This window comes from Kitasatospora phosalacinea, assembly GCF_030268885.1.
Classification (GTDB): Bacteria; Actinomycetota; Actinomycetes; order Streptomycetales; family Streptomycetaceae; genus Kitasatospora; species Kitasatospora phosalacinea_C.
Window position 1 is genome coordinate 55,830 of sequence record NZ_BSSA01000010.1, and the last position, 57,671, is coordinate 113,500.

General features: G+C 75.6%; 47 protein-coding genes (2 of these 47 cut by a window edge). 22 read left to right on the forward strand and 25 right to left on the reverse strand.

Translation table 11 applies throughout. The features are described from left to right. Positions 1-852, forward strand: the 3' portion of a protein-coding gene (locus QSK52_RS16570; protein ID WP_285736837.1) for a phosphatidylinositol-specific phospholipase C domain-containing protein. It extends 204 nt beyond the left edge of the window; the window shows 852 of its 1,056 coding nt (coding positions 205-1,056); its start codon lies off the left edge, out of view; it ends in the stop codon at positions 850-852. Between the two features lie 56 nt (positions 853-908). Here the strand turns inward: QSK52_RS16570 and QSK52_RS16575 are convergent, their stop codons facing one another. From QSK52_RS16575 to QSK52_RS16585, 3 genes are all read right to left on the reverse strand, one after another. After that, positions 909-1,937, reverse strand: a complete 1,029-nt coding sequence (locus QSK52_RS16575) for a TIGR03617 family F420-dependent LLM class oxidoreductase (RefSeq protein WP_285736838.1) — start codon at positions 1,935-1,937, stop codon at positions 909-911. A gap of 345 nt (positions 1,938-2,282) precedes the next feature. Beyond that, the gene (locus tag QSK52_RS16580; RefSeq protein ID WP_285736839.1) at positions 2,283-2,735 is read right to left on the reverse strand and encodes a heme-degrading domain-containing protein; all 453 of its coding nucleotides are present in this window, start codon (positions 2,733-2,735) and stop codon (positions 2,283-2,285) included. Beyond that, positions 2,732-3,793 carry a Gfo/Idh/MocA family oxidoreductase gene (locus QSK52_RS16585; protein ID WP_285736840.1) on the reverse strand — a complete coding sequence of 354 codons (1,062 nt, stop codon included), beginning with the start codon at positions 3,791-3,793 and terminating at the stop codon, positions 2,732-2,734. Before QSK52_RS16585 ends, QSK52_RS16580 begins: the two co-directional genes overlap by 4 nt. Positions 3,794-3,846: 53 nt before the next feature. On the opposite strand from QSK52_RS16585, the gene QSK52_RS16590 reads away from it, so the two are divergent. The 4 genes from QSK52_RS16590 to QSK52_RS16605 all read left to right on the forward strand — a co-directional run bounded on the left by QSK52_RS16590 (position 3,847) and on the right by QSK52_RS16605 (position 8,109). Continuing rightward, a complete protein-coding gene (locus QSK52_RS16590) occupies positions 3,847-4,983 on the forward strand; it encodes an ROK family protein (protein ID WP_285736841.1) in 1,137 nt (378 codons plus the stop codon). A 462-nt stretch (positions 4,984-5,445) separates the two neighbouring features. Then, complete coding sequence (locus QSK52_RS16595; protein ID WP_285736842.1) at positions 5,446-7,005, forward strand: RICIN domain-containing protein; 1,560 nt, start codon at positions 5,446-5,448, stop codon at positions 7,003-7,005. Positions 7,006-7,081: 76 nt separating this feature from the next. After that, positions 7,082-7,645 (forward strand): dihydrofolate reductase family protein, encoded by a 564-nt coding sequence (locus tag QSK52_RS16600; RefSeq protein ID WP_285736843.1) that lies wholly within the window; start codon positions 7,082-7,084, stop codon positions 7,643-7,645. A 224-nt stretch (positions 7,646-7,869) separates the two neighbouring features. Then, positions 7,870-8,109, forward strand: a complete 240-nt coding sequence (locus tag QSK52_RS16605; RefSeq protein ID WP_285736844.1) for a hypothetical protein — start codon at positions 7,870-7,872, stop codon at positions 8,107-8,109. Between the two features lie 65 nt (positions 8,110-8,174). On the opposite strand, the gene QSK52_RS16610 is transcribed toward QSK52_RS16605, so the two are convergent. The 9 genes from QSK52_RS16610 to QSK52_RS16650 form a co-directional block, all read right to left on the reverse strand. Beyond that, positions 8,175-9,404: a serine/threonine-protein kinase gene (locus QSK52_RS16610; RefSeq protein WP_285736845.1), complete on the reverse strand. Its 1,230-nt coding sequence runs from the start codon at positions 9,402-9,404 to the stop codon at positions 8,175-8,177. 415 nt (positions 9,405-9,819) lie between these two features. Next, positions 9,820-11,754 (reverse strand): N,N-dimethylformamidase beta subunit family domain-containing protein, encoded by a 1,935-nt coding sequence (locus QSK52_RS16615; RefSeq protein ID WP_285736846.1) that lies wholly within the window; start codon positions 11,752-11,754, stop codon positions 9,820-9,822. Beyond that, entirely contained in the window at positions 11,751-13,184 is a 1,434-nt protein-coding gene (locus tag QSK52_RS16620; RefSeq protein WP_435053277.1) for a condensation domain-containing protein, read from the reverse strand. Before QSK52_RS16620 ends, QSK52_RS16615 begins: the two co-directional genes overlap by 4 nt. After that, the gene (locus QSK52_RS16625; RefSeq protein ID WP_285736848.1) at positions 13,181-13,480 is read right to left on the reverse strand and encodes an acyl carrier protein; all 300 of its coding nucleotides are present in this window, start codon (positions 13,478-13,480) and stop codon (positions 13,181-13,183) included. The genes QSK52_RS16620 and QSK52_RS16625 overlap by 4 nt, the downstream gene beginning before the upstream one ends. Then, on the reverse strand, positions 13,477-13,686 hold the full coding sequence (locus QSK52_RS16630) for an MbtH family protein (RefSeq protein ID WP_285736849.1): 210 nt from the start codon (positions 13,684-13,686) through the stop codon (positions 13,477-13,479). The genes QSK52_RS16625 and QSK52_RS16630 overlap by 4 nt, the downstream gene beginning before the upstream one ends. 3 nt (positions 13,687-13,689) lie before the next feature. Beyond that, entirely contained in the window at positions 13,690-16,746 is a 3,057-nt protein-coding gene (locus QSK52_RS16635) for a non-ribosomal peptide synthetase (RefSeq protein WP_285736850.1), read from the reverse strand. Beyond that, positions 16,743-18,284: a class I adenylate-forming enzyme family protein gene (locus tag QSK52_RS16640; protein WP_285736851.1), complete on the reverse strand. Its 1,542-nt coding sequence runs from the start codon at positions 18,282-18,284 to the stop codon at positions 16,743-16,745. Before QSK52_RS16640 ends, QSK52_RS16635 begins: the two co-directional genes overlap by 4 nt. Next, complete coding sequence (locus tag QSK52_RS16645) at positions 18,281-23,887, reverse strand: non-ribosomal peptide synthetase/MFS transporter (protein WP_285736852.1); 5,607 nt, start codon at positions 23,885-23,887, stop codon at positions 18,281-18,283. Before QSK52_RS16645 ends, QSK52_RS16640 begins: the two co-directional genes overlap by 4 nt. After that, positions 23,884-27,114, reverse strand: a complete 3,231-nt coding sequence (locus QSK52_RS16650; RefSeq protein WP_285736853.1) for an amino acid adenylation domain-containing protein — start codon at positions 27,112-27,114, stop codon at positions 23,884-23,886. Before QSK52_RS16650 ends, QSK52_RS16645 begins: the two co-directional genes overlap by 4 nt. A gap of 402 nt (positions 27,115-27,516) precedes the next feature. Between QSK52_RS16650 and QSK52_RS16655 the strand changes: the two genes are divergently transcribed. The 5 genes from QSK52_RS16655 to QSK52_RS16675 all read left to right on the forward strand — a co-directional run bounded on the left by QSK52_RS16655 (position 27,517) and on the right by QSK52_RS16675 (position 32,529). Further along, on the forward strand, positions 27,517-27,828 hold the full coding sequence (locus QSK52_RS16655; RefSeq protein WP_285736854.1) for a hypothetical protein: 312 nt from the start codon (positions 27,517-27,519) through the stop codon (positions 27,826-27,828). 90 nt (positions 27,829-27,918) lie between these two features. Next, positions 27,919-29,262: a radical SAM/SPASM domain-containing protein gene (locus tag QSK52_RS16660; RefSeq protein WP_285736855.1), complete on the forward strand. Its 1,344-nt coding sequence runs from the start codon at positions 27,919-27,921 to the stop codon at positions 29,260-29,262. Further along, positions 29,247-29,849, forward strand: a complete 603-nt coding sequence (locus tag QSK52_RS16665) for a flavoprotein (RefSeq protein ID WP_285736856.1) — start codon at positions 29,247-29,249, stop codon at positions 29,847-29,849. Before QSK52_RS16660 ends, QSK52_RS16665 begins: the two co-directional genes overlap by 16 nt. Further along, positions 29,849-31,027, forward strand: a complete 1,179-nt coding sequence (locus tag QSK52_RS16670; protein WP_285736857.1) for a hemopexin repeat-containing protein — start codon at positions 29,849-29,851, stop codon at positions 31,025-31,027. Before QSK52_RS16665 ends, QSK52_RS16670 begins: the two co-directional genes overlap by 1 nt. Positions 31,028-31,074: 47 nt before the next feature. Beyond that, positions 31,075-32,529: a caspase family protein gene (locus QSK52_RS16675; protein WP_285736858.1), complete on the forward strand. Its 1,455-nt coding sequence runs from the start codon at positions 31,075-31,077 to the stop codon at positions 32,527-32,529. Between the two features lie 47 nt (positions 32,530-32,576). Here QSK52_RS16675 and QSK52_RS16680 read toward each other — a convergent pair whose 3' ends face one another. Further along, entirely contained in the window at positions 32,577-34,379 is a 1,803-nt protein-coding gene (locus QSK52_RS16680; protein ID WP_285736859.1) for an acyl-CoA dehydrogenase, read from the reverse strand. Between the two features lie 222 nt (positions 34,380-34,601). Here QSK52_RS16680 and QSK52_RS16685 point away from each other — a divergent pair, with 222 nt between their 5' ends. Genes QSK52_RS16685 through QSK52_RS16695 form a run of 3 tightly spaced genes read left to right on the forward strand, consistent with a single transcriptional unit; the run spans position 34,602 to position 38,292 of the window. Beyond that, positions 34,602-35,189, forward strand: a complete 588-nt coding sequence (locus QSK52_RS16685) for a (2Fe-2S)-binding protein (RefSeq protein WP_285736860.1) — start codon at positions 34,602-34,604, stop codon at positions 35,187-35,189. Next, positions 35,186-36,190: an FAD binding domain-containing protein gene (locus tag QSK52_RS16690; protein ID WP_285736861.1), complete on the forward strand. Its 1,005-nt coding sequence runs from the start codon at positions 35,186-35,188 to the stop codon at positions 36,188-36,190. The genes QSK52_RS16685 and QSK52_RS16690 overlap by 4 nt, the downstream gene beginning before the upstream one ends. After that, on the forward strand, positions 36,187-38,292 hold the full coding sequence (locus tag QSK52_RS16695) for a xanthine dehydrogenase family protein molybdopterin-binding subunit (protein ID WP_285736862.1): 2,106 nt from the start codon (positions 36,187-36,189) through the stop codon (positions 38,290-38,292). Before QSK52_RS16690 ends, QSK52_RS16695 begins: the two co-directional genes overlap by 4 nt. Positions 38,293-38,352: 60 nt before the next feature. Here the strand turns inward: QSK52_RS16695 and QSK52_RS16700 are convergent, their stop codons facing one another. The 3 genes from QSK52_RS16700 to QSK52_RS16710 form a co-directional block, all read right to left on the reverse strand. Continuing rightward, positions 38,353-38,850 carry an Asp23/Gls24 family envelope stress response protein gene (locus QSK52_RS16700; RefSeq protein WP_285736863.1) on the reverse strand — a complete coding sequence of 166 codons (498 nt, stop codon included), beginning with the start codon at positions 38,848-38,850 and terminating at the stop codon, positions 38,353-38,355. A 187-nt stretch (positions 38,851-39,037) separates the two neighbouring features. After that, the gene (locus tag QSK52_RS16705) at positions 39,038-39,787 is read right to left on the reverse strand and encodes an SCO2400 family protein (RefSeq protein ID WP_285736864.1); all 750 of its coding nucleotides are present in this window, start codon (positions 39,785-39,787) and stop codon (positions 39,038-39,040) included. 159 nt (positions 39,788-39,946) lie between these two features. Further along, complete coding sequence (locus tag QSK52_RS16710) at positions 39,947-40,735, reverse strand: amidohydrolase family protein (RefSeq protein WP_285736865.1); 789 nt, start codon at positions 40,733-40,735, stop codon at positions 39,947-39,949. A 101-nt stretch (positions 40,736-40,836) separates the two neighbouring features. Between QSK52_RS16710 and QSK52_RS16715 the strand changes: the two genes are divergently transcribed. The 3 genes from QSK52_RS16715 to QSK52_RS16725 all read left to right on the forward strand — a co-directional run bounded on the left by QSK52_RS16715 (position 40,837) and on the right by QSK52_RS16725 (position 43,459). After that, complete coding sequence (locus tag QSK52_RS16715; protein ID WP_285736866.1) at positions 40,837-41,223, forward strand: MerR family transcriptional regulator; 387 nt, start codon at positions 40,837-40,839, stop codon at positions 41,221-41,223. A 27-nt stretch (positions 41,224-41,250) separates the two neighbouring features. Further along, the gene (locus tag QSK52_RS16720) at positions 41,251-41,721 is read left to right on the forward strand and encodes a MarR family winged helix-turn-helix transcriptional regulator (RefSeq protein ID WP_285736867.1); all 471 of its coding nucleotides are present in this window, start codon (positions 41,251-41,253) and stop codon (positions 41,719-41,721) included. A gap of 136 nt (positions 41,722-41,857) precedes the next feature. Next, on the forward strand, positions 41,858-43,459 hold the full coding sequence (locus tag QSK52_RS16725) for an MFS transporter (protein WP_285736868.1): 1,602 nt from the start codon (positions 41,858-41,860) through the stop codon (positions 43,457-43,459). 92 nt (positions 43,460-43,551) lie between these two features. Here QSK52_RS16725 and QSK52_RS16730 read toward each other — a convergent pair whose 3' ends face one another. The 4 genes from QSK52_RS16730 to QSK52_RS16745 form a co-directional block, all read right to left on the reverse strand. Next, on the reverse strand, positions 43,552-44,199 hold the full coding sequence (locus QSK52_RS16730) for a GntR family transcriptional regulator (protein ID WP_285736869.1): 648 nt from the start codon (positions 44,197-44,199) through the stop codon (positions 43,552-43,554). A gap of 58 nt (positions 44,200-44,257) precedes the next feature. Continuing rightward, positions 44,258-45,088, reverse strand: a complete 831-nt coding sequence (locus QSK52_RS16735) for a cytochrome c biogenesis CcdA family protein (RefSeq protein ID WP_285736870.1) — start codon at positions 45,086-45,088, stop codon at positions 44,258-44,260. Then, the gene (locus tag QSK52_RS16740) at positions 45,085-45,864 is read right to left on the reverse strand and encodes a DsbA family protein (protein WP_285736871.1); all 780 of its coding nucleotides are present in this window, start codon (positions 45,862-45,864) and stop codon (positions 45,085-45,087) included. Before QSK52_RS16740 ends, QSK52_RS16735 begins: the two co-directional genes overlap by 4 nt. A gap of 192 nt (positions 45,865-46,056) precedes the next feature. After that, positions 46,057-47,292: an MFS transporter gene (locus QSK52_RS16745; RefSeq protein WP_435053276.1), complete on the reverse strand. Its 1,236-nt coding sequence runs from the start codon at positions 47,290-47,292 to the stop codon at positions 46,057-46,059. A 461-nt stretch (positions 47,293-47,753) separates the two neighbouring features. Here QSK52_RS16745 and QSK52_RS16750 point away from each other — a divergent pair, with 461 nt between their 5' ends. After that, complete coding sequence (locus QSK52_RS16750; protein WP_285736872.1) at positions 47,754-48,350, forward strand: Imm21 family immunity protein; 597 nt, start codon at positions 47,754-47,756, stop codon at positions 48,348-48,350. A gap of 448 nt (positions 48,351-48,798) precedes the next feature. Here QSK52_RS16750 and QSK52_RS16755 read toward each other — a convergent pair whose 3' ends face one another. Further along, entirely contained in the window at positions 48,799-49,725 is a 927-nt protein-coding gene (locus tag QSK52_RS16755) for a pirin family protein (protein ID WP_285736873.1), read from the reverse strand. 128 nt (positions 49,726-49,853) lie between these two features. Here QSK52_RS16755 and QSK52_RS16760 point away from each other — a divergent pair, with 128 nt between their 5' ends. The 3 genes from QSK52_RS16760 to QSK52_RS16770 all read left to right on the forward strand — a co-directional run bounded on the left by QSK52_RS16760 (position 49,854) and on the right by QSK52_RS16770 (position 52,863). Then, positions 49,854-50,339 carry a carboxymuconolactone decarboxylase family protein gene (locus QSK52_RS16760; protein ID WP_285736874.1) on the forward strand — a complete coding sequence of 162 codons (486 nt, stop codon included), beginning with the start codon at positions 49,854-49,856 and terminating at the stop codon, positions 50,337-50,339. A 191-nt stretch (positions 50,340-50,530) separates the two neighbouring features. Further along, positions 50,531-51,751: a serine hydrolase domain-containing protein gene (locus QSK52_RS16765; RefSeq protein ID WP_285736875.1), complete on the forward strand. Its 1,221-nt coding sequence runs from the start codon at positions 50,531-50,533 to the stop codon at positions 51,749-51,751. A 77-nt stretch (positions 51,752-51,828) separates the two neighbouring features. After that, entirely contained in the window at positions 51,829-52,863 is a 1,035-nt protein-coding gene (locus tag QSK52_RS16770) for a protein kinase domain-containing protein (RefSeq protein WP_285736876.1), read from the forward strand. Positions 52,864-53,016: 153 nt separating this feature from the next. Here the strand turns inward: QSK52_RS16770 and QSK52_RS16775 are convergent, their stop codons facing one another. Together QSK52_RS16775 and QSK52_RS16780 are read right to left on the reverse strand one after the other, a co-directional pair. Beyond that, on the reverse strand, positions 53,017-53,559 hold the full coding sequence (locus QSK52_RS16775; protein WP_285736877.1) for a GNAT family N-acetyltransferase: 543 nt from the start codon (positions 53,557-53,559) through the stop codon (positions 53,017-53,019). Between the two features lie 214 nt (positions 53,560-53,773). Then, on the reverse strand, positions 53,774-54,532 hold the full coding sequence (locus QSK52_RS16780; RefSeq protein ID WP_285736878.1) for an alpha/beta fold hydrolase: 759 nt from the start codon (positions 54,530-54,532) through the stop codon (positions 53,774-53,776). Positions 54,533-54,936: 404 nt separating this feature from the next. Here QSK52_RS16780 and QSK52_RS16785 point away from each other — a divergent pair, with 404 nt between their 5' ends. Next, positions 54,937-55,797, forward strand: coding sequence for an S-methyl-5'-thioadenosine phosphorylase (locus QSK52_RS16785; RefSeq protein ID WP_285736879.1), 861 nt, complete (start codon positions 54,937-54,939; stop codon positions 55,795-55,797). A 120-nt stretch (positions 55,798-55,917) separates the two neighbouring features. Here the strand turns inward: QSK52_RS16785 and QSK52_RS16790 are convergent, their stop codons facing one another. Further along, positions 55,918-56,244, reverse strand: a complete 327-nt coding sequence (locus QSK52_RS16790) for a hypothetical protein (RefSeq protein ID WP_285736880.1) — start codon at positions 56,242-56,244, stop codon at positions 55,918-55,920. A gap of 343 nt (positions 56,245-56,587) precedes the next feature. Between QSK52_RS16790 and QSK52_RS16795 the strand changes: the two genes are divergently transcribed. Next, positions 56,588-56,932, forward strand: a complete 345-nt coding sequence (locus QSK52_RS16795; RefSeq protein WP_285736881.1) for a hypothetical protein — start codon at positions 56,588-56,590, stop codon at positions 56,930-56,932. A 215-nt stretch (positions 56,933-57,147) separates the two neighbouring features. Here the strand turns inward: QSK52_RS16795 and QSK52_RS16800 are convergent, their stop codons facing one another. Further along, a protein-coding gene (locus QSK52_RS16800) for a GNAT family N-acetyltransferase (RefSeq protein WP_285736882.1) crosses the window boundary here: on the reverse strand, positions 57,148-57,671 show its 3' portion. Its footprint extends 355 nt past the window's final position; 524 of the gene's 879 nt are visible here — the last part of the coding sequence; its start codon lies off the right edge, out of view; it ends in the stop codon at positions 57,148-57,150.

Here is a 57,671-nt window from a genome sequence, read left to right on the forward strand (position 1 = left end):
GAGCTGGACGTGTGGACCGACACCGTCACCACGGAGTGGAAGGTCAGCCACTCCAACCCGCTCGGGAACGCCAACAACTGCGTCAGCGCCGACACCCCCGCCCAGCTGTACGCGGGCGGCACCAACAAGAACCTGGAGAACTGCCTCGACGACGTCCGGGTCTGGCTGGCGGCGCACCCCGGGGCCGGGCCGCTGACCGTCAAGCTGGAGCTGAAGGGCGGGTTCGCCGCGAACCGGGGGATGGGGCCGACCGAGCTCGACGCGCTGATCGCCGCCCACCTCGGCAGCGCCGCCCTCCGCCCGGCCGAGCTGCTGGCGAAGCCGGGCGGCGGCAGCTACGCCACCCTCGACGACGCGGCCCGGGCCGGGAACTGGCCGAGCCGGGCGGCCCTGGCCGGGCGCGTGCTGGTGTACGCGATCCCCGGCACGGTCGAGGAGGGCAACCCCTTCGACACCCTGCACACCGACGTCGAGGAGGCCCGCCACCTGCGCGACCTGGCCGCCGCCGGGCGGATCGGCGAGGCCCGGGTCTTCCCCGCCGTGCACGGCGCCGCCGCGGGCGACCCGCGCACCGGCTACGCCGAGACCACCGTCCGCCCCTGGTTCGTGGTCTTCGACGGCGACGCCGCCGCGTACCTGAACGGCATCGACACCTCCTGGTACGACCAGCGGCACTACCTGCTCTCGATGACCGACGCGCAGAACGTCGCCCCGGTGATCAGCGCCACCGACCCCACGGCCGACCAGGCCCGGGCCCGGACGGTCCAGCTCGCCGCCGCCCACGCCACCCTGGTCTCCTCCGACTGGCGCCACCTGCCCGAGGTGCAGTCCCTGGTCCTGCCGCGCGGCTGACCCCGCCACGGGCGCCCGCGGGTCAGCCGGGCCCGTGGGTCAGCCGGGCGCCCGGGTCAGCCGAGCGCCCGGGTCTCCGCCAGGACGCGCAGCAGGGCGGCGGGGTCGGCGCCGTCCGGGCCGGACAGGCAGAGGCGGTCGGCCAACGCGCCGTAGCGGCGGTGCAGTTCGCGGGCGGCCTCGGCGGGCGGGCCGGTGACGGCGAAGGCGGACAGGACCGTGTCGTCCAGGGCCTCGCCCATCTCCTGCCAGCGGCCGCGGGTGGAGAGCCGGTACAACTCCTCCTGCAGGTCGCCCCAGCCGTGGGTCTCCAGGACCGGACGGTAGGCGGGCGTGGAGGCGTAGAAGGCGGTCCGCTCCCGGACCAGGCGCAGGTTGGCCCGGTACTCCTCCTCGTCCCGCCCGGTGGCCACCAGCACGTGGGCGACCACCTCGAACGGGCGGGCCGTCCACGGCTCCCGGGCGGCCTCCGCCCGGGCCCGGGCCGCCCGGACTCCGGGCAGCACCTGCTCGGCGAGGTGCCGCGGCGTGCAGAACGGGTGGGCCAGGAACCCGTCGGCAACCGCCCCCGCCGCGGCCGTCATCAGCGGCCCGACCCCGGCCAGCAGCAGCGGCGGCGGGCCGTACGGCAGCGGGTCGGGCGCGAACACCGGCGTCATCAGGGTGTGCCGGTAGAACTCGCCGCGGAACGCCAGCCGTTCGCCGCTCTGCCAGCTGTGCCAGATCGCCCGCACCGCCGCCACGTACTCCCGCATCCGCGCGGCCGGCCGGTCCCACGGCATGCCGAAGCGGCGCACCACGTGCGGCTCGACCTGGGTGCCGAGCCCGATCGCGGCCCGCCCGCCGGAACTCTCGTGCAACCCCCAGCCCTGGTACGCCAGCACCATCGGCGTCCGGGCGAACGCCACCGCCACGCCCGTGGCGAGCTCGATCCGGGAGGTCCGGTCGGCGGCCCGCGCCAGTTGCAGGAACGGGTCGTGCGAGGTCTCCGCCAGGCTGATCCGGTCGGCCCCGGACTCCTCGGCCAGCCGGGCCAGTTCGGGCGAGGCGGCGGGCAGGGCGGAGGCGGAGAGGTCGAGGCGCATCGCGGGTCCTCCTCGGGCGGCAGCGGTGACCGCCCGATGCTATGCGCCCGCGGGGCCCGGAGCCGTCCGCGGGGTCCGGGGCCGTCCGCGGGGTCCGGGGCCGCCGCGGACGGCTCGGGCGGTGCGCCGCCGCCCGCCCGTCCGCAGCCGCGTCACGGTCACCCGGTCGGCGGGGCGCCCGGTCGGGCAGTCCGGGAGGGGCCGTCCCGGGCAAGGCCGCCGACGCAGCCGCCCGACCGGGCCTCGCGGTGCCGTTCCGAGCCGGCCCGGCCGCTCCGGCCCGGCCGCTCCGGTCGGCCCGCCCCGGAGCGGCCGGGCACCCGACTGCCGTGCCGCGGACCGGTCCTACTGCTGCGCCAGGTACCGGGCCAGGCACTCGGTGACCAGCAGGTGGTCCTCCAGTTGCGGCAGGCCGGAGACGGTGACCGTCCCCACCATGCCGGTGCCCCGCACCAGCAGCGGGAAGGAGCCGCCGTGCGCGGCGTACCGCGCGGGGTCGAGGTCGAAGGTGCGGCCCTTGGCCCGGTGGCGTTCGCCCACCAGGTAGGAGGCCTCGCCGAAGCGGCGGACCACGGCCGCCTTGCGGGCGATCCAGTCGTCGTTGTCGGCGCTGGTGCCCGGCAGGGCGGCGTGGAAGGCGAGCTGCTCGCCGTGGCGGATGTCGACCGCGACCGGGAGGCTCCGCTCCAGGGCGGTGGCGACGATCAGCGAGCCGAGCCGCCAGGTCTCCGCCAGACCGGCCGCGGGGAGCTGCAACTCCCGGTGCTGGCGCTCCAGTTCGGGGATGTCCAGGCTCACGGCGCCACCACCTCGCCGGTGCGGGAGGAGCGCTGCGCCGCCTCCAGCACGCGCAGCACCGCCACGGCGTCGCCCGCGTCGACCGGGACGGGCCCGTGGCCGCGCAGCGCCTCGGCCACGCTCGCGTAGTAGTCCTGGTAGCCGCCGGGCAGGGTGGCCACCGTCTCGACGGCGTCCCCGGCCCGCAGCGAGCCCCAGCGTTCGCGCGGGGAGACGCCCCAGTCCCGGTCCGCGGGGGTGCGGCCGGCGCGCAGCGCGTCCTCCTGGCCGTCCAGGCCGTGGACGACGTACGCGCCCTGCGAACCCAGGACGCGGAAGCGCGGGCCGAGGTCGCCCGCGGTCGCGCTCATCCACAGGTGCGAGCGGGTGCCGTCGGCGTGGGTGAGGGCGACGAAGCTGTCGTCGTCGGTGGCGGCGCCGGTGCGGCGCGCGTCCAGCTCGGCGTAGACCCGCTCGGCCGGGCCGAACAGGAGCAGTGCCTGGTCGACCAGGTGTGCGCCGAGGTCGTAGAGCAGGCCGCCGGCCGCGGCGGGGTCGCCCGACTCCCGCCAGGCACCGGTGAGTTCGGGCCGCCAGCGCTCGAAGCGGGACTCGAACCGGTTGACCCGGCCGAGCCGGCCCGCGTCGAGCAACTGCCGGACGGTGCGGAAGTCGCCGTCCCAGCGCCGGTTCTGGAAGACGCTGAGCAGCAGCCCCCGCTCCCGGGCCAGCGCGACCAGTCGCTCGCCCTCGGCGGCGGTGGCGGCGAGCGGCTTGTCGACCACGACCGGCAGCCCGGCCTCCAGTGCGGCGGTGGCCAGCGGGACGTGGGTGCGGTTGGGGGAGGCGACCACCAGCAGGTCCAGGCCCAGTTCGGGCGCGGCGGCCAGCAGCGCCTCGGCGTCCGCGAACAGGGCGGCCCGCGGGTGCTCGCGCTGCGCCCGGGCGCGGCGCTCCGGGTCGGCGGTCACCACCGCGGCGAGGTGCAGGCCCGGGGTGGTGCTGATCAGGGGCGCGTGGAAGACGGCACCGGCGAGGCCGTAGCCGACGAGTCCCACGTTGAGCGGCGAGGAGTCCATGCACCAAGTTAAACAACAGTGTGGACTAACCGGCAAGCTCCCATAATCGACGGGTGACCACCGACCCCGACCGGGCCCCCTCACCCGGCGCCCCCGCCCCGGCCGTCCCGCCCGGCGGCCCCGACCGGGCCCCCTCGCCCGGGGCCCTCAACCTCGCGCTGCTCCGCGACCGCAACGACGCCGCCGTGCTGCGCGCCGTCCGCGCCGCCCGGGACGGCACCAGCCGGGTCGAACTGGCCGTCCGCACCGGCCTCACCGCCCAGGCCATCAGCAAGATCACCGCCCGCCTGCTCGCCGACGGCCTGCTTACCGAGGCGGGCCGCACCCACGTCGCGGGCCGCAGCGGCAAGCCCCGCACCCTGCTCCGGCTCGTCCCGGACGCCCGCTCCGCCCTCGGCGCCGAGATCGGCCGCCGCGAACTCCACCTGCTCCGCACCGACCTCACCGGCGCCGTCGTCGCCCGGGCCGACACGCCGATCGACCCGGACGGCGCGCCCGGCCTGGTCCTGGACCGGCTGGCCGCCATGGTCCGCGAACTCACCGCGGACGCCGGGGGGAGCCGCGTCCTCGGCCTCGGCCTGGCCTGCCCCGGCCCGCTCGACACCCGCGACGGCGTCCTGCACCAGGTCACCGGCATGCCCCGCTGGCACGGCCTCCACCTGCGCGAAGCCGTCCAGGACCGCACCGGGCTCCCGGTCCTGGTCGAGAAGAACACCACCGCGGGCGTCCTCAGCCGCCCCGGCCCCGACCACCGCGCCTTCGTCTACCTCGGCGACGGCGTCGGCGCCGGACTCGTCCTCGGCGGACAGGTCCAGCGCGGCGCCCGCACCAACGCGGGCGAGTTCGGCCACCAGTGCCTCGACCCGGACGGCCCGCCCTGCGCCTGCGGCGCCCGCGGCTGCCTCGAAGCCCTCTGCCTCGCCGCCCTGCGCGCCGGTCGCACCGACCGGGCCGCCGCCGTCCTCGCCCTCGGCGTCGCCAACCTGGTCCGCCTCCTCGACGTCGAGGAGGTCACCCTCGGCGGCGCCACCCTGCTCGGCGACCCCGAACCCTACGAGGCCGCCATCCGCACCGCCCTCGCCGCCCGCCTCCCCGACCCGCACTGGCAGCACGTCACCCTCACCCGCGCCACCGCCCTCGCCGTGCCCCAGGGCGCGGCCGCCCTCGCCCTGGCCCGCCTCTTCGGCTGACCCGTCCCTTCGGTGGGCCGCCCGGCCGTCCCGCCGGCCCCGGCACCGCGCCGCGCCGCCCCCTGTGGTCGGCTGCCCGCACCGGAGGCGGGGCGCACGGCAGGGCTGCCCGTGCGACCGTCGAACGCCCTTGCCGCACAGGTGAGTTCGGCTCTCCGCCTCGGTCGCCCGCGTTGCCGCAGGCCGGCCCGGTGCCCGGTCGGCGCGGCCCGGCCCCACGGCTACGTCGGGATGCGGAGCGCGCGCCCGGACCCGGCACGCGCGGGCGTACACGCAAACTTCACAAACGGTGGCGGTGATTCCGTGCGCCCCTGGTGGGCGGCGCGGCACCGAATCGACGATGGCTCGCAGTCCTGACGGGCCGTCACCGAACGGTGCGCCACGGACCGGACCGGGGACCACCCGGCCTCCCCGTGCCCGACCCGCCGACCGGTGGGCCGGGCACCCTGCGGAAGGACGTCCATGCCACACCGCACCACCACCCTGCTCCGCCTGCTGGTGCCGGCTGCACTCGCCGCGGGCGTCGTCGTGCCGCTCTCGGCGGGCGTCGCCTCCGCCGCACAGCCGATCTGTCTGAGCGGCAACCTCCAGTTCGACTACCAGTCCGCCGAGGAGGGCACCGCCAAGCCGACCCGGACCCGGGCCGCCCGCAACGCCTCGGTCGAGCTCTGGGGCCGGGAGAAGTCCACCGACACCGACCACAAGCTGAACCCGGACACCCAGCTGACCGGGGCGGCCGACGGCTCGTTCAACCTCTGCTACACCCCGGTCGCCACCGCCGCGATGGACCACCTGTACGTCCGCTTCGCCACCCGCAACAACCAGGTGTGGAAGGTCGCCGACGCCACCGGCGCGGTCTACACCCACAGCACGCCGACCCAGACGAACATATCGACGAGCCTCGCCCTCGGCACCGTCAAACCCACCACCGCGGCCCGCGCCTGGCACGCCTTCGACACCGTCAACCTGCTCTGGTCGCGCCGGGCCAACTCCACCACCCCGTGCTGGACGGCCGCCGAGGCGAACGCCGCCACCTGCACCACCCTGACCGTCCGCTGGCAGTCCGGCTCCACCGACGGGCCCTGGTACGACCTGTCGAACACCGTGCACCTGGCCGACGCCGACCCGGACTCCGAGCACACCGTGCTGCACGAGTCGGGCCACTTCTTCCAGAACCGGCTCTACAACAGCACCTTCCCGACCGTCACCAACTGCAGCCCGCACTACATCCAGTCGGTCTCCTCCGCGACCTGCGCCTGGACGGAGGGCTTCGCCGACTCGGCGGCGGCCTACCTGCTCGGCGACCAGCGCTACGTCTGGCCGGACGGCTCCTCCTACCCGTTCACCCCCGCGGCGGGCTGGCAGACCGGCGACCAGGTCCAGGGCAATGTGGACGGCGCGCTGCTCCAGCTGTGGAACCAGGTCGACGGCAGCTGGGACCGCACCATCGCCACCCTGGCCTCGCACACGCCCGCCACCTTCGCCGACTGGTTCAAGAACGTCCGCCCGACGGCGGCGCCCCCGCTGTCCACCACCGGCACCGCACTGACCGCGCTCGACACCTTCGCCATCAACTACGGCCCCACGGTCGTCGGCGACAACGCCTACCACGCGCTCAGCAACGGCGGCGGCGTCGCCCTCCAGCGCGGCGGCACCTGCAGCGGCAGCATCCCCTCGGTGGCCGAGTTCGCCGCCCTGGACACCACCCGGGCCTCGCAGCGCTGGAAGTTCGCCACCAACACCGACGGCACCGTCCGCATCTACGACAGCTGCCCCATCCCCCTCTACCTCACCGCCCCCACCACCGCGGGCGGCCAGATCTCCCTCACCGCCGTCAACCTCGGCGCCGCCAACCAGAAGTGGCAGGTCGTCCAGAACGCCGTCGGCACCTACACCCTGACCAACCCGGCCACCGGCTTCGTCCTCGACGGCAACGCCACCGCCGGGCAGGCCGTGACCGCCAACACCGCCTCCGCCGGCTCGGCCGGCCAGAAGTGGGCGTCCGTCTTCTCCATCTCCTGACCCCGCCCGGCCGCCGCCTCCCGGTCCGCGTCCCTCCTCGGCAGTACCGTCGGAGCCTACACCGAGGAGGGCTCCGATGCGCAGCGTGACCTATTCGATGAGCGTCTCGTCCGACGGCTACGTCACCGGGCCGGACGGCGAACTGGACTGGGGCTTCCCCGACGAGGAGACCTTCCGCCTCGCCACCGACGAGGTGCGGGGGGCGGGCGTCCACCTGATGGGGCGGCGGCTGTACGAGGCGATGCTCGTCTGGGAGACCATCGACCAGGAGCCCTCGCTCGCCTTCCCGACCCACGAGTTCGCCGCGCTCTGGAGGGCGCTCCCCAAGGTGGTCTTCTCCACCACCCTGACGACGGTGCGGGGCAACGCCCGGCCGGCCTCCGGCAGCCTCGTCCAGGAGATCGCCCGGCTGCGCGCCGAACCGGACGGCGGCGACATCGCGATCGGCGGCGCCACCCTCGCCGCCGAAGCCGCCGCCGCCGACCTGATCGACGAGTACCGGCTCCGGATCCACCCCGTCCTCCTGGGCGGCGGCACCCCGTTCTTCCCCCGGCACGGACGCCGCGTCGAACTCGACCTGGTCGAGAACCGCCCCGTCGGCGCCCGCGTCCTTTACCAGCGCTACCGCGTCGTGCGCTGACCGTCACGCCGTCCGGAACGGTTCTGCTCTCCGTGCCGTGGAACGGTGCGGGCGGTGCCGCACCCACGAGTGACGGGCGGTCAGGGCGTTGACCGCTCCTCGCGGCAGCCCGCGGCTCCGCCGGGAACCCGTGGGGCCGGTCCCGCCGGTGCTCGGTCCGTCCCGACGGGTGAACGCACCCCCGGCGCGCGTGACCGCCACGCACGCCGGTCGTTGCCCAGCGCATGCGAAAGATCATCACGGCGGCGGCCCTGCCGCTCCTCGCCCTCACCGCGGCCGCGCCCGCGCAGGCCGACAACGACAGCACCTTCGGCGGCCTGGTGGACGCCGTCAACAACTGGAACTTCACCGCGGCGGCCGTCTGCCTCCAGGAGGTGGCGGTGGTGCCGGTCCTCGGCGACTGGGTCGGCGACCACGTCAACAACTGTTCCAACGGCAACGTCATCGACCACTCCGGCCGGTAGCCCGCCCGCACCCGCGAACCGCGCGGCCCGGGCCCGGTCCGGGGCCCCGCGTCCGGGCGCCCCGTTCACCGCTTCGGTCCCTTGCGGGGCGGCTTCCCGTCCTTCTCCGCCTTCTTCCCGCTGTCGTCGGCACGGGGTGCCCCCGCTGGGTCGGCCTGCGGGCCGGACGCGGGCCGCGCCGCCTCCGAGGGGGCCGACCCGGCGGGCGTGCTGCCGCCGGGGGTGCTCGTCGTGGCGGGTGCCTGCGCCGGGGCGGCGGGCGGCGCGGTGGACGGCGTGGGCGCCGGGGAGGGGGTGGAGGTGACCGCGGACCGTTGTGCGGGCGGTGCCGAGGGGTGCTCGGTGCCGAAGGCCATGCTTCCGGCCCCGGCGGCGAGCAGCAGGCCGACCGTTCCCGCGGACAGGGCGATGCGCTTGCGCCGGGCGGCGCTCCGGCCCACCGGCGTTCCGTCCCCGAGGGCCGGGAGGTGCAGCGTCCGCGGGTCGAGCAGGTCCGCGCACGCCGCGGCGGACGGGCGCGTCGCGGGGTCGTCCCGGGTCATGGCGCGCAGGGCCCGGGCGAGCGGTGCGGGCGTGCCCGGGGGGACGGCGGGGGAGTGCAGCAGGCGGGCCACCGCCGCCTCCATGGGGCCGCCGGGGTAGACGCGCTGTCCGGTGAGGCACTCGATCAGCAGCAGGCCCAGCGCGTAGACGTCGGCGGGCGGGCGGGCGCCCTGGCCGCGGATCTGCTCCGGTGCCAGGTAGGCGGGGGTGCCGACGACGAAGCCCGTCCGGGTCGCGTCGGCGTCCTGGGCGTACTCGTCCCAGGGGTGGCGGGCGATGCCGAAGTCCGTGAGGCGGGGGGTTCCCGAGGCGTCGATCAGGACGTTGGACGGTTTGACGTCGCGGTGGACGACGCCGTGGGCGTGGACGAACGCGAGGGTGCGGGCGAGCTCCTGGCCGAGCCGGAGCGTGGCGGAGGCGGACAGCGGTGCCGTGCGCAGCGCGTCGGCCAGCGTCCTCCCGTCCACGAGTTCCAGGACGAGGTACGGGCGGTCGTCGGCGCTGCCGTGGTCGTAGACCTCGACCACGCCGTGGTGCCGGAGCCGGGCCAGCGTCCGCGCCTCGGCGGTGAACCGGCGGGCGAAGTCCTCGGGAGCGCCGCGGTGCAGCACCTTCAGCGCGACCTCCCGGCCCAGGTGCAGGTCGACGGCGCGCAGCACTTCGGCGGCGCTCCCCCGCCCCAGGGTGCCTTCGACCCGGTACCGGTCGGCGAACAGGGCCGTGTCGTCGGTGCTCTCTGCTGTCACGTTCATGCCACTCTCCGTTGCCGGACGGCCGACCCCACCGTGCAGGTGGGCCGTGGTCCGCTGACGCGTACCCCCGATGGGCGGCGCGATGCCCGACCGGGCCGGAACGCGCGCCGCCGCTCCCGCGGCGGGCAGGTCGACGGTTCGGTGCCGAACCGGCTTCCCCGTGCCGCCCGGGACGCCCCGTGCCGCCCGCGACAGCGGACCGGTGGTGCCCGTCGAGGGCTTCCACCCTCCACTGCCGTACGGCGCCGCGTGGGTGATCGATCCGCTCCGGCGGGTTCCGGTGGACGCCGGCTCCGGGCTGACCGCACGGCGGTGGCCGGACGGCGGTGGCCGGACGGCGGTGGCCGGACGGCTCCTTCGACGGCGACGACCCCGACCACGCCCTGGCCCCGGCGCAGCGGGACGGAACGCCCGATCAGCCGTCCTCCCGGGCGGGATCCGTCGTCGTGCGGCCCGGGTGGCTGAGCAGGTGCCCGTCGCCCGTCGCCATCAGCAGCCGGCCGGCGTGCGGGGCCAGTGGCCCGGGTGACGGGGCGGGGAGCGGCGGGGTGAAGGGGGCGAACGGTGCTCGGGTGAGGACCGGGGGGCGGGTGAGCAGCCCGTCGGGGGTGACGGCGTGCAGCCGGGCGTGCAGGACGGCGAGCGCGGTCGCGCCGCCGGCCGGGCCCAGCGGGGTCCACGCCGCCCCGGGGAGGTGGGCCGGGCGGTGGTGCAGCGTGTCGTCGTGCCCGGTGACCGCGAACAGCGTGTTGTCGCACATCGCGAGCGCCGTCGTCCCGCGGGGGACCGACCCGGCGTCGACCCACGGCGCCGCGCCGGTGACGGGCGCGCGGTGCACCAGCCGGTCGTCCTCGGTCACGGCCAGGAGCGCCAGCGGCACCGGGTGGCAGGCTTCGCGGGGGGCGGTGAGGCAGCGCAGCCGAGGGTCCGGGCCCTCCGGGGAGGGAGGGCAGGGCGTCCACGGCAGGTTCTGCTCGGACGGTTCGCGGTGCAGCAGGGTCGTCCCGTCCCCGGCCACGGCGAACAGCAGGCCCTCGCAGGCGGCGAGCGCCCGCAGCCCGGGCGCCGGTCCGACGGTGTGCCAGCGCGGTGCGGGCGGTTCGGAGAACCGGTCGAGGACGTTGCGGGTCACCCGCGCCACCGCCGGATCGTCCAGCGCCCGCCCCCAGTTGACGGTGGCGGCGTTGAACACCGACCCCGCCCCGAGCCGCATGACCCCCATGGTCGCCCACCCGCCCTGCCCGTAGGCGCGCCAGTGCCCCAGGTCGGCGGTGGCGAGGACGGCGAAGGAGCGCGGCGTCCCGTCCCGCCCGGTGGCCCGCGGCACGCCGAGCGACCAGTCGAGCTCGGCCGCGTCCGTCTCGTAGCCCAGCGCCCCCCGGGCGAAGGCGTCCCCGTCCGCCAGCCCGGTCCCCTCGAAGACCCAGTGGTCCGCGAAGCGCACCGTGTAGGACTCGCGGCCCATCACCGCCATGCCCTCGCCCCACGCCCCCGCCCCCCGGCGGAAGCTCACGCCGGTCATCGCGTTCTCGGGGCGGTCGACCGGCGCACTGGACCACTCCACCGTCGTCCGGGACGGGTCGGTGGCGGCGACCGGGTCCGTCGCGGCGTCGCGGTGGCAGACCATGGTGCGGCCGCCGTCCTCCAGGCGGAACTGCCACCAGGCGGTGTTGCCCGCGAAGACCGCCAGGTTCCCGCCCCGGCGGACGAACCCCTCGACGGCGTCCCGCATGCCCGCCGTCCAGTACTCGTCGTGGCCGTTCACGACCAGGACCCGGTAGGCGGCCAGGAGTTCCGCCCCGTCGTCCAGGTCGAAGCCCGAGCAGTACTCGACCGGGCGCCCGGTCCGGTGCAGCCAGCGCAGCAGCGGCTCCTCCCACCGCTCCGGCGGCGGACCCCCGCCGGGCGCGGCGAGCGGGACGCGGGCCGCCCGGGCGGGCTGTTCCGAGTAGTAGAGGCTCCGGCCCGGCTCACCGGCCCGGTGGTAGGCGCGCCAGGTGGGGAACGGGACGCTCACCAGGACCGGGGCGCCGCCCGGGCGCGCCGCCCGCACCGCGAACCACACCTCGTGCTCGGCGTCCCGCTCGGGCCGCGGCACCTCGGGGCGGTGGTCGTGGAAGCTCGCCCGGTAGAGCGAACTCGGCCACGCCGCGGGCACCTCCAGGTCGTGGACCGGGCCGCGGACCTCCGCGACCAGCACCGTGCGCTCCGCCACCACGTCGGTGACGACCACCCGGCCGGTGAGCGGACCGCCGTCGCCGGCCGCCGTCCGGCAGCGGATCCGGCCGCCCTGCGCGCAGGAGGTGGCGTCCGCGTGGACGACCGGCCGCGGGACCGGCGCGGCCGTCACGCGCGGACCCGCGACGGGGCGAGCAGCCCGCCCAGGTCGGCCAGCCGCGGCGGCGCACCCGCGGCCGAGGCGACCACCAGTTCCTCCAGGGCGCGCAGGTGCGCGTGGATCGCCTCCGGCGGCAGGTACGCGGTGTCGGCGGTCAGGGTGACGGTCAACTCGGCGTCGTCGCCGGTCAGGTGCAGGCAGTACCGACAGGCCACCCGCTCCTGGGTGGCCGGGAAGTCGAGCACGGTGCGTTCGCGCAGCCGCGCCAGCTCCCCGGCGTCCGGGGCGCCCCCGGGGGCGGCGACCCGTTCGGTCAGCCGCATGTCGTTGAAGCAGCAGTACGGGTGGACCTCCGTGCCGCGCTCCCGCGCCAGCCGCTCCAGCAGCGCGTCCCACTCGGCCGGGTCGTAGGAGGCGGCCCGGTAGCCGGCCAGGGACGCGGCGAACGCACCGGGGAGCAGGTCGGTGAAGACCGCGGTCCCCGCCGGGTCGTCCGGCAGCGGCAGCACCACCAGGGCGTCCTGCGACAGGGTGCTGACCATGGTGCGGCGGTCCGCCGCGGCCCGGTTCCCGGCGATCGGCATGACGGCCGCCGTCCGGTGCCCCTGGCCGGCGGCGACCAGGGCGGCCGCCGCGGTCAGCAGCACCGCCGACCCGCTCACGCCGTGCCCGGCGGCCAGGGCGTCCACGGCCCGGGGCAGGGCCGCCGAGACCAGTCGGCCGGTCCAGAACCTGGGCGTGCGCGGCGCCGCGACCGGGGCGGCGAACATCGTCGGCGGGGCCTGCGCGAGGCCCCGCTCCCAGTGCGCCAGCGCGGCCTCCCCGGCCCGCCGCCCCGCCTCCCCGGCCTGCCGCCGGGCCAGCTCCAGCGGCGTCCTGGCGCTGACCGGCCCGGCCGAGCCGCGGCGCACCAGCAGCCGCAGGTCGCGCACCAGGACCTCCGCGCCGTGCCCGTCGGACGCCAGGTGGCACAGGGCGAGGACGGCGTGGGTGATCCGCCCGGCACAGCGGACCGCCCCCAGCCGCACCGGCCACTCGTCCGCGTACCCGAAACGGCGCCCGGACAGCTCCGCCAGTAGCTCCTCGGCCGCCCGAGCGGTCCGCGCGGGGTCGGGCTCCTCGCGGACGATCAGGTCGAACCGGCCTTCCCCGTACAGGAGTTGGCCCGGGGCGCCGTCGGGCAGCGCCGTCAGCCTGGTCCGCAGGGCCTCGTGCCGCAGCACCAGGGAGGTCAGTGCGGCCACCAGGCGCGCGGCGTCCACCGGGGCGCCCCGGTCGGCGAGCGGCAGCACCCGGCCGAGGTTGAAGTAGTGGTCGTTCGGGGCCGTCCGGCCGATCGCGTGCCAGATGGCGCGCTGCCCCCAGGTGAGCGGCGCCGTCCCGCTGCGGCCCCCGGCGAAGGGGACGGCGAGGACCGCGTCCCGCGCCGCCGCCCCGGTCACGGGGTCCACCGGGGCTCCGTCGCGCCGAGCCGGACCAGCTGCGCGACGAGCCCGTCGAACCCGTCCGTGTGCAGCGCCCCGTCGCCGAGGTCGAGCAGGACCCCGAACTCCTCCTCCACCGCGTCCGCCAGGCGCAGCAGGGCGAGCGAACCGACCCCGAGCGCGGCGAGCGACTCGGTGGACGCCAGCACCTGCGCCGCGCCGACCGCGCCGTCGCAGGCCCGGGCGACCGACTCGGCGAGGCGGAGCCGCAGCGCCCCGGTGTCCGGGGACGGGGGAGTGCCGGGGGCGCTCACCGGGCGTCCGCCCCGGCGGTCAGGCGGCGGCGCACCGACAGCGGCCGGATGTCCGGCCAGACCCGGTCGACGTGCGCCGTGCACTCCTCCTCGGAACCGACGAACCCCTCGGGCCGCCAACCGGCCGGCAGGTCGGCGCCGTCCGGCCACAGGGCGTGCTGCTCCTCGTCGTTGACGACGACGCGGTAGCGGATCTCACGGGTCACGGGTCATTCCTCTCGGAGGGCACGGACGGCGGCTGCGACGTCCCGTGCGGTGGGGGTGTCGAAGAAGACGTCCAGCGGGACGTCGACGTCGAGGCGGTGGCGGATCCGGGCGGTGATGGCCGTGATCGTCAGCGAGTGCCCGCCGAGGTCGAAGAGGTCCTCGTCGGGCCCCAGGTCGTCCAGGCCGAGGACCTCGCGCCAGATGTCGAGGACCACCGCGTCGGTGCTCCCCGCGTCGGTGCTCCCCGCTCCGGCCGGGACCCCGGCCGGCTGCTCGGGGCGGGCCACCGCCGGTTCCGGCAGCGCGGCCCGGTCCAGCTTCCCGTTGGGGGTCAGCGGGAACGCGTCGAGGACGACGTACGCCCCGGGCAGGACGGCGGCGGGCAGCACGCCGGCCAGGTGCGCACGCAGCTCCTCCGGGGAGGGGGCCGTCCCGGCCGGGACGACGTAGGCGGCCAGGCGGAGCTCCCCCTCCGGGCCGTGCGCCACCACGGCCGCCCGCGCCACGCCGGGGTGGGTGGCCAACCGGGCCTCGACCTCGCCGAGTTCGATCCGGTGACCGCGCAGCTTCACCTGGCCGTCGGTGCGGCCGAGGTACTCCAGCGCACCGTCCGGGGCGCGCCGGACCAGGTCGCCGGTCCGGTACATCCGGCTGCCGGGCGGCCCGTACGGGTCGGGCAGGAAGCGGCTCGCGGTCAGGCCCGGGCGGCCCAGGTAGCCGTGCGCCACCCCCGCCCCGCCGAGGTACAGCTCGCCCGCGACGCCGTACGGGACGGGCCGCAGGTCGGGGTCGAGCAGGTACGCGCCGGTGCCCGTCAGCGGGTCGCCGAGCCGGACGGCGCCGTCGCCGCCGACCGCGGGATCGGCCAGCGTGGACCACACGGTCGTCTCGGTCGGCCCGTACACGTTCACCAACCGCGCGGTGGCCGCGGTGAGTTCGGCGGCGAGCGGGGCGGGCAGGGCCTCGCCGCCGGTGAGCGCGGTGAGACCCGGAACCCGGCCGGGGAGCCCGGCGTCCAGGAGCAGCCGCCAGCCGCTGGGCGTGGCCTGCACGTGGGTGACCCGCTCCTCCCGGAGCAGCCCGAGCAGGGCCGGGCCGTCGCGGTGCTCCTCCTCCGGGACGAGGACGACCCGGCCGCCGGTGGTCAGCGGCAGGAACAGCTCGACGGCGGAGATGTCGAACGACAGCGAGGTGAGCCCGAGCCAACGGTCCCCGGCCCCCGAACCGAGCCGCTCCCGCAGGCCCGCCAGCACGTTGGCCAGCGCCGCGTGCGGCACCTCGACGCCCTTGGGACGGCCGGTGGAGCCGGAGGTGTACAGCACGTAGGCGGGCAGGGACGGGTCCGGCGGGGGCAGCGGCCGAAGGCCGTCCGGACCGGCGCTCGGAGCGGCCGCGAGGTCCGCCGGGGCCAGGTCGCCGGGACCTCCGGGCGTGCGGGTGACCCGCAGGGCGGGCGCGGCGTCGGAGCGGACCAGGGCCAGCCGCTCCGCGGGGTACCCGGGGTCGAGGGGGAGGTAGGCGGCACCGGCGGCCAGGGTGGCGAGCACCGCGACGAGCTGGTCCAGGCCCCGGGGCAGCTCGATGCCGACCAGGGTTCCCGGCCCGGCGCCGCGCCGGACGAGCGCCGCCGCCGCGCGCTCCACCCGCTCGGCGAGCCGGCCGTAGCTCAGGGCGGTGCCCGCGGCGACGACGGCGACCGCGTCGGGCCGTTCGGCCGCGCGGGCGAAGAACTGCTCGGTGACGGTCGCGGGGGCCGGGCCGGTGCGCAGCGTCGGCGGCGCGACCTGCGCACGCAGCTCGTCCGGGCCGAGCAGGGGCAGCGCGCCGAGCGTCGTCCCGGGGTCGGCGAGGGCCCCGTCGAGCAGCCGCGTCCAGTGCCCGACGATCCGCTCGGCGGTGCCCGGCGGCAGCGCCCCGCGGCGGTACTGGAGGCTGCCGCGCACCTCGTCGCCGCAGTCGACCAGCTGGAGGTGGAGGAGGTTGCGCGCCGTCCCCGGGAAGCCGATCCACTGCACCTCGGCGGCGACGGCGCCGAACTCCGGCGCGGCGGCGGCCGGACGGCGCCGGTAGCTGACGGACAGCGGGGCCAGGGCCGTCCGGGGGGTCAGGCCCCGCACGATCCGGCCGAAGGGCGTCGCCCGGTGCCGGTACAGCGCCCGCAGGGCGGCCCGGACGGCGCGGGCCCAGTCCGCGAACGGCAGGTCGGCCGGCCGGGCGGCGTCCGCGACGGCGACCCGCAGCGGCAGTTCGTTGACGGCCAGGCCGACCGCCACCGGCGTGCCCGGCGGGCGCAGCGACAGCTCGACCGCGGTGGTGGGGGCGGGGTCGCCGTAGCGCACCAGCAGGGCGTGCCAGGCCGCGGTGAGCAGTTCGAAACGGGTGACGCCGATCCGGTGCGCCGCGTCGGAGAGGGCCGCGCAGCGCCGCTCGTCCAGGCGGAAGCCGGTCTCGGCGCCGGGCGCGGGCAGCACGCCGCCGTCGGCGGGCGGGACGAGGCCGGGCAGGACCGGGGCGGCCGGGTCCGGTCCGTGGTCGGCCCACAGCGTGCGGGCGTCCGCCAGGTCCTCCGGCGCGGGCTCCGCGGCCGGGTGCACGCGGTCGGGCACCGGCGCGAGCGGATCGCCCCGGTAGGCCGCGGCGAGGTCGTCGACCAGCCGCTCCTTGGACTCCCCGTCGAACACCAGGTGGTGGGCGGTGAACAGCAGGACGTGCCGCTCCGGCCCGGTCCGCAGCAGCGCGAACCGGCACAGCGGACCGGCGACCAGGTCGAAGGCGGCCGAGCGCTCCTCGGCGAGCCGCGCCGGCAGCTCCTCGGCGGTGCACTCGACGCGGCGCGGAGCGGGCACCGCGACCGTCCGGCCGGGGCCGCCGTCCAGCGCCGGGACGCCGGTCAGGGCCGGGTGGTGGGCGGTGACGGCGGCGCACGCCCGGTCCAGGGCCGGGACGTCGAGCGGGCCGGTCAGTTCGACGGCGACGGCCAGGTGGTAGGCCGAGCCGGTGTCCAGCGCGTGCTCGGTGAGCCGCACGCCGTGCTGGGCGGGGGAGGTCGGGAGGGTCACGGGGCGGCCTCACGGGGGTCGGGGTCGAGGGCGCGGCGCAGCTCCCGCTTGAGGACCTTGCCGGCCTCGTTGCGCGGGAGGGCGTCGCGGAAGTGCACGGTGGCGGGCAGTTCGTGGACGGCGAGGCGGTCCAGCAGGAAGGTGCGCAGGGCGGCCGCGGTCAGCTCGCCCGCGGGCACCACGAACGCCGCCACCACGCTGCCGAGGACGGGGTGCGGGACGCCGACGGCCGCCGCGTCGGCGACCAGCGGGTGGGCGTGCAGCGCGTCCTCGACCTGGAGGGTGGAGACCTTGTGGGCACCGGACTTGACCACGTCCCGCTCCCGGTCGAGCAGGTGCAGGAAGCCGTCCTCGTCGACCCGGCCGAGGTCGCCCATCCGGGTCCACCGGCCCCGGAAGGTCTCGTCGTCCCGCTCGCCGAGGTAGCCGCGCGGCGCGGCGGGCGAGCGCAGCCACAGCTCGCCCGCCGTGCCCGGCGGCACGGGGCGGCCCGCGGCGTCGGTGACGCGCAGGTCGGCCAGCGAGGCGGGACGGCCGGGCGACTGCGGGCGGGCCGGGTCGAACAGCAGGGTGACCTGGGCCGGGGCGGCCTCCGTGGACGTGTAGTAGTTGACGATCTGGGCCCCGGCGAAGGCCCGGCTCAGGCCGAGCGCGACGGGCTGCGGCAGGGCCGCGGCGGTGGAGCCGACCAGGCGGACGCCGTCCAGGGCGCCGCTCCCGGCGGCCGCGGCCAGGGCGGGGGAGGCCAGGACCTCGATCGCCGTGGCGGGCACCAGGAAGACGCTGCCGACCCGGTGCTCGGGGATCAGCCGCAGGAACCGGGCCGGGGTGAACTGGGGCGCGGCCACGCAACGGGCGTGCGCGTTCAGGGCGTTGACCAGCATGGTCTGGCCCGCGTTGGTGCCGACCGGGAAGGTGTGCAGGAACGCGGCCGAGTGGCGCAGCGGCCGGCGGCGCTCGTCGAGCGTGCACCCGTGCGCGAGGTTCGCGTGGGAGGCGGTGACGCCCTTGGGGGTGCCGGTGGTGCCGGAGGTGTACAGGATCTGGGCGGGCGCCCCCGGTTCCAGGTCGGGCAGGTCGAGGTCCAGCTCGGGCAGGACGGGGCCGGGCAGGTCGGGGTCCTGCTCGGTGAGCGTCCGCACCCCCGCGGGCACCCCCGCCGGAGCCCCGGCGGGGCCGTGCAGCAGGAAGCGCGCCCCGCAGTCGGCCAGGAGGTGGCCGACCCCGGCGGGCGGCGTCCGGTCGGAGAACGGCACGGCCACACCGCCCGCCCGCAGCACGGCGAGGAAGGCCACCGCGAACTCCGTCCAGCCGCCGGTGCCGTAGCACAGGCCGACCCGGTCGCCGGTGGCCAGACCGGCCGTGCGCAGGACGGTGGCGAGGGCGCCGCTGCGCCGCTGCCAGTCGGCGAAGCCCAGGCTCCGCTCGCCGTTGACGATCGCGGTCCGCTCCCCGTGCGCCGCGGCGCGGTGGGCGAGCAGGGCGGGCAGGGTGGCCGGGGCCGGGGGAGCGGCCGATGCGGTGCGGGGCGCGGTCACCCGGCGCTCCCTTCGGTGCGGCGGGCCGCGGCGGCCCGGGCCCGTTCGCGCAGGCCGACCAGGTCGTCCGGTTCGGCGTCGGGGACGTCGCGGTCGAAGCGGGCCAGCGCCGGGAGCCGCAGCCCGAGGGCGACCAGCGCCATCATGGCCAGGCCGAACAGCACGTACATCAGGGCGATGCCGCGGCCCGGGCCGGTGCCGACGACCGGGCCGAAGACCGGGGCGAGCGCGCCGCCGGGCTCCATCAACGGGCCGAGCAGGGCGGAGCCCAGCGGGGCGACGACCCCGTGGCCCAGCGGGAGGGTGGACCAGGCGACCAGGGTGTTCAGGGCGAACACCCGGCCGTGGAAGCGCTGCGCGACCTTGGTCTGGACGATCGTCGCGTAGACGCCGTTGACCAGGGAGAGCGCGAACGACATGCCGAACGCGCCGGCCGCGACCACCCACAGGTTCGGGCGCAGCCCGGTGACGGCCCCGGCCGCGGCGAGCCCGCCCGCCAGGGCCAGCATCCCGCGCAGCCGGTGCCGCCGCGGCCCGCCCCAGAACCCCATGGCCACCCCGCCGAGCAGGGCACCGGCGCCGCCCGCCACCGCGACCCGGGCGGCCGCCGCGAGGTCGCCGAAGGCGAGGACCAGGGGAGTGGTGAGCAGGAACAGCGGCGACAGGAAGAGGTTCAGCCCGGCGAACCACAGGAGCATCGCCCGGAAGCCGCGGTGGCGCCAGGTGTGGGCGAAGCCGTTGCGGATCTCGGCGACCAGCGACTCGCGCCTGGTCCAGGGCAGCGTCCGCGGGAAGCGGACCGCGAGCAGCACGCCGACGGCGAGCGCGTAGCTGACCACGTCGATGACCAGCACGCCCCGCAGCCCGACCGCGGCGAGCAGCGCCACCGCACCCAGTGGGACGACGAACTGCGCGGCTCCGAAGGCGAGTTGGACGATCCCGTTGGCGTGCCCCAGGTACTGCTTGGGGACGAGCTGCGGTACGGCGGAGGCGTAGGCGAGCCGTTGGAAGGTCAGGGCGACGGAGAGCACGCCCAGCAGCGCGTACACCTCCCACGACTGCAGCCGGCCGGTCAGCAGCAGCCCCAGCAGCGCGGCCTGGGTGGCGGCGGCGGTGAGGTCGCCGCCGAGCATCACCGCACGGCGGTCCAGCCGGTCGACGACGGCCCCGGCGAGCGGGCCGACCAGGATGCCCGGGAGCATCGCGACCACCGCGTACAGGGCGTAGCGGGCCATCGAGCCGGTCTGCACCAGGATCCAGATCGGCAGGGCGAACTCGGTGAGCGCCGAGCCGGTGATGGACACCAGCTGGCCGCCCGCCACCAGCAGGAAGCGCCGCATGCTGGGCTGCGGCCCGTCGTCCGCCGGCCCGTCGTCCGCCGGGGCGGCGCCCCCGACGCCCCCCTCGGTGCTCGCGGCGGTCGCGGGCCCGGTCTCGGCGTGGAACCACCAGGAGCTCTCGGGGCCCGGCGCGGGCAGCGCGGCGGTCGTCCCGTCGGCGACGGCGCGGTGCACGCTGGTGACGGCGGCGGCGACCTCGGCCGCGCGGTAGGTGATGAAGAAGTGCCCGCCCTCGTCGAGCACGGCCACGGCGGAGCGCTCGGCCAGCAGCAGCCACTCGCGGTAGCGCTCCCGGTAGAAGTCGGCCGCCGGGTCGCGGTCGCCGACCAGGGAGACCAGCGGCGCCCGCAGCCGGGGCGCGCCGTCGGCGACCTCCGCGATGGCCCGGGTGAACCACTCCTCGGCCGCCCGGGTGTCCCGGCGCATGTTGCCCACCACGAACCGGACCTGCTCCTCGTCCAGTTCGGAGGTGTCGACGCCCATGCCGGTCAGCCAGTTGGCGTACGTGCGGTCGCCGACCAGCGGTTCGAGCGCGGCGAGCCTGCCGAGCGCGGAGAGCACCCGGCTGCGCGGCCGCGCGAACGGGAACTGGGCACCGGCGTAGACGCCCTCCAGCTCGCGGCCGGACGCCTCCAGCAGGCGGGCCACGCAGACGGCGAGCGCCGTGCCGACCGCGCAGTGGCCGTACACGACGAGCGGGCCCTCGACGCGCTCGCTGACCTCGGCGGCGATCCTGGCCGCGAGCTCGTCGAAGGCCAGGTGCTCCTCGGTCACCCCGAGGTCGTGCCCGGGGACGGCCACCGCCCACAGCTCGGTGTCGGCGGGCAGCGCGTCGGCGACGGGCTGGTAGACGACGGCGCTGCCGCCGCCGTAGGGGACGCAGACCAGGGTGAGCCGGCGCCGGTCGGCCGGCACCGCCGGGGTGAGCCGGTGCAGCAGGCCGCGCGGGGCGCGCTCCCCGTCGGAGCGGTCCGCGACGGCCGCCAGCTCCCGGACGGTGCGGTGGGTGAACAGGTCCATGACGCTGATCGGCCGGGCCCCCGCCCCGGTCAGCCGCCTGCGGGCCCGGGCGACCACCTGGGTGGCCAGCAGCGAGTGACCGCCGAGGTCGAAGAAGTCCTCGTCGGCACCGACCGAGGGCAGGTCGAGGACCTCCGCCCAGATCTCCGCGAGCACCCGCTCGGCCGGCGTCGCGGGCTCGGCGGCCCCCGCCGGGCGCCGGACCGGCGGCACCGGCAGGGCGCGCCGGTCCAGCTTCCCGTTGGGGGTCAGCGGGAGGGCGGGCACGGCGGTGAACGCCGTCGGCACCTGGTGCTCCGGGAGGCTCCGCCGCAGCGCCGTCCGCAGCGCCGCGTGGTCGGGCTCCTCGGCCCCGGCGGCGACGACGAGGTAGCCGACCAGCCGCTGGTCGCCGGGGCGGTCCTCGCGCAGCACCACGGCGGCGTCGGCGACGCCCGGCTGGGCGCGCAGCGCGGCCTCGGTCTCGCCGGGCTCGATCCGCATGCCGCGGAGCTTGACCTGCTGGTCGATCCGCCCGAGGTGTTCGAGGGTGCCGTCGGCGCGGCGGCGGGCCAGGTCGCCGGTCCGGTAGAGGCGGGAGCCGGGCGGGCCCCACGGGTCGGGGACGAACCGGGCGGCGGTGAGACCGGCGCGCCGGTGGTAGCCGAGGGCGACGGCGGTGCCGCCGATGTGGAGCTCCCCGGGGGCGCCCGGCGGCACCGGGCGCAGCCGCTCGTCGAGCACGTACAGCCGGGTGTTGTGGATCGGCAGGCCGATCGGCACAGTCTCCAGCGGCCCCGCGCACTCCCAGGCCGAGACGTCGACGGCGGCCTCGGTCGGCCCGTACAGGTTGGCCAGCGCCAGCCCGGGCAGCCGGGAGGTCAGCTCCCGGGCGGCGTCGGGCGGCAGCGCCTCGCCGCTGCACACCACCCGGCGCAGCGTGGTGCAGCGTTCGACGCCCTCCTCGGCGAGGAAGGCGGTGAGCATCGCGGGGACGAAGTGGGCGACGGTGACCCCGGCCGAGACGATCAGGTCGCGGAGGTAGCCGCTGTCCTTCTGCCCGCCCGGCCGGGCCAGCACGATCCGGGCCCCGGCGGTCAGCGGCCAGAAGAACTCCCAGACCGAGACGTCGAAGCCGGTCGGGGTCTTCTGCAGGACGGCGTCGTCGGGGCCCAGGCGGTAGGCGTCCTGCATCCACTGGACGCGGTTGGCGATCGCCCGGTGGGTGTTGGGCACGCCCTTGGGGCGGCCGGTGGAGCCGGAGGTGTAGATCAGGTACGCGGTGTCGTCCGGCTCCGGCCCCGCGGGCAGGGCGCGCGGTCGGGGCCACTCCGCGGGGTCGTCGAGCAGCAGCACCCGGGCGGTGCAGCCGACCGGGGTCGGCAGGCCCCGCTGGGTGAGCAGGACGGTGGCTCCGCTGTCCGCGAGCAGGAGGGCGCGGCGCTCGGCCGGGTGGTCCGGCTCGACCGGCGCGTAGGCGGCGCCGGAGCGCAGCACGCCGAGCAGCGCGGCGACGAGTTCCGGCGAGCGTTCGGCGCTCACCGCGACCAGGCTGCCGGGGCCGACGCCCTCGGCGGCGAGCCGGGCCGCGATCCGCCCGGAGAGGGCGTCGAGTTCGCGGTAGGTGAGCGCGGGGCGCCCCTCGACGGCGACGGCCACGGCGTCCGGCGTCCGGGCGGTCTGCTCGGCGACCAGGGCGGTCAGGGTGGTGGCCGGGCGGTCGACCGCGGTGTCGTTGAACTGCTCGGTCTCGAAGGCGCGTTCGGCCGGGGTGAGGGTGTCGAGCACGGAGACGGGCGTGTCGGGACGGTCGGCGACGGTCCGCAGCAGCCGGTCGAAGTGCGCGGCCAGGGCCGCGACGTCCGGCTCGGCGAACAGGTCGGTGTTGTAGTTGAAGGAGCCCCGCAGGCCGTCCGGCCACTCCTGGAGGAACAGCTCGACGTCGAACCGGGTGCCGCTGGCCCGCACGCCGAACGGCTCGACCTCGAAGGGGAGTTCCATCGCCGCGGAGCGCTGGGTGGCGTAGTTCTGGACGGCGAGCACGGCCTGGAAGACCGGCGGCCTGGAGGCGTCCCGGGCCACGTTGAGCTCGCTGACCAGGTGGGCGAACGGCAGCTCCTGGTGCGCGTACGCCTCCAGGCAGGTCTCGCGGGTGCGGCCGACCAGTTCGCCGAACGTCGGGTCGCCCTCCAGCCGGGCGGGCAGCGCGAGCACGTTCACGAACATGCCGACGAGCGGCTCCAGTTCGGGCTCCGGGCGGCCGGCGACCGGTGAGCCGACGGCGAAGTCGCGGCGGCCGCTGTAGCGGGCCAGCAGGAGCTGGAAGGCGGCGAGCAGCACCATGTGCGGCGTGGCGTCGTGCCGGTCGGCGAGGGCGGACAGCCGGTCGAGCAGCGGCCGGTCCACCGCGAAGCCGTAGCCCGCGCCCTCGAAGGTCTGGCGCGGGGGGCGGGGCCGGGAGAAGGCCAGCTGCAGCGGCTCGACGCCGGCGAGCTCGCGCCGCCAGTGGTCGAGCTCCGCCGCGAGCCGGTCACCGCTCAGCCGCTCGCGCTGCCACAGGGCGAAGTCGCCGTACTGCACCGGGAGTGCGGGCAGCGGGTCGGGCGCTCCGGCCGCCCGGGCGGCGTACCCGAGCAGGACCTCGCCGAGCAGGACCTCGCTCGACCAGCCGTCGCCGACGCTGTGGTGGACGACGACCAGCAGGACGTGGTCGTCCTCGGCCAGCCGGACCAGCAGCACCCGCAGCAGCGGACCGTCCTCCAGGTCGAAGGGGACGGCGGCGGCCTCGTCCACCAGGCGTTCGGCGGCGCGCTCGTCGGCGGCCCCGACCACGGGCACCGGCGTCGGGGCGGGCGGGTCGACGACCAGCAGCGGGCGCCCGTCCTCGGTCGCCGGGTAGCGGGAGCGCAGCGTCTCGTGCCGGGCCACGCAGGCGTCCACCGCGGCCCGCAGCAGGTCGGCGTCGAGCGGGCCGCGCAGCCGCCGGACCACCGGGATGTTGTACGCCGAGGTGCCGGGGGCGAACTGCTCCATGAACCACAGGCGTTCCTGGGCGAAGGAGAGCGGCACGGGCGTCCCGGGGGCCCGCCGGGGCACCGCGGTCGTCCGGGGCCGGTTGCGGGCGGCCAGCCGGCGGCGCAGCAGCTCCCGCTTGGGGTCGGAGAGGGCCGCTCCCGCGGACGGGGGCGCGGGAGCCGGGGGCGGGGGAGCCGGGGACGGCTCGGCCGGGGCGGTTCTGTCGGTGGTTCTGTCGGCGGTGCTCATGAGGTCGGGCGGGCCCCTTCCAGGGCGTCCTGGGCGGCCAGGAGTTCTTCGGCGGCGTCGTCGGACAGGGTGTCGATCTCGGCGGCGAGCGCGGCCTCGACGGCCTCGGCGAAGGCCGCCACGGTGCGGTGGGTGAACAGCGTCCGGAGCGGGACGGCGAGGTCGACCGCGGCCCGCAGCCGGGCGATCACCCGGGTGGCGAGCAGGGAGTGGCCGCCGAGGTCGAAGAAGTCGTCGTGGGCGCCGACCCGGTCGACGCCGAGCACCTCCTGCCAGACCTCGGCGACCAGCTCCTCGGCCTCCGTGCGCGGCGGCACGTGCGCCGCCGACGGCCCGCCGCCCGGGGACGGGGCGGGCAGCGCCCGGCGGTCCAGCTTCCCGTTGGGGGTGAGCGGCAGCGCGTCGAGCACGACGAACGCGTGCGGGACGGCGTGCGGCGGCAGGACGGCGGCGAGGGCGGCGCGCAGTGCGTCCGGGGCGGGCGGCGGGCCGCCCGGCCGCGGGACGGTGTAGGCGGTGAGGACCTCGCCGTGCGCGGCGACGGCGGCGTGCGCGACGCCGGGGCACCCGAGGAGGGCCGCCTCGACCTCGCCGGGCTCGATCCGGTAGCCGCGCACCTTCAGCTGGTCGTCGATGCGCCCGAGGAACTCCAAGGCGCCGTCGGCGCGGTACCGCACCAGGTCGCCGGTGCGGTAGCGGCGGGCGCCCGGCGGGCCGTCGGGGTCGGGCACGAAGGACCGTGCGGTGGCTCCGGGACGGCCGAGGTAACCGTGCGTCACCCCGGCCCCGCCGAGCACCAGTTCGCCCGGCGTGCCGGGCGGCACCGGGTTGCCGTACCGGTCCAGGACGGCCGCGGTGGTCGCGCCGATCGGCCGGCCGATCGGCGGGCGCGCCCGCCCGTCGGACGCGCCGAGCTCCCAGGTGGTCGCGATGACCGTCGCCTCGGTGGGCCCGTAGGAGTTGACCACCCGCACCCGGTCCCCGAACCGGGCGCGCCAGGCGGCGACCGCGTCGGGGCGGACCTGGTCGGCGCCCAGGACCAGCAGCCGCAGCCGCTCCGGCCACGGCGTCTCGTCCAGGTCGGCGACCAGGTGGTGCCAGTAGGAGGTCGGCAGGTCCAGGACGGTGACCCCGGCGGCGTACGGCTCGGCCAACTGGTCCGGGAGCGCGGCGCCGGGCCGGGCCGTCACCAGCACGGCCCCGGCGGCGAGCGCGGGGAAGAGCTCCTCGGCGCTGGTGTCGAAGGCGAGCGTGGCGTACTGCAGGACGCGGTCGTCCTCGCCGATCCCGTAGCCGTCGACCATCCAGGCGACGCGGGCGGCCAGCGCCCGGTGCGGCACGAGCACGCCCTTCGGCCGGCCGGTCGACCCGGAGGTGTAGATCAGGTACGCCGGGTCGTCGGGCAGCGGGCCGGGCAGCGGTCCGGACGGCTCCCGGGCGGCCGGGCCGTCCGCGGCGGCGGACAGCACCGGTACCCGCACGTCCACCCCGTCCGGTGCGCGGCCGTCCGCGGTGAGCAGCAGGACGGCCCCGCTGTCGGCCAGTGCGAAGGCCAGCCGGGCGGCCGGGTAGGCGGGGTCGAGCGGCAGGTAGCCGGCGCCGAGGCGCCAGACGGCCAGCATGGCGACCACGGCCTCCGGGCCGCGCGGCAGGCAGAGCGCCACGAGGTCCCCGCGGCCGACGCCGTGCGCGGCGAGCCGCGCCGCCAGCGCCCGGGACGCCGCGGACAGCGCGCCGCGGGTGAGCGCCCCGTCCGGGCCGACGACCGCGGTGGCCCCGGGGCGGGCCGCCGCCGCCCGGTCGATGGCGGGCAGCACGCAGGAGGCCGGGGGCAGCTCCGGGCCGCGGCCCGCGGCGGCGAGCCGGGCGAGGTCGTCGGCGTCCAGCAGGGGCAGGCGGTGCACGGGCGTGTCCGGGTGGGCCAGCGCGCCGCGCAGCAGGGTCTCGAACCGGCGGACGGTCGCGGCGGCCGTGTCGCCGCTCAGCAGGTCGCAGCGGTAGCCCAGGACGGCGTGCAGGTCGTCCCCGTGGGCGCGGACGTCCAGGCCGAGTTCGGACGTGACGGCGCGGTGCCCGCCGTCGACCTCGGTGCAGGTGAGGTCGGCGAAGGGCTGGGGGCCGAGCGTGCCGCCGTCCTGGGTGTGCACGGTGAGCAGGGTCTGGAAGACGGGGGTGCGCCCGGTGTCCCGGGCCGGCCGGAGGTCCTCGGCCAACTGCTCGAAGGGGACCCGCCGGTGGGTCAGGGCGCCCGTCCACTCGGAGCGGGTGCGGCGCAGGGCCTCGCCGAAGGTCGGCGCGGTCGAGAAGTCGGCCCGGAGCACCAGGGCGGACGAGAAGTAGCCGATGGCGTCCTCGCTGCCGAGGGTGTCGCGCGCGGCGGTCGGCACCCCGACGCAGAAGTCGTCCTGGCCGGTGATCCGGTGCAGCAGGCTCAGGTAGGCGGTGGCCAGCACCATGAACGGGGTGACGCGGTGGGCGCGGGCGAAGGCCGCGAGTTCCGGGCCGAGGCCGTGGAGCACCTGCGTGCGGTAGCCGCCGGAGCTCCCGGCGCCCTCGGTCCGGGGCGCGTCCAGCGGGAGTTCCAGGGCGGGCGCCCCGGCCAGCCGGTCGCGCCAGAACTCCCTGGCCCGGGCCGCCTCGGGCCCGTCGAGCCAGGCGCGTTCGGCGGCCGTCAGTGCCCGGTAGGACGCCGGGGCGGGGAGGTCGGGCCGGGCCTCGCCCCGTGCGGTCGCGTAGTGGTGGGCGAGTTCGGAGCGCAGCAGGCCGAGCGACCAGCCGTCGGCGACGACGTGGTGCAGCACGAGGCACAGCAGGTGCTCCTGCTCGCCCGTCCGCAGCAGGTCGGCCCGCAGCAGCGGACCGGCGGCCAGGTCGAAGCCGCGGTTGGTGAGCGCCGCGAGGGCCGCGGCCCGTTCGCCCTCGTCGCAGGCCCGCAGGTCGACCGTGCCCAGCCGCACCGGCGCGGGCGCGTCGACGACCACCCGCGGCCGGCCGTCCACCGCGGGGAACCGGCTGCGGAGCGCCTCGTGCCGGGCGGCCACCGCGTCCAGGGCCGCCGAGAGGGCGGCGACGTCGAGCCGCCCGGTCAGCCGGAGGACCAGCGGGATGTTGTAGGCGGCCGTGCCGGGCTCCAACTGGTCGAGGAACCACAGCCGTTCCTGCCCCACGGACAGGTGGTCCGCGGCGTCGTGCGGGACACCGGCGGTGCCGTCAGCTGTGATCGTCAAGTCGACTCCGGTCCGGTGTTCGGTGCGCATCGCCGCCGCGCGGCGGGCAGCGGGACCGTCGGGCCGCGCGGGCGGGAGACGGAACGCGCCAGACAGCATGATCTGTGAGGTCAGGGCGCTCTCGTGGGGCTGCCGTGACGGCTCAGATGCTAGGGAAGCGCGGACCACGCGGTCAATGGTCTAAACCATCCCGGGATTTGGAGGAGTTGTGATCGTCGCGCGGCCCGTCCGATCGCCCGGTGGCGCGGGTCGCCCGGGCGGTCGCGGAAAGTAGCGTCACCGCTCCGCTCCGTTTGCAGGGGGCTCCGGGCGCGCCTACCGTCGGATCGTCGACCGCGAGGTCGGCGCAGCAGGAATGTCCCACGAGGACAATTCGTATGCGCATGAAGAGAGGGGAATTCCGTGCCCCGAGACAACCCTGACTACCGGAAGAGGTCGGCCCAGGAGCCGGGCAAGTCGGCAACCGCCGACGTCCGGGCTCGCAAGTCCCCCGGGACCGGCACCGTCCAGCTCATCGTGATCAGCCCCGAGAACATCGACACCCTCATGGAGAAGGCGCAAGCCTTCACCGAAGGCGCCGCACAGCGTTCCGGGCCGCACGTCCGCGACTTCGGGGACGAAGAGATGACGACCGAGGATCCCGAAGGGGACGCGGCCGCTCTGGGGCCGTTGAACGGCAACTGCAAGAGCTGCCCGGTCAACGGGATCTGCTGACCGCACGGCGCACGCCCGGCCTGTTCGCGCAGCCCCGGCGCAGAGACACACGAGAAAGGCACCGAGATGGTGGATGGACCTGATTCCGGCGTGCGCCGATCCCGATACACCGTCATCGTCGAGGACGGTGACGAGACCTACCTGATCTACAACACGCTGAGTGCGGCGTTCCTGAAGGTTCCGGGCAGCGCCGTCCGGTTCCTGCTGGACGACCCCGACTGGAGCCGTCCCTCCGACGATCTCTCGCCGTTCCAGCGTTACCTCCACGGGCTCGGGGTCCTCGTGGACTCCGAGCTGGACGAAGGAGAGGCCTCGCGCGGGCTGCTCCGGGACCACCACGCGCGCCAGGACCGGATGGAGCTGTTCCTGCTGCCCCACGAGAACTGCAACTTCCGCTGCACCTACTGCTACGAGGCCTTCGCCCGCAACAAGATGGAGCCCTGGGTGGTGGAGGCGGCCAAGCAGTTCGTGCTGAAGCGGTCGGGAACCCTGCGGTCGTTGCAGACGTCCTGGTTCGGTGGCGAGCCGCTGCTGGGGTACGACGTCATCAGTGAACTGTCCGCGTTCTTCGTCGAAGTGTGCCGACAGGCCGGTGTCGACTACCAGTCGGGGATCACCACCAACGGCTACCTGCTGGACGAGGACAAGGCGCGGCACCTGGTCCGGGAGTGCGGGGTGCGACAGTTCCAGATCACCCTGGACGGGCCGTGCGAGCAGCACGACCGGCGGCGCCACCTCATGGGCGGCGGGGGAACCTACGAGCGCATCTACCGCAACCTCCGGTCCCTCAAAGGGGTGGAGGGTTCCTTCAACGTGTTGATCCGGGTGAACTTCGACCACGAGGTCGGCGGCGCCATGGACGACTTCCTGAGCCGTCTGCGCGACGACTTCACGGACGACCCCCGGTTCCTCGTCCACTTCTTCCCCATCGCCAACCTGGGCGGCGACACGAGCGACGAGATCAACGACCTCCCCCTGTGCGACGCCAACGCGACACGCGTGCTCGAGTACCAGCTCCTCGAGAAGGCCGTCGACCACGGGTTCCGGACGTTGACCCGCGACCAGCTGGGGCCGTTGTCGTCGACCTGCTACGCGTCCGACCCGAGGAACATCATCATCGGTGCCGACGGAACCCTCTACAAGTGCACCGTCGCCTTCGACGACCCCCGCAACCACGTCGGTGTCATCCAGCCCGACGGTTCGCTGCAGCTCGACCAGGCCAGGTTCGACCTCTGGACCGAGCACGCCGGTGCGAGCGACCCGCACTGCCGGTCCTGCACGCTGAATCCGACCTGCCAGGGCATGGCCTGCCCGCTGCACCGGATGAACACCGAGAACCGCGCCTGCGTGCCCATGAGGTCGGACCTGCCCCGCACGATCCGGCTGCTCGCCCGGGAGCTGTCGAAGGAGGCCGAGCGGTGTCAGAGTCGGTAGGTTCCGAGGCCCCCCGGCTGCTGGTCGGCGCCTGCGGGGCGGCGAACGCGGTCAATCTGCACGAGTACCTCATCTCGCTGCGGCAGGTGACGGCCCGCACGACGGCCGTCCTCACCCGATCGGCCGGCGAACTCGCCTCGACCAGGTCGATCCGGGCGGTCAGCGGCAACCCGGTGTACACCGACGAGGACCACCACGGCCTGGCCGTCCCCCACATGGAGCTCGCCCTCTGGGCGGACCTCCTGGTCGTGGTGCCCGCCACCGCGAACATCCTCGGCAAAGCGGCCCACGGCATCGCGGACGACCTCCTCTCGTCGATCATCCTGGCGCACGGCAGACCCGTGGTCTTCGTACCCAGCATGAATCCCGTGATGTGGGAGAAGGCTGCGGTGCGCAGGAACGTCGACACGCTCGAACGGGACGGGCACCGCATCCTGCTGTCCGACGTCCCGCGCCCCAGCCTGAAAATGGCGACCGGAGAGTGGCTGATGTGCGAACTCGGCCCGAGCCCGGAGGAACTGGCCAAGAAGATCTCGGCCGAGATCGAATCCCGTCACCATCTGGAGCAGAACGGCGGAGTGAACTGATGGGCACAGGAGTGTACTTCTTCCGCGACGGCCGGTACGTGCGTTACGACCGGGGCGACGACGCCGCCGGGGACGCGCGCGAGGTCGCGGGGAACTGGCCGGGGCTCGCCGAGGCCGGCTTCGACCGGCCCGACGCGGCGGTGAACTTCGAGGCGGGCAAAGCCTTCTTCTTCCGGGGTTCCGACTACGTCCGGTACGACATCGCCGCCGACCGTGCCGACCCCGGGTACCCGCTGTCGATCGGCGACCAGTGGCCCGGGTTGCGGGAGGCGGGTTTCGACGCGGGCCTCGATGCGGTGGCCAACTGGGGCAACGGGAAGGCGTACTTCTTCAAGGGGGCGCAGTACCTCCGGTACGACATCGCCGCCGACCGTGCCGACCCCGGGTACCCGCTGTCGATCGGCGACCAGTGGCCCGGGTTGCGGGAGGCGGGTTTCGACGCGGGCCTCGATGCGGTCGTCAACTGGGGCAACGGGAAGGCGTACTTCTTCAAGGGGGCGCAGTACCTCCGGTACGACATTGCCGCCGACCGTGCCGACCCCGGGTACCCGCTGTCGATCGGCGACCAGTGGCCCGGGCTCGCTCCGGCGGGCTTCGGGACGTCGGTCCGCGCCGCCCTCGACCTGTTCGACGGACGGGACCTCTGGCTGCCGAACGCCGAGCGCATGCCGGCGACGAAGAACGGGCCGAAGTACCTGCCGCTCCCGTGGCGCGGCGTGCTGCACACCACGGAGGGGTCGACCATCGCGGGGGCACTGCAGACCTTCCGGGACACCAACTTCTGGCCCACGCTCACCATCGAACCGAACACGCTGCGCGTCGTCCAGCACTACTCCCTCAACGCCGGCGCCCGAGCACTGTCCGACCACGCGACGGCGGAGAACGCGGCCCGCTGCGTGCAGATCGAGATCGTGGGATTCGCCGCTCAGACCCCCACCTGGGCACCCGAACAACTGGCCTTCATCAGGGACGTCATCCGTGAGATCGAGGCCCTCGTCCCGATCCCCCGGACGTCGGGGCGCACGTTCCTCGACGCGGCAGGGGTGAGCTCGCAGCCCGGGAACCGCATGTCAGTCGACGAGTGGCGGCGGTTCTCCGGCTGGTGCGGTCACCAGCACGTGCCCGGTGAGACGCACTGGGACCCCGGCGCGCTGGACATCGACACCGTGCTGGGCTGACGGACCCGGCCGCACCCCGTCAGAACCCGCCGACAAGGAGTCGACCCGTGACCGGCACCGCCCTCCACATCGGGCTCAACGGCGTCGATCCCGATGCCTACGAAGGCTGGGACGGCGCACTGGACGCCGGTGAGCCCGATGCCCTCGCCCTGGAACGGATCACCCGGAAGCTCAGGTACGACACGAGGACGCTGCTCACCCGGCAGGCCACCGCCAAGGCCGTTCTGGGCGAGATCAGCAGAGCCGCCACCGCCCTGCGCGACGGCGACATCTTCGTCCTGACCTACGCCGGACACGGCGGGCAGCTCGCGGACCTCGACGGCGACGAACCGGACCACCGTGACGAGACATGGGTCCTGTACGACCGCCAACTGCTCGACGACGAGCTACGGGTGGCGCTGTCCGGGTTCCCGGCAGGCGTCCGGGTCGTCGTCGTCTCCGACAGCTGCCACAGCGGCACGGTCATCCGCGACAGCGCCGACGCGCTGATGAGCCAGCACAGCATCGCTGCCGCCTTCGCCGAGGCCGCCCCACGCGCGCGCGGGAGAGCGCGCTCAGGGGCGGGATCTGCGCGGACCGTCGCCGAGACCGAGACCCCGAAGGTCCGGCAGATCCCCTCGGACGTCCAGCGGCGCGTCCAGGCCGAGCAGGGCACGCGATACCGGGCGATCCGGCGGAGCGTCCCGAGGACGGCGGACTCCGCCATCGACGCGAGCGTCCTGCTGCTCGCCGCGTGCATGGACAACCAGACCGCCGCCGAACAGTTCGGGCACGGTCTGTTCACCGCGACCCTGCTCGAACAGTGGGACGGGAGACGCTTCGCGGCCAGCTACCAGGAAGTGATCTCCACCGCTCGCACCCAGCTGCCGCCCCTGCAGAGTCCGAACCTGCTGACGCTGGGCAGGGCCCGGCCCGGTTTCGAGCAGCAGACCCTCTTCGCCCTGGTGCCGCCGACGGACGCCGCGTCGAACCCCGGCCAACAGACCGGCACGCTCCCCGTCCCTCCCGGGAAGGCGACACCCGTGACCGGCTCCGACCAGCTGGCCCCCCCGCCCGCGGCCAAGACGGCGCCACACCTGTCCGTCACGGTCGGTGTCACGCTGCGCCCCGCGGACCGGGTCAGCGAGCTGCTGCTCGACCTCCTCGCCGCCGCGGTGGAGAACCCGGAGAGTTCCGGTCCGCGCGACCTGGCCACGCTCCACCTCGACACGCTCTCCTGCGAGGTCTCCGACGACCTCGGCGGCGACGAACCGTGCCTCACGTTCAACGGCGAGAAGGTGTGGAGCGCCTCCGGGATGAACAACGGAGACGCGCGCGTCGTCGGCTTCCGGCGGGCGTTCTCCGGTTCGGTCACCGTCGAGCTCCAGGACGAGGAGCGCGGGGCCGACGGCGGGATCGGCGCCTGCGTCATCAGCTCCGAGGAGGCCGGGCTCGGCACCCGGACGGCCTTCTTCTCGGGCTCCGGGGGCGCCCGCTACTCCTTGACCTACACCGTGGAGTAGGAGGACGCCTCCTCCGGGGAGTCGCCGGGTACGGCCGAGGGCCGCGGTCAGAACCAGTCGGGGCGGGTGTCGGCGGCCGTCCGGTCCAGGGCGTCCAGCAGGTCGAACTGCGGCCCGGTGCGGGGGAGTTCGACGCGGAAGAAATAGCGGGCGGCCTGGCGCTTGCCCTGGTGGAAGCCGTCCCCGTCCTGGCCGTCGGGCAGGGCGAGGAACTGCTCCAGCCAGATCCAGGCCAGCACCACGTGCCCGACCGCCTCCAGGTAGACGGAGGCGTTGGCCAGCGCGGTGTCCGGGTCGCCGCCCGCCCACAGCGCGGCGGTGGTCCGCTCGACCCGGCCGGCGGCCGCGGCCAGCTCGGCGGCCAGCGTGCCGGCCTCGCCGCCGGTGTCCGCGGCGCGGCGGACGGTGGCGCCGATGGTCTCCAGCAGCAGTCGCAGGCCCGCGCCGCCGCCCATGACGACCTTGCGGCCGAGCAGGTCGAGGGCCTGGATGCCGTGGGTGCCCTCGTGGATGGGGTTGAGCCGGTTGTCGCGGTAGAACTGCTCGACGTCGTACTCGCGGGTGTAGCCGTAGCCGCCGTGGACCTGGATGGCCAGGTCGTTGGCGGCCAGGCACCACTGCGAGGGCCAGCTCTTGGCGATCGGGGTCAGCACGTCCAGCAGCAGCCGGGCCCGGGCGCGTTCGGCCTCGCCCTCGGCGGTGCGCTCCTCGTCCAGCAGGCGGCTGCAGTACAGGCTCAGCGCGAGGCCGCCCTCGACGTAGCTCTTCTGGGCCAGCAGCATCCGCCTGACGTCGGCGTGCTCGATGATCGGCACCTGCCCGGCTGCGGCGTCCCTGCCGGTGAGCGGGCGGCCCTGGGGGCGGCTGCGGGCGTAGTCGAGGGCGTGCAGGTAGCCGGTGTAGCCGAGCGCGGCGGCGCCCAGGCCCACGCCGATCCGGGCCTCGTTCATCATGTGGAACATGTAGGCCAGGCCGTGGTGCGCCTCGCCGACCAGGAAGCCGACCGCGCCCGGCGCGCCGCCAGGGGTGTGCCGTCCCTCGCCGAAGTTGAGCATCGTGTTGGTGGTGCCCCGGTAGCCCATTTTGTGGTTGAGGCCCGCCAGGACGACGTCGTTGCGCTCGCCGAGCGAACCGTCCGGCGCCACCAGGTACTTGGGGACGACGAAGAGCGAGAGGCCCTTCACGCCCGCGGGCCCGCCGGGGATCCTGGCGAGCACCAGGTGGACGATGTTCTCGCTCAGGTCGTGGTCGCCGCCGGAGATCCACATCTTGGTGCCGGTGATCCGGTACGTGCCGTCCGGCTGCGGCACCGCGCGGGTGGCGACGTCGGCCAGCGAGGAGCCCGCCTGCGGCTCCGAGAGGCACATGGTGCCGAAGAAGCGGCCCTCCACCATCGGCCGCACATAGGTGTCGACCTGCTCAGGGCTGCCGTGCGCCAGCAGCAGGTTGGCGTTGGCCACCGTCAGGAACGGGTACGCGGCGGTGCCGACGTTGGCCGCCTGGAACCAGGCCATGCAGGCGTGGGCGACCACCTGCGGCAGCTGCTGCCCGCCCACCGCGTGGTCCATCGCCGCACCGGCCAGCCCGGAGTCGGCGAAGACCCGCAGGGCCTGCCCGACCTCCGGGATGACGTGCACCCGCTCGCCGTCGAAGACCGGCTCCTGGGCGTCGTTCTTCTTGTTGTGCGGGGCGAAGTGCCGGGCGGCGATCTCCGCGCTGAGGTCGAGCACCGCGTCGATGGTGTCCCGGTCGTGCTCGGCGTAGCGCCCGCGCGCGGTCAGCGCGGTGACGTTCAGCCAGTCGTGGAGCAGGAAGTCCAGGTCGCGGCGGGACAGCAGGAGGGAGTCCATGGGGGTGCGTCCAATCGGCGGCGGTGGCTGGGGCCGGGCCCGTTCCGTGCGGAGGTCGTGCGGGAGGTGCCGCGCGTCGGCACGGCCCCGGCCCCAGCCGAGTTGACTCGCGAGTAACGTAGGCTCCCCTCCGTTTCGCGTCAAGATCCTCGCGGGGCGCCCGCCCGGGTGAGTACTGGCGGGTCCCGTGTGGGCGGGACGGACCCCGGGAACCCTCGTGCGGTGATGAGCGAGATCACCGTCCACGTCGACGGAACCCCGCGTCGGCTGACCGTCGACACCCGTACGACCCTGCTCGACGCCCTGCGCGAACGGCTGGGGGTGACGAGCCCGAAGAAGGGCTGCGACCACGGGCAGTGCGGCGCGTGCACGGTGCTCTCCGGCGGGCGCCGGGTGCTGAGCTGCCTCACCCTGGCGGTCACGCAGGACGGCGCCCGGGTCGTCACCGCCGAAGGGCTCGCCGCCCACGACCGGCCCGACGGCGAGCGGCCCGCCGGCGGGCAGCGCTCCGACGACGACGGGCTGCACCCGGTGCAGCGGGCGTTCGTCGACTGCGACGCGTTCCAGTGCGGCTACTGCACCCCGGGGCAGGTGGTCTCCGCGGTCGGGATGCTCGACGAGTTCGCGCGGGGCTGGCCCAGCGCCGTCACCGAGGGCACCCGGCCGCCGCGGCTGGACCGGGCCGAGGTGGCCGAGCGGATGAGCGGCAACCTGTGCCGCTGCGCGGCCTACGTCAACATCGTGCCGGCCGTCCAGCGGGCCGCGGCGGAGTCCGGCACGGCGGCGCCGGGTGCGGGGGTGGCCGAGTGAAACCGTTCGAGTACCGGAGCCCGGCCGACGCGGCGGCGGCCGTCCGCAGCGTCGCCGGGAACCCGGCCGCGGTGTTCCTCGGCGGCGGGACGAACCTGGTCGACCACCTCAAGCTCGGCGTCGCCGCACCCGACCTGGTCGTCCACGTCGCCGACCTGCTGCCCGCCGGGATCGAGGAGCTCGACGGGGGAACCCTCCGGATCGGCGCGGGCGTCCGCAACAGCGACCTCGCCGCCGACCGGCGGGTGCGCGAGCGGTTCCCGGTGCTCTCCCAGGCCCTGCTGTCGGGGGCGTCGGGCCAGCTGCGCAACATGGCCACCACCGGCGGCAACCCGCTGCAGCGCACCCGCTGCGTCTACTTCCAGGACGTCACGACCCCGTGCAACAAGCGGCAGCCCGGCTCGGGCTGCTCCGCCGTCGGCGGCTGGACCCGCCACCACGCCGTCCTCGGCGCCTCCGAGCACTGCCTCGCGGTCCACCCCTCCGACATGGCCGTGGCGATGGCCGCCCTCGACGCCCGGGTGCGGGTGCTGGGGCCGGACGGCGAGCGCACGATCCCCTTCACCGGCCTTCACCGGCTGCCCGCCGGCACCCCCGAGCGGGACACGGTGCTCGAACACGGGGACCTGATCACCGCGATCGACCTGCCGCCCCTGCCGCTCGCCCGCCGCTCGGCCTACCGCAAGGTGCGCGACCGGGCCTCGTACGCGTTCGCCCTGGTCAGCGTCGCCGCGGCGGTGGAGGTGCGGGACGGGGTGATCACGGACGCGCGGGTCGCGTTCGGCGGCGTGGCCCACGTGCCGTGGCGCGCGCACCGGGCCGAACGGGTGCTGCGCGGCGCCCCGGCCACCGAGGAGACCTACCGCGCCGCCGCGGACGCCGAACTCGCCGACGCCCGCCCGGCCGACGGACCGGACGGCGGCAACGCCTTCAAGATCCCGCTGCTGCGCCGCACCCTCGCCGCCACCCTGCGCGGACTCGTCCGGGAGGACGCCCGATGACGTTCATCGACCGCCCCGTGGCCATCGGCCTGGACCTGCCCCGCCGGGACGGCGCGGCCAAGGTGCGCGGCACCGCCGTCTACGCCTACGAGACGCCGGTGGAGAACCCCGCCTACGCGCACCCCGTCCAGGCCACCGTCGCCCGGGGACGGGTCACGGCGCTGGACACCGCCGCCGCCGAGGTGCTCGACGGCGTGCTCGCGGTGCTCACCCCCGCCACCGCGGAACGCCTGGCCTCCACCGAGGACCGGGAGCTGGCGGCCCTCCAGGACGACGGGGTCGCCTTCCGCGGCCAGGTCGTCGCCCTGGTCGTCGCCGACAGCTCCGAGACGGCCCGGCACGCCGCCGCCCTGGTCCGGGTGACCTACGCGCAGGAGCCGCACGACAGCGAGCTGCGGGCCGACCGCGACGACCTGTACGCGCCCGAGCGGGTGAACCCGGACTTCCCCACCGACACCGTCGAGGGCGACGTCGCGGCCGCCACCGCCGTCGCGGCGGTGGTGGTCGAGCAGACCTACACCACCGCGACGTACCACAACAACCCGCTGGAGCCGCACGCCACCACCGCCCACTGGGAGCCCGCCGACGGCCGCCTCACCCTCTGGGACTCCACCCAGGGCGTCCACCCCGCCCGGACCGCCGTGGCCTCGGTGTTCGGCCTCGACGAGGCGAAGGTCCGGGTGGTCTGCCCGTACGTCGGCGGCGGCTTCGGGTCGAAGGGCACCCCGCACGTCAACGTGGTGCTCGCCGCGATGGCCGCGCGCGCCGTCCCCGGCCGGCCGGTGCGCCTCGCGCTGACCCGGCAGCAGATGTTCTCCCTCGCCGGCTACCGCACCCCCACCGTCCAGCGCTGCCTCCTCGCCGCCGAGCGCGACGGCAGGCTGACCGCCCTCGCGGTGGACGTCGTCGAACAGACCTCGCGGATCAAGGAGTTCGCCGAACAGACCGGCGTGCCCGCCCGGATGATGTACGCCGTCGCGAACCGGCGCACCACCCACCGCCTGGCCGCCCTGGACGTCCCCGTGCCGTCCTGGATGCGCGCCCCCGGGGAGTGCCCCGGCATGTTCGGACCCGAGGTCGCGATGGACGAACTGGCCGAGCGCCTCGGCCTCGACCCGGTCGAGCTGCGGATCCGCAACGAACCCGTCACCGACCCGCAGACCGGCAAGCCCTTCTCCAGCCGCAACCTCGTCGGCTGCCTGCGCGAGGGCGCGGCGCGCTTCGGCTGGAGCGGGCGCGACCCGCGGCCCGGCGTGCGCCGCGACGGCGACTGGCTGGTCGGCACCGGCGTCGCCGCCTCCACCTACCCGGTGCACCGGATGTCGAAGTCGACGGCGGTGATCCGGCGGGAGGGCGACCGGTACGTCGCCGAGATCGGCGCGGCCGACCTGGGCACCGGCACCTGGACCACCCTGGCGCAGATCGCCGCGGACGCGCTCGGCGTCCCGGTCGAGCGGGTCGAGGTGCGGATCGGCGACACCGACCACCCGATGGCGACGGTGGCGGGCGGCTCCTCGGGCATGTCGACCTGGGGCTCGGCCGTGGTCGAGGCCGCCCGCGCCTTCCGCACCAGGTACGGCGCCGAGCCGCCGGAGCGGGCCGAGGCGTCCGGCTCCGTCCCGCCGGCGGACGACCGCTGGGCGATGCACGCCTTCGGCGCCCAGTTCGCCGAGGCCCGGGTCCACCTGGACACGGGGGAGATCCGGGTGCCGCGCCTGCTGGGCGTCTTCGCGGTCGGCCGGATCGTCAACCCGCGCACGGCACGCTCGCAGCTCGTCGGCGGCATGACCATGGGGCTGTCCATGGCGCTGCACGAGCACAGCGTCCTCGACCCCCGGACCGGCCACGTCGTCAACCACGACCTCGCCGACTACCACATCGCGGCCAACGCGGACGTGGCCGAGGTCGAGGCCCACTGGCTCGACGAGCACGACCCGCACGTCAACGCGATGGGGACCAAGGGCATCGGCGAGATCGGCATCGTCGGCACGGCCGCCGCGGTGTCCAACGCCGTGTGGCACGCCTGCGGCGCGCGGGTGCGGGACCTGCCCGTCACGCTGGACAAGGTGCTGCCCGCGCTGGAGGACCCACCCGGACGGTGAACCGCCCGCACGGCGGCGCCCCGCCGCCGCCGCGTCCTGCCCTGTTGTTCCGTCCTGTCCTCAGACCACCCGCCCGGAGCCGGTGCTCCCGCCCTCCTCGTCCCTGTCGTCCTCGTCCTCACCGGGCAGGTGGACGTCCTTGACGGCGACGTTCACCTCGACGACCTCCCGGCCGGCCAGGCGCTCCACCGCCTCGATGACGCCCGTGCGCACCTCGCTCGCGACCAGGAGCACGGGCACGCCGTACTCGACCACGACCTCCAGGTCGACGGCGGCCTGGCGCTCACCCACTTCCACCTTCACCCCGCGCGTGGCGTCGCCCCCCTTGCGGCCGGGGACGCGGTCGCGCACCGCGCCCAGGGCCCGGGACGATCCGGCTCCCAACGCGTGGACGCCCGGAACCTCGCGCGCGGCCTCACCGGCGATCTTCGCGACGACGGTGTCGGCGACGGTCGTCCTGCCGCGGCCTCCGGGCGCGGCGCCCGCATCGGGACGGGGCGTGCCCGTCGGAGGCGGCGGAGGGCCCCCGAGGGGGCGGACGTTTCCCGTGTCGGTCATGACGGCCTCCTGTGTGCTGGCCCGGTGGTACTCCGTACGGGCGGACCGCGGGCTCGGCCGACCCGCCAGCACCGCGCCTGCCCGTCAGCCGACAAAAATCACCTGGACCCGGTTTCTTTTCGGACCTCCCGTCCGGTCGCTGGGAACGTCCGGTGACGAGCTGCCGCGCCACCGCCGCCCGGGGCGGTCAGGCGCACCAGAAGAGCACCGGCTTGCAGGTGGGCGACGGGCCGGCCGAGCGGGTCGGCGTGGCGGGACCGGTCGTCGCGGGGGCGGTCGGGCTGGGCGCGGACGGGGGCGCGGTGGGCGAGGCGGCCGGTCTGGTGGCCGGTGGCGTGGTCGGTGCCGTGGTCGGGCCGGTGCTCGCCGACGGGCTCGCGGAGGAGGCCGGGGCCGACGGCTTGCTGCTGCGGTGGGGATCGGCGGACGGGACGGGGGAGACCGGGACCGTGGTGGCGTGCGCGGACGCCTCGCCCGAGACCGCGTCGCCGACGGACGCCGAGTGCCCGGGGTCGGTCGGGCCGGCGGGCGCGACGCCCCCCTCGGGCCCGCCCATGACGGCCATCGCCATCGCCCCGATCCCGCCGACCACCAGACCGGCCACCGACAGCACCACCACCCCGCGCTGCCGCCCCCGTGCCCTGCGGCCCCGGGACGGTGCGGTCGCTGCGCGGCTGCCCTGCGGCCGCGGTTCCTCGGCGCGGGGCGGGACCGGCTCCGGACCCGGTTGCTCGGACGTCGATCCTGCTCGCCCGGGCGGCTCGTGGGCCGGCTGCCCGTACGGCTGCTGCCCGGCGTGCGCGGGCGTCGCGGTCGGGGCCGGTGCCCGGAACGGGACCGTCGGTCCGGACGGGGTGCCGGACGTGCTGGAGGTGCCGCACCCGGGGCAGCACAGCGCGCCGTTGAGGTGCCGTCGGCAGGCCGTGCAGTAGTCCATGTGATCTTCCGTCGAGTCTCGGGTGCTGTTCCGCATGCCGGAGCCTAAGCACCGCACACGTCCGATGACAGCGACAGCCCGTGAGGCTTTTGGGTAGATCAGGTGGTCGTCCGCCCCCGGTCGGCCGCGCAGCCGCCGTCGGCCGGGGGCGGTCCGGCGTCAGCCGAGGCCGATCAGTTCGGCGACCGTCCCGCCGAGGACCCGGTCGCGCACTTCGCCCGGAGCGGTGACCCGTTCCACCAGGGCCCGGGCGAGGACCGGGTCGCCGTACGGCGCGTCCGAGCCGAACAGGGTGCGGTCCGGGATCTCCTCGACGGCCACGCGCACCGCGAAGACGACACCGGCCGTGGACAGCTCCAGGTACATGTTCGGGGTGTCCCGGACCAGTTCGACGGCCTGCATCCAGTGCTGCCCGCCCAGCTGGCTGACCACCAGCGGAACCTCCGGGTACCGGCGGGCCAGCGCGGCCAGCGTCGTCAGGTCCTCCGCGGCGGTCGGCGCGGACCCGTGCACGACGACGGGCAGCCGCCCCTGGTCGGCCGCCGCCCGGAGCACCGGTTCGACCAGCCCCGCTCCTCCCGGCGGCGGGGTCAGCTCCCCGATCCCGCGCAGTCCGCGCCCGAGGACCTCCTGCTCCACGACCGCGGCGGTCTCCTCCGCCCCCAGCCCCAGGGGCACCGACAGGAAGCCGACGAACCGGTCCGGGTGCGCGGCGAGCGCGGCGTCCAGCTCCCGCCACGCGCCGCGGTACGCCTCGACCGTGTCCGCCCGACCTCCCAGCGCCCTCTCCAGGACGGCCATCTCCCGGCGCAGCGAGGCGAGGTCACCGGCCCGCTCCGGGTGCGGCCGGGTGCCGAACAGGACGGCGCGGTCGACCCCGGCCTCGTCCAGCAGCCCCACGTGCACCTCGACCGGGTCGTGCACGTGGCCGTGCGCATCGATGATCATGGATTCGCTCCCTCCGTCTCCACCGGACCGGAAGGCCGGCCGGCGGGGGAACTGTGGCACCCTGACACCGTTGGAAGGTCAAGCCGAGAGGGGGCGGGCCGGTGCTGATCGGGGAGCTGTCGCGCCGCACCGGGGTCAGTGAGCGGCTCCTGCGCTACTACGAGCGCACGGGGCTGATCGACTCCCGGCGCCGGGCCAACGGGTACCGCGACTACGACGACCGGACGGTGGAGACCGTGCACCGCGTCCGCGCCCTGCTCGCCGCGGGCCTGCCCACCCGCACCATCCGCCAGGTCCTGCCCTGCACCCACGACACGGCGGCGCTGCGCCCCTGCCCCGGCGTCCTCGCCAGCCTGCGCGACCAGTTGGACGTCCTCGACCGGCGCGCCGCCGACCTGGAGACCGCCCGCCGTCTGCTGCGTCAGACGATCGCCGCCACCGAGAACGCCCGGGACGCGGCGGACCCGGCATTAGATATTTTGACATAGGTATGTAGGCGTATCTAATCTGGGGCGGTGCCCTCCTCCCGTGCTCGCCGTGAGCAAGTCGACTCCACCGCCGAGGTGTTGGTGTCGGTCCTGCCCGTGCTGAACCGGGTGCTGGAGCGGCAGGTCGCGCTGGACTTCCCGCACCCCGGGCTGCCCGAGGGGCAACTCGCCCTGCTGCGGCTGGTCGAGGAGCGCGCGGGCGTCACGGTCCGTGAGGCCGCCGAGGTGCTGCTGATGAAGCCGAACAACGTCAGCGCCCTCGTCACGCAACTCACCGACCAGGGCCTGCTGGAGCGTCGGCAGGACGCCGGTGACAAGCGCGTCGCGCACCTGCACCCCACGCCGCTGGCCGCCTCGCGGCTGGCCGAGGCCCGGGCGATCAAGACCGCCCACCTGACGCGGCTGCTGGCCACGCTCACCGACGGGGAGCAGGACGCCCTCGGCTCGGCGCTCGGCGCCCTGAACTCGCTCGTCCGGCACCTCCACTCCGCCGGCTGACCGTCCGGCACCGCCCGCTCCCACCCGTCGAACCGGTGCACCCGGGCGGGTCCGACGGCGCTCCGGCGCGCGTCCGTGCCGTGCACCCGGCCGGGCGCGACGTCCCCGTCAACTCCCCCTCAGACAAGGCACCTCCATGCCCTCCTCCACCCCGGTGGACCGCACCGCCCTGCCCGCACGGACCGAACCGCCCGGCGAACCCGGCGGGCGGCGCGCCAACCCGTGGCTGACGCTGCTCGCCGTCGCGATCGGCCTGTTCATGGTCAACCTCGACGGGTCGGTGGTCTCGATCGCCAACCCGGAGATCGGCCGCGACCTGCACGCCTCCACCTCCGACCTGCAGTGGGTCACCAACGCCTACCTGCTGGCGATGGCCGCCGCGCTGATCCTCGGCGGCAAGCTCGGCGACAGGTTCGGCCGCCGCACCTTCTACCTGGTCGGCGTCGCGGGCTTCGTCCTCTCCTCGGTGATGATCGGTCTGATCGGTTCCGTGAGCGGCGTCATCGCCTTCCGGGCCCTGCAGGGCCTGTTCGGCGCGCTGCTGATCCCCAACACGCTGGGCCTGCTGCGCGCGGTCTTCCCGCCGAAGCAGTTCGGCACCGCCGTCGGCCTGTGGGCGATGGTCGCGTCCTGCTCGACCGCGCTCGGCCCGATCGTCGGCGGCCTGCTGGTCGAGCACGTCAGCTGGGAGTCCGTCTTCTACGTCAACGTGCCCATCGGCATCGGCGCGCTGGTCTTCAGCCTGCTCGTCCTGCCGCAGAGCAAGGACTCCACCGGCCACCACCGCTTCGACCTGGTCGGCGTCGCCGTGCTGGCCCTCGGCCTGGTCGCCCTGGTCTTCGGCGTGATCAAGGGCGAGAGCTGGGGCTGGAGTTCGCCCGGCACGCTGGGCACCCTGGCGGGCGGTCTGGTGCTGCTGGCGCTCTTCGCCCGCTACGAGACGCGGATCGCCCACCCGCTGCTGCCGATGCGGCTGTTCCGCAGCCCCGCGCTGACCATCGGCACCGTCGTCACCGCGGTCAACTTCTTCGTCCTGCTCGGCGTGATCTTCTTCCTGATGCTCTACCTGCAGAACGTCCGCGGCCTCGGCCCGGTCGAGGTCGGCGTGCGCACCCTCCCGATGAGCCTGGCCTCGGTCGCCGCCGCCCCGCTCGGTGCGGCCCTGACCGGACGCTTCGGCGCCCGCCTCACGATGCCCGCGGGCATGCTGCTGGAGGCCGTCGCCGCGCTGTGGATGAGCACCTGGGACAGCCACTCCGGGTACGGGGCGATGTGGCCGCCGTTCGTCCTGATCGGCCTCGGCGTCGGCATGGTGATGTCCGCCTCCTCCGACGCCATCGTCGCCAACGCCCCCGTCCGCGACGGCGGCGTGGCCAGCGGACTGCAGGCCACCGCACTGCAGATCGGCGGCGCGCTGGGCACCTCCGTGCTGGTCTCGCTGGTCAGCGGCCGGGTCGGATCCACGCTGGTGCGGGAGTTGACCGGTGCGGGCGTACCGGAACCCACCGCCCAGGGCTTGGCCGCCGCCAAGGACGCCGTCGCCATGGGCATCGCCCCCGTCGACCCGGCCATGCCCGCCCAGCTGAAGGCCGCCGTGGTCGAAGGCAGCGCCGACGCCTTCATGAACGGCGTCCACACCGCGGTCCAGGTCACCGCCGCCCTGTGCGTCGTCGGCGCCCTCCTCGCCGCCGCCGGACTGCGCCGCGGCACCCGCGGGCCGACCGCCGCCCACGCCTGAGCACCCGAAGCGCAGGTGCCCGGCCGGAACCCACCGGCCGGGCACCTACGCGTCCCCTCCCGTTCCGGGTGCGCGCCGGGCCGCCGCACCGTTCAGACGCGCAGGTGGCGGAGGTCGAAGCCGTAGGTGTCGCCGACGTGGGAGCGCAGGATGTCGGAGAAGCCCTGGACGTCGTCGGCGGCCAGGCGGGCGACGAGGGCGCGGTGTTCGGCGATGATGTCGGCGCAGCGTTCCATCAACTGCTCGCCGTAGCTGAACAGCAGGAAGCGCTGGCGGTCGGCGAGACGGTCGTTCAGCTCCAGCAGGACCTGGTTGTCGGCGGCCTCGACGAAGGAGCGGTGGAAGGCCACGGTGAGTTCGATGAAGCCGGGCAGGTCGCCGTCGGCCAACACGCCTTCCTGGCGGTCGACTTCGGCCTCCAGGCGGGTGGCGAGGGCGGCCCGGCGTTCGGGGGTGGTGCGCTGGACGGCGGTGCTCTCCAGGATCAGTCGGGCGTCGGCGAGGTCCTGCACGTCCTTGCCGTCCAGGCCGCGCACCAGGGCGCCGCGCTTGGGGTAGACGGTGATCCAGCCCTCGTCCTGGAGCCGGACCAGGGCGGCCCGGACGGGGGTGCGGCTGAGGCCGAGCTCGGCGGCGACGCCCGCCTCGCCGAGCATCGTCCCGGGCCGGTGCGTCCCGTTCAGGATGCCCGTCCGGAGGGCGGCGTAGGCCCGCTCGGCGGCGCTCTCGCTTGTCGACATGGCCCCCATCTTCCCCGACCCGGGCCCGGACGGACGACCGGGCGGGCACGCGGCGCGCTCACTCACCGGCGGCCCGCCGCCCGGCTGCGCCCCGTGCGCGGCGGCGGTGCACGAACCAGGCGGCGCCCAGGGCGAGGACGGCGGCCCCGACCACCGCCAGGTCGGGGACGGACGCGGCCCCGTCGAGGGTGCGGGTCTCCACCGCGAACTGGTCCGAGGCCCCGAGGAAACCGCCCAGCGACGTCGTCCCGTCGGTGGCCAGCAGCAGCGCGCCCAGGGCCACGCCCAGCGCGCCGCCGACGAGTTGGGTCACCGTGGTGCGCCACCGGCCCAGGCGCACCTCGCGCGGGCGCACCGCGCGGCGCATCCACGGCAGCCGCGGCCAGGCCAGGGCCAGCAGGAACAGCGGGACGACCATGCCGAACGCGAACACCGCCAGCACGGCGCCGCCGTACAGGGGGGTGCCGCCGAGCGCGGCCAGCGCGAGGACCGAGCCCAGCACCGGCCCCGCGCACACCCCCGCCACCCCGTACACGCTGCCCAGCAGGAACACCGACAGGTTCGAGGTCAGGTCGCCGGTGCGGCTCTGTCCGAGGGTCGGCAGGGTCAGGCCCGAGAGCTGCACCAGGCCGAGGGCGATCACCGTCCAGGAGGCGGCGCCGACCAGCAGGTCGCGGTGCTCGGAGACGACGGCGCCCAGACCGCCGGCCAGCACGCCGACCGGAACCAGGGTGGCGAGCAGCCCGAGGTAGAAGACCCCGGTGCGGGCGACGAGACGGCCCGGGGAGGTGAAGGCGTAGGCGAAGAACGCGGGCAGCAGCATCACCGAACACGGGCTGAGCAGGGTCAGCACCCCTCCGGCCAGGGCCCCGGCGAAGCCGATGTTCACCGCGTGCCGCCCGCCTTCGCGAGCGCGTCGTCGAGGAGTTCGCGGAACGCGTCGACGGGCTGCGCACCGGAGAGGACCCGGTCGCCGACCACGAAGAACGGAACGCTGGTGACGCCCAGGTCCTGGGCCTTCCCGGTCGCGGTGGTCACGGCGGCGCGCAGGTCGGCGCTGCCGAGCGCGGTCTCGAAGGCCGCCAGGTCGGGCACGCCCGCGGTGCGGGCGAAGTCGAGCAGCTTCTCCTTCGGCAGGTCGGGGTGCCCGTGGTCGGGGGCGGCGCCGTACAGGGTGGTCAGGTACTCCCGGAAGCGCCCCTGGTCGGCCGCGGCGTGCAGGGCGACCGCGCCGTCCACCGACTGGTCGCCGAAGAACGCGAGGTCGCGGAACTCGTAGCGGACCCTGCCGGTGTCGACGTACTCGGACAGCAGCGCGGGCAGCGTCTGCTGGGTGAACAGCGCGCAGTACGGGCAGCGCAGGTCCGCGTACTCGACCATGACCACGGGCGCGTCGGCCGGGCCCAGCGCCATCCGGTCCGCCGGGTCGCGCCGGGCCAGCGAGTCGGCGGCGGTGGCCCGCTGCGCCGTGGTGCCGGTGGCGCTCGCACTGCCGGTGGCCGCGGGGCCCGGTGCGGATCCGGTCAGGTGCCGGGAACCGCCGTCGGCCAGGGCGACGATCAGCAGGAACACGCAGACGGCGGCGAGGACGACGTTCAGACGGCGGGCGTTGCGCAGTCGGCGCTCCAGCGCCTCCAGGGCAGCAGAGGTTCGGTAATCTGGCACCAATCTAGGATACATGTTGAATCCCAGATGGGGCGCGGCCGGGAGGGGAGCGGCGCCCGCCCCTCCCGGGCGGGAAGCCGTTCGGACGCACGGGAGTTGACGCCGGGGCAGCCGGTCGGGCGGGGGCGGCGAGGTGAGGCAGCCGTCTTCCCCCAGGAACTCGCCGGCCGCGTGGTTCCAACGGGCGGTCGATCAGGCGGGTGCGTTCTCGACCGGGCGGGGGAGCGCCGCGCGGCGTGAACGCGTGACGGCCAGGCCGGCGGCGATCACCAGGGTGGCGGCGCCGAGGACGCCGACAGCGCCTGCCAGGTCTCCCGCGGGCCCGGCGGCGCCGAGCAGGAGCAGCGGGCAGGCGAACTCGCCGAGGAAGAAGGCGGCGTTCCACAGGCCGGTGCCCCGGCCGCGGTCGGCGGGGGTGAGCACGGCCATGGTGCGGGTGATCAGGGTGGGCAGCAGCAGGCCGGTGCCCAGGCAGTTGACGACGGCGCCGACGACCAGGACGGGGACGCTGCCCGCCACGGCGATGACGCCGAAGCCGAGCGCGCACAGGGCGAGGGTCCAGGGGAGCAGGCGGTCGGCCCGGCCGGTGAGGCGGGTGAAGGCGGCCGCGCCGGCGACGGTGGCGGTACTGGCGATCGCGGTGCACAGGCCGATGGTGGCGGGGGCTTCGGTGCCGAGGTCCTCGAGGAGGAAGGAGGTCTCGACGGGGACGGTGTAGAAGACGACCGCGCCGAAGAAGGTCAGCGCGCAGGGCGCCAGCAGGCGGCGCAGCAGCGGGGCGAACGGGGTCAGGGCGGGGGAGGCCGCGGCGGCGTCCCGCCTGCGGCCGGCCGGTCGCAGCACGGTGGCCAGCAGGGGCGCGAGCAGCAGGCCGACGGCGTAGGCCCAGAACGGGGCGCGCCAGCCCGCCGAGCCCGCGGCGCCGCCGAGGGCGAAGAAGGCGGTGGCGGAGAGCGCGGAACACATGGCCTGCAGGGCGAGGTACTTCTCGCGCTGCCTGCCGCTCCAGTAGTCGCCGATCAGGGTGGTGCAGCAGGTCATGACGGCGGACTCGGCGACGCCGACCAGGGCCCGGCTGACGATGATCGCGGGCAGCGAGTCGAGCCAGAGCGGGGCGGTGCCGACGACCGCGTAGAGCACGGTGGCGACCACCAGCAGGCGGTGGCGGCCGAGGCGGTCGATGATCGCGCCGGCGAACGGCGCCATCACGGCGAGGGAGAGCGCAGGCACGGTCAGCGCCATCGGGGCGAGGGCGTCCACGCCGGAGACGGAGGCGAAGTGCTCCTGGAGCTTCGGGACGACCGGGGCGATCAGGACGGCGCCGAGGACCGGCAGGCAACTGCCCGCCATCAGCAGGGTCGCGGTCAGTCGGGGACGGGCGAGGACCGGGCCCGGCGCGGAGGCGTCGAGAGGGCTGGAAGCTGACATGGCGGCTCCGTTCGAGGGGGCTGGACCGCGGCCGAGCGGGGCGGGCGTGCGTACCGGCCTGCCCGGCCGGGACGGCGGGGTGGTGCCTGCCGGAGCGACGGGCCGACGGGCCGCGGTGGCAGCCATCCTGGACGGAGCGGAGGGCCCGGGGGAACGCCCCTGCTGATCACTTGTGCGGATGCCGCCCATCCGCTGGACGGATGGTGGCGTGCCTGTTCCCGGAGGTCGGCGCTGACGGGGACGGTGTCCAGGCCGTGGGACGGGGCGGCTGCGCGCGGGGCGGGGTGGCAAGTCCCAGCGGGGCGGGGCGGGGCGGGGCGGGTCGGGGTGCGATGCCCGGGGATCGGGCGGGTTCGTTCGAGCGGATCGCCTCCGGGCGTGTCCGGTGACCGCGTGGACGCTCCGGGCCGTTCGGCACGCTCCTGGCCGGGGCGTCGCACGCCGAGGTCACAATGGCGGGCATGAGCGACACCTTCGAACCCGCCGCCGGAACCGGGACGGTCTGGGTCGAGTCCATGGGCGGCCCGCTGGTCGTCGTCCCGGTATCCGCGTTGGACCGCTGGGACGGCTGCACCCCGGGCGGAGAGATCCTCGGCGCCACCGGTCGGCAGGACGACTACGACCGGGCCTGCGCGGTGGAGGACCACGCCGGGGTCGTCGACCTGCGCGGAGACGACTCCGCATCCGCTCTGGTGCTGGGCGACGAGCCTGCCGGCACCTGCTACCTGCCCGATCGAACGGCCTTCGTGAGGTGGCTCGCGGCGGACTCCGAGGCCGAGCTGTTCGCTGCCGCCCACGCCGTGCTGGACGATCCGGCCACCCCGTGGGAGGACTGCGGCACCTGGACCACCGACGGTCCTGCGGTCCTCATGGACTCGGCCGACGCCGGTCGGGACCTCGGAAAGCCGTACCCGCACGGGCACGGCGAGCCCTCCGCAGCGCCGGTCCCCCTGCCGCCCGGCTCCTGGCGGGTGCGGGCGTTCCACACCTGGTCCGACGAGTCCGTGTGGGTCGGTGTCGTCCACCTCCTGGCGCAGGGCGAGAACCCGATGAGCTGAAGCATCGAACACCGGATCCCGAGACCGAAGGCACTGCTCGACCCCGTGCGGCCGCGAGGTCTCCGGGGGTTCGGGAACACGCCCGATCGTGGCGTCGACCGGCCCCCGGTGCGGTGCGGTGCGCCGGGTTGCCGTTGGCCGCGGGAGGCGCCACGGAGCGGGCTTCCCCGACCGTGCGCGCGGCCGGGAAGGTGCAGGCCCGATCGCCCGTACGTCGGCCGATCCGGTCTTCCTGCGCGTCTGCCACCTGGACTGACAGGGTTCCGCCGGAAGCTGACGGGTGGTCGGTGAAGTCGGCGTTCGTCCACCCGGATCCTGCGGAACACGCCCGTGGACGGGAACCGGCAGGCCGACCGTGACTGTCCCGGAGACCCGGGCTGGAGGCGGTCGTGGCGCGCCCGTTGCGCTCCGGCGGACGTGACCGCCCCCGGCCGTGGGTCTCCGCAGGTCAGCGTCGGTTGCCGCGCGCCTTGAGGGCGACGTTGGGCAGCTCCGGGGCGGGCAGGCGGTCGCCCGGGTAGCCCTGGACCTCGCCGAACCGCGCCCCCTGCTCCCAGTCGAGCCGTGCTTGGACGATCTCCTCGCCGGACCGGCCGATGAAGTTCCACCACATGACGATGGACTCACCGAAGGGCGGGCCGCCGAGCAGGATCAGGCGGGCCGGGGCGGGGGAGGTGTTGGTCAGGGTGAGGGTGGTGCGGCCGGGCGGGAGGTGGCCGAGGTCGGCGGGGTGGAGAGGGGTGTCGGCGAAGAGGACGTCGCCCTGGTCGACGAGGAGGCCGTGCTCGAAGGCCGGGTCGACGTCGAGGGTGGTGGTGGTGCCCGCGGGGAGGGTGAGCTCGGCGCCGAGGAGGGGGGTGAAGGTGGGGATGGGGGAGGTGTCGCCGGCCAGGGTGCCGAGGAAGACCCGGGCCTCGCCGCCGCCGGGGAGCGGGACGGGCGCGGGGACGTGGTGGTGGAAGTCGCGGGCGGTGTGCCGGTGGGCGTCGGGGAGGGCGACCCAGAGCTGGACGCCGTGCAGGACGGTGGTGGCGGCGGTGGAGGTCTCGGAGTGCGCGATGCCCCGGCCCGCCGTCATCAGGTTGAGTTCGCCGGGGCGGACGAAGGCGTGCACGCCGAGGCTGTCGCGGTGCTCGATCTCGCCGCTGAACAGCCAGCTGACGGTCTGCAGGCCGATGTGCGGGTGCGGGGCGACGTCCATGCCGCCGGTGGTGGCGACGTCGTCCGGGCCGTAGTGGTCGACGAAGCACCAGGCGCCGATGAGGGTGCGCTCGCGCTGCGGCAGGGTGCGCCGGACGGTCATCGCGCGCGGGCCGCCGAGCGGGACGTCGCGCGGGGGCAGGACTTCGGCGGCGCCGTTCTCGGTGGTGCTCATCGGGGTGCTCCCTCCCGTGCCGCCGGGGGCCGGCGAGCACGTCCAGCAAATCGTTTCATCTTCAACTATCATGGATCCGAGCGTCCGACAAACGCCAGTTCGCGGTGGAGCAGTGGAGGAGAGTCCAGGTGTCCGAGGTGACCGAGGTGGCGGCCCCGACGGGTCGGGTCTACGTCGACAAGCAGACCCCGCAGGCGTTCCGCGCCATGCTGGGCACCGCGGAGGCGGTCCGGCAGGCGGCCGCCGACGCCGGGCTCGACCGGCGGCTGGTCGAACTGGTCAACCTGCGGGTCTCGCAGCTCAACGGCTGCGCCTACTGCCTGGACGTGCACACCAAGGCCGCGCTGAAGGAGGGCGAGGGCGTGCAGCGGCTCGGCGTGCTGGCCGCCTGGCGGGACGCCGCCGTGTTCGACGCGCGCGAACGCGCCGCCCTCGCGCTGGCCGAGGCGACCACCCACCCGGCCGACGCGGCCGCGCAGGAGGCGGCGTACGCGCAGGCCCGGGAGGTGTTCGGCGACCAGGAGATCTCGGCGGTGATCTGGGTGGCGATCACCATCAACGCGTTCAACCGGGTCTCGATCCTGAGCAAGCACCCGGTCCGACCGGCCCGCTGACGCCCCGTCGGCGAAGGTCGGCTGACACCCCCGCCCGCGGGCGATCGCCCGCTGACGGGGGTGTCAGCAGGCGGAGGCCGCCCGCCGCACGGGTGGAATCGCGGGGACGGGCGGACGGCCGCGGCCCCGTGCGGGCGTCCGGGTGGTGACCTGGGCGGAACAGTCCGCCCCCTCCCGGAAGAGGTGCCCCGATGCGCCGTCCCCGCGTCCGGCGACTCGCCGTCGCCCTGCTCGCCCTGAGCGCCCTCGCCCCCGCCGTCCCGGCCGCGGCCGACTCCGGCGCCCCGTTCGCCCGACCCGCCCTGCAACCCGCGCACCGTCCCGTGCACCCCCCGGTGGACGAGGACTGCCCGCTCGACCCGGCCCTCGCGGCCCGGCTCGACGCGGCGATCGCCGAGGTGCGCGAACAGACCGGGACGCCCGGGGTGATCGTCGGCCTGTGGCTGCCGGGGCGCGGCACGTACGTCCACGCCGACGGCGTCGCGGACAAGGCCACCGGGCAGCCGATGACGCCCAACCTGAACCTGCGGATCGGCAGCGAGACCAAGACCTTCACCGTCACCGCCGTGCTCGAACTCGTCGACCGCGGACTGCTCGGCCTCGACGACCCGATCGCCAAGTACCTCGACGGCGTGCCGGACGGCGAGCACATCACGATCCGCCAACTCGCCGAGATGCGCAGCGGACTGTACTCCTACACCTTCGACGACGACTTCGTGAAGGCCCTCCTCACCGACCCCGAACGGCCGTTCACCCCGCAGGAGTTGCTCTCGTACGCGTTCAAGCACGACAACGTGTTCCCGCCCGGCACCGACTACCAGTACTCGAACACCAACACCGTCCTGCTCGGCCTGCTGGTCGAGAAGCTCGGTCGGATGCCGCTGCGCGACTTCATCCACCGCAACGTCACCGGCCCCGCGCACCTGGAGCGCACCCTCTTCCCGCGCGCCGCCGAACTGCCCCGCCCCTACGCGCACGGCTACACCGACCAGACCCTGGACGGCTCCGTCGCCGACGCCACCCACTGGAACCCGTCCTGGGGCTGGGCCGCCGGTGCGATGATCTCCGACCTGCACGACCTGCGCGGCTGGGCCAAGACCCTGGCCACCGGCACCCTGCTCAGCCCCGCCACCCAGGCCGAGCGCGAGAAGTTCCTCCCCGTCCCGGGCTTCGGCGACGGCGCGGGCTACGGGCTCGGCCTGTTCCGGGTCGGCGGCTGGGTCGGCCACAACGGCTCACTGCCCGGCTACGAGAGCGTCACCGTCTACCTGCCCGAGCAGGACGCCACCCTGGTGGTCCTGCTGAACACCGACATCGTCCACGAGGGCAGCGAACCCTCCACCCTGTTCGCCCGGGCGATCACCTCGATCGCCACCCCCGGCCACGTCTACGAGCTGCCCGCCGAGAAGTAACCCCAGGTCGGGAACCCCGGCCCCGGCCCCCGTCGTCCCTCCCGTCGTCCTGGAAGACGACGGGGGAGGGCCCGGACATGCGGGAGATCGGACCGTTCCGGGTGCTGCGGGCACCCGGAACCGGCCACGGAACCGGCCACGGAACCGGGGACGGAACCGACGGCGGCGGCGCGGCGCGGATCCACCTGTGCCGCGCCGCCGACGGGCTGCTGGTGGCCGTCGAGGAGCTGCACCCCGCCCGGGTGCCGGACGCCGCCGCCCGCCGCCGCTTCGCCCGACGGGCCCGCGCCGCCCGGCGGATCGACGGGCCCTGGACGCTGCCCGTCCTGGACGCCGACCCCGACGCCGAACGGCCCTGGCTGGCCACCGCGCACGCCCCCGCCCCCGACCTGGCCCGCCTGCTACGCGCCACCGGCCCGCTGCCCGTCGCCACCGTCCGCCGCCTGGGCGCGGGACTCGCCCGGGCCCTGGCCGCCGGGCACGCCGCCGGAGTCGTCCACGGCGGACTCGAACCCGCCCGGGTCCTGGTCACCGCGCACGACCCGGTGCTGACCGGCTTCGGCCTCCCGTCCGCCCCCGGCCCGGACGGCACTACCGGCCCCCTCGGCTACGCCTCGCCCGAGCAGATCGAACGCCCCGCCGACACCGGACCGCCCGGCGACGTCTTCGCCCTCGGCGCGCTGCTCGCCACCGCCGCCCAGGGCCGCCACCCCTGGACCGGCCGCCCACGACCATGGGCGACAGGCGTGGGGACGGGGACGGGTGTGGGGACGGGGACGGGTGTGGGCGGCGCCGTCGGCGTCGGGGCGGAGGAGACGCGGGCCGTCCGGCGACGCATCCTGGAGGGCCGACCCGACCTCGCCGACGTCCCCGGGGAGCTGCTGCCCGCCCTCGCCCGCTGCCTCGACCCCGACCCGGCACTGCGCCCGACACCCGGCCAACTCCTCGTCCTGCTCGACCCCGACCTCGCCCCTGGCCCCGCCTCCTGGCTACCGCCCGCCGGACTCGCCCTCGCCGCCCGGTACGCCGCCGATCTGCCCCGGGCGGACGAGGCCGGGCCCGTCCACCTGCACCCGCTGGTCGACCGGCGACCCGTCGGGCACCCGGCCTGACCGACCCCCGATCGGCCCCCCGGTCCGCCCCGGCCGGCCCCGGTCCGCCCCGGCCCGCGGCAGGCCAAGACGCGGAACGGCAGGGCAGGGCAGAGCAGGGCGGAGCCGATGCGCGCTCGACCCCGCCCGCGGCCCGCCGGGCGGGGGCGGGGCTCAGGGCCGGTACTCGGGCAGGTCGGCCGGGCGGATCCGGTACACCTGGAGGTTCAACCCGTAGTACTTGGTGGTCTCGCCGACCCAGCGCATCCCCAGCCGCTTCGCCACCGCGTGCGCCCGGTCGTTCTTGGGCCGGGCCACCGCGAAGACCTCCTCGACGTCCTGGGTGAACGCCCAGCGCAGCAGCGCCAGGCCCGCCTCCGTCGCGTAGCCCTCGCCCCAGTACTGCGGGGAGAGCTGCCAGGTGATCTCCAGGTCCTCGTCGTAGGGCGGCAGCGGACGGATGCCCAGACCGCCGACCACCCTCCCGTCCTCGCGGCGCTGCACCGCCCACCGCCCGCGCGGCGGCAGCAGACCGGGCTGCTCCTGCTCCCAGCCGCGCAGCACCGAACGCATCGCCTCGACATCGACGACCTGGTCCATCACGGGCGTCAGCCAGCGGGCGACGTCCGTGGAACCGTACACGGCCAGCGCGTCCTCGGCGTCGTCCGGTGTCCAGTCCCGGACGACGAGCCGATCAGTGGTCAGGCTGATCCCCATGGGCGGGTCCTCCCTCAGTCGATTGGCGGACGTCTCCCTCCACCGGAGTGTGCGCCCCCTACCCGCCCGGGGCGAGCCGGAAGCCGGAACCGCACCAAACGTCACCGGACGGTCACCCGCCCGTCGCGGACCGGCCCCTGCTCCTCCGGCCCGTACCCCCTTGGCCCGTGGCCCTTCGGCCCGTGCCCCTTCGACCGTGGGGCGTCCGGGCGGGTCAGTGGCGGCTGCGGAGCGGGATGTGCAGGCCGTTCCGGTCCGGGCCGTGCAGGGCCAGGGCGGTGCGGACCTCCTCGGGCAGCGCTCCGAGGCCGAGCAGGGCCAGGGCCAGGTCGGCGGCGGCGCGGTGCCAGTCACCGGCCCGCCGCATCAGGGTGTGACCGCTGCCCAGCACCCGGTAGCCGGCCACCCGTGCGCCGTGGTCGCGGGCCCGCAGCGCGAACAGGTCGGTCTCGTCGGGCGGGGTGACCTTGTCCCGGTCGCCGTGCAGCATCAGCACCGAGCGGCCCCGCAGGTGCTCGGTCGGCTCGTCCTGCGGGCACCACGGCGCCAGCGCGACCACGCCCCGCACGCACGGGTGGGCCGCCGCCCGCAGGGCCGCCCGCCCGCCCATCGAGTGCCCGATCAGCACCGTCGGCACCGGACCCAACTGCTCGGCCAGGTCGGACATCGCCGCCTCCGCGTCACGGGCCGCGTCCGCCCGGTCGCCGTTCCACCCCCGGCAGCGGTAACGCACCGTGCCCACCGCCAGTGACCGGCCGCCCGCGGCCTGCGCACCGCGCTGCACCGCCCTCGCGAACGGCCGCATCCGCAGCCCCGGCAGGTTCAGCAGCGGAGGCGCCGCCGCACCGAACTCCTTCCCGCCGTGCAGCACTAGCACCGCCGCGTCCGGCGAGGACGGCAGCACCCGCCAGGCCAGCGGCCGGTGCGCCCCCACCACCGCAGAACCCGAGTGCACCTCCACCCGCCCGCCCATCGCACCGTCCCCTGTCCTGGTCGCCCAGCCGCAGCCGCCCGGTGGTCCACCCGTCCACCCGTCCGCTCGCCCGGTCGTCTCGTCCGGCCGTTCAGCCGCTCGCGGCCGCCCGCCGCCACCCGCGGCCGCCGCCGGTGGAGTTGCCACTGTACGCGGGCGCTGCGCGGGACGGTCCGGACCGGGACGAAACGGTGGTGAACGGGCAGGCGCGCCGAGCGGGCGGCGCACCACGACGGCCCTTGCGCACGGGCGCAGCTGACTGCTCGTAAGGTGGGAGCGCGCCGGAGGTGCGCGGCCGGACCGTTCCGCCCGTGCACCGGCCCGCGCAGCGCGGACCCGATCCACCCGCCCGGCCCCACCGGGCGCCCGGGGCCGCGACCGACCGCCAGAGCCGAGGGAGAGCCATGGCCGACGTCCACCCGCCCCGCACCGACGGCACCCCGACCGCCGAGCTCGGAGTCATCGGCGGATCGGGCCTGTACGCGCTGCTCGACGACGTCACCGAGGTGCACGTCGAGACTCCGTACGGGCCGCCGTCCGACGCGCTGTTCGTCGGTGAGGTGGCCGGACGGCGGGTCGCCTTCCTGCCCCGCCACGGCCGCGGCCACCGGCTGCCGCCGCACCGGATCAACTACCGCGCCAACCTGTGGGCCCTGCACGCCCTGGGCGTGCGCCAGGTCCTCGGGCCGTGCGCCGTCGGCGGCCTGCGGCCGGAGTACGGGCCCGGCACGCTGCTGGTGCCCGACCAGTTCGTCGACCGCACCTCCGGGCGGGTGCAGACCTACTACGACGGCCGGATCCTGCCCGACGGGTCGATGCCCGAGGTGGTGCACGTCTCGATGGCCGACCCCTACTGCCCGGACGGCCGCGCCGCCGCCCTGGCCGCCGCCCGCGACCTCGCCTGGGAGCCCGTCGACGGCGGCACCCTGGTGGTGATCGAGGGCCCGCGCTTCTCCACCCGGGCGGAGTCGCGCTGGTTCACCGCCAACGGCTGGTCCGTGGTCGGCATGACCGGCCACCCGGAAGCCGTCCTGGCCCGCGAACTCGGCCTCTGCTACACCTCGTTGGCCCTGGTGACCGACCTCGACGCCGGGGTCGAGACCGGCGAGGGCGTCACCCACGCCGAGGTGCTGGAGGTCTTCGCCCGCAACGTCGACCGGCTGCGCACCGTCCTGTTCAAGGCCCTGGAGTCGCTGCCCGCCGCCCGCGACTGCATCTGCTCGCACGCCCTGGACGACCTGGACACCGGCCTCCCCGGCGTCTGACCCGCCCGTCCGCCCACTCGCCCGTCCGCCCGTCCGCTCCTAAGGCCCGGGGCCTCCACCGGGGCCCCGGGCGCCCCGGGCCGGAAGTGCGGGCCGCCCGTCGGCGGCCCGCCCGGGCGGCTACCGGGTTCGCCCGCGTCGGTGCAGATGGGCCGCGACCGTCATCAGTGCCACCAACACGACGGCCCAACTGACCACCACGGCCAGTAGCAGGGCCGGTTCGTCCAGTGCCACCGCCATGGCCAGCAGTCCGAACGAGACGGCCAGACAACACGAGATCACCGCGACCACGATCCACGGCCGGGCCATCAGCGTCCGTCGTAGCCGTGCGGCCCTCGCCGTCCGCATCGTGCGCAGCTCGCGCTCCAGCTCCTGATCGCTCCCCAGCTCGGCCTCGATCTGCTGGAGGATCAGTAGCTCACGCGGGGAGAGTGCGGGTCCGTCCATCAACCACCTCCGCGCCGCAGGCAGGCACGCCCCGGCCTTCCCCGCCGACGCGACCCTGCTCCCAGGTAGCAACACATGTGCCCGCTGGACGCCGGTTCTAACACGAGAACAAGCGCTCGACCTCCTCGATGTCCACTGGCGGTCCCTCCAATTGACGCCCCGTCGACCCCGGCTCGTCACCGGAGGCACTCGACGCGGTCGACCGTGGTGCGCACGGGAGCGGAGTGACACGCGGGACGGGCAAGCAGAACCGTTTTGCTGCCGCACCCCGCTCCTACGGTGGTGTGCGTCGAACCGGGCGCTCCGCCCGCAAACCACCCTTACCGGAAGGCCGTTCCGCCCCATGTACCTGCGTCAGACGGTTGCCGCCGCCACTGCCTCGCTCGCCCTGCTGCTCGCCCTGCCCAGCCCGGCCGGTGCGGCCGTCGGAGAGTTCCGCTACACCTACTACGACGACTTCGGGAACCGGGCGGCCGGTGTCCTCGTCGAGCCGGACAGCCGCGTCTGCGTCACCCTGCCCGAGGTCGCCGACCCCGACACCACCGAACCCGCCTTCGCCCCGCAGAACTTCACCGGGTCGACCGTCACCGTGTTCACCGGCCCCGACTGCGACGGTGACTACTACAGCCTCCGCCCGGGCGGCCGCGCCTCCGACCGGCTCAAGCTCCGCTCCGCGCTCTTCTCCTGAGGCTCTCCCTTCCCGAGTGCCGTGCCCTGCAGGGCTGTTCCACCGCCGCCCGCCGCCCCGGCCCAACCCGCCCTGACCTGACCCGTTCCGGCCTGCCCCGGTCCGCTCCGGTCCGCTCCGGGGCCGACCCGCTCCGGGCCCGACCGCTCCACCGCTCGGCCACCCCGCTGGCGGACCGGCCGGTGGAGCGGTCGGACGGTGGAGCGGTCGGACGGTCAGCCCGCGGCGGGCGGTTCGGCGATCAGGGCGGTGGCTATCCGCCGGAAGCCCACGCTCTCGTAGATCCGCGCCACGTCGGCGTCGCTCGCGGAGAGGAACACCGTCCGCACCCCGGCGGTGCGGGCGTGCTCGACCAGGTGCGAGGTGACGCGGTGGGCCAGGCCCTGGCGGCGCAGGGCGGGCAGGGTGGCCACCGCGACGATCTCGCTGACCTCGCCGACCGGCTGGTGGCAGCCGGAGGCGGTGGCCGCCCCGTCCGGTCCGACGGTCGCGGCGAGGACCGTGCGCCCGGCCGTTATTCGCTCCGCCATGCGGGACACGGCTGCCTCGCTCTCGGGGCCCTTCACCGCTTCGGCGAGCTGTTCGGGCCCGGCGGTGCCGATTCCGGTGCCGGCCTCGGCGAAGGCCAGGTGCGGCAGCATGACGGCGCTCGGCAGCAGCGGGTCGTCGGGGGCGACGACCCGCACCTCGGGGCCGTCGGCCGCCGCCGTGCTGTCGGCGGTCGTCGGGGCGTCGGCGG

Excerpts from the sequence above, each read along its gene's own strand:
- QSK52_RS16705 (WP_285736864.1), bottom strand. The coding sequence starts at position 39,787 with ATGGACTACTGCACGGCCTGCCGACGGCACCTCAACGGCGCGCTGTGC.
- QSK52_RS16710 (WP_285736865.1), bottom strand. The coding sequence starts at position 40,735 with ATGATCATCGATGCGCACGGCCACGTGCACGACCCGGTCGAGGTGCAC.
- QSK52_RS16700 (WP_285736863.1), bottom strand. The coding sequence starts at position 38,850 with ATGACCGACACGGGAAACGTCCGCCCCCTCGGGGGCCCTCCGCCGCCT.
- QSK52_RS16785 (WP_285736879.1), top strand. The coding sequence starts at position 54,937 with ATGGCCGACGTCCACCCGCCCCGCACCGACGGCACCCCGACCGCCGAG.
- QSK52_RS16730 (WP_285736869.1), bottom strand. The coding sequence starts at position 44,199 with ATGTCGACAAGCGAGAGCGCCGCCGAGCGGGCCTACGCCGCCCTCCGG.
- QSK52_RS16605 (WP_285736844.1), top strand. The coding sequence starts at position 7,870 with ATGCGAAAGATCATCACGGCGGCGGCCCTGCCGCTCCTCGCCCTCACC.
- QSK52_RS16725 (WP_285736868.1), top strand. The coding sequence starts at position 41,858 with ATGCCCTCCTCCACCCCGGTGGACCGCACCGCCCTGCCCGCACGGACC.
- QSK52_RS16750 (WP_285736872.1), top strand. The coding sequence starts at position 47,754 with ATGAGCGACACCTTCGAACCCGCCGCCGGAACCGGGACGGTCTGGGTC.
- QSK52_RS16595 (WP_285736842.1), top strand. The coding sequence starts at position 5,446 with ATGCCACACCGCACCACCACCCTGCTCCGCCTGCTGGTGCCGGCTGCA.
- QSK52_RS16645 (WP_285736852.1), bottom strand. The coding sequence starts at position 23,887 with ATGAGCACCGCCGACAGAACCACCGACAGAACCGCCCCGGCCGAGCCG.
- QSK52_RS16575 (WP_285736838.1), bottom strand. The coding sequence starts at position 1,937 with ATGCGCCTCGACCTCTCCGCCTCCGCCCTGCCCGCCGCCTCGCCCGAA.
- QSK52_RS16610 (WP_285736845.1), bottom strand. The coding sequence starts at position 9,404 with ATGAACGTGACAGCAGAGAGCACCGACGACACGGCCCTGTTCGCCGAC.
- QSK52_RS16670 (WP_285736857.1), top strand. The coding sequence starts at position 29,849 with ATGGGCACAGGAGTGTACTTCTTCCGCGACGGCCGGTACGTGCGTTAC.
- QSK52_RS16765 (WP_285736875.1), top strand. The coding sequence starts at position 50,531 with ATGCGCCGTCCCCGCGTCCGGCGACTCGCCGTCGCCCTGCTCGCCCTG.
- QSK52_RS16770 (WP_285736876.1), top strand. The coding sequence starts at position 51,829 with ATGCGGGAGATCGGACCGTTCCGGGTGCTGCGGGCACCCGGAACCGGC.
- QSK52_RS16695 (WP_285736862.1), top strand. The coding sequence starts at position 36,187 with ATGACGTTCATCGACCGCCCCGTGGCCATCGGCCTGGACCTGCCCCGC.
- QSK52_RS16790 (WP_285736880.1), bottom strand. The coding sequence starts at position 56,244 with ATGGACGGACCCGCACTCTCCCCGCGTGAGCTACTGATCCTCCAGCAG.
- QSK52_RS16680 (WP_285736859.1), bottom strand. The coding sequence starts at position 34,379 with ATGGACTCCCTCCTGCTGTCCCGCCGCGACCTGGACTTCCTGCTCCAC.
- QSK52_RS16600 (WP_285736843.1), top strand. The coding sequence starts at position 7,082 with ATGCGCAGCGTGACCTATTCGATGAGCGTCTCGTCCGACGGCTACGTC.
- QSK52_RS16775 (WP_285736877.1), bottom strand. The coding sequence starts at position 53,559 with ATGGGGATCAGCCTGACCACTGATCGGCTCGTCGTCCGGGACTGGACA.
- QSK52_RS16745 (WP_435053276.1), bottom strand. The coding sequence starts at position 47,292 with ATGTCAGCTTCCAGCCCTCTCGACGCCTCCGCGCCGGGCCCGGTCCTC.
- QSK52_RS16585 (WP_285736840.1), bottom strand. The coding sequence starts at position 3,793 with ATGGACTCCTCGCCGCTCAACGTGGGACTCGTCGGCTACGGCCTCGCC.
- QSK52_RS16755 (WP_285736873.1), bottom strand. The coding sequence starts at position 49,725 with ATGAGCACCACCGAGAACGGCGCCGCCGAAGTCCTGCCCCCGCGCGAC.
- QSK52_RS16780 (WP_285736878.1), bottom strand. The coding sequence starts at position 54,532 with ATGGGCGGGCGGGTGGAGGTGCACTCGGGTTCTGCGGTGGTGGGGGCG.
- QSK52_RS16795 (WP_285736881.1), top strand. The coding sequence starts at position 56,588 with ATGTACCTGCGTCAGACGGTTGCCGCCGCCACTGCCTCGCTCGCCCTG.